Genomic DNA, 48,459 nt, shown 5'->3' with positions numbered 1-48,459 from the left:
GTTCGGCTGGCGGGCGATCTTTCTCGTCAATCTGCCGATCTGCGCGCTAGGGCTTGCCGCGACGTTTATGTGGGTGCCGCTTTCGCCGTCCACAGCAGCTTTTAGCGAAGCGCCGGAGCGCTCAAAAGAGACCCCGGTCGCGCGCGGCATCGATCCCGTCGGCCAGCTGCTAGCGATCGTCGCGCTGACGGCTTTCACAGGCGCCGTGATCGAGTGGCGCCCGCTCGGACTCATGCATCCGCTCGTCGGCGGCGGCTTCGTGCTCGCGCTGATCGCGGCGGCCGCGTTCATCGTCACCGAGCGGCGCGTGCGTACGCCGATGCTGCCGCTCACCTTCTTCGGCAACCGCACGTTCAGCGCGGCCGTGCTGTTCGGCATCTGCGTGAATCTGACTTACTACGGCGTGGTCTTCGTGCTGAGCCTGTATCTGCAGCATGCGCGCGGCGAGACGGCGCTGCAGGCCGGTCTCGCGTTTCTGCCGCTGACAGGCGGGTTCCTCGTGTCGAACGTCGCGAGCGGCTGGGTGGTCGGGCGCTTCGGCGCGCGTGTGCCGATGATCGCGGGCGCGATTACGGCGGCGCTCGGTTACGGGCTGCTGCATTTCGCCGATGCCGCGTCGCCGCTCTGGGCGCTGCTCGTGCCATTTCTGCTGATTCCGTCCGGCATGGGACTCGCCGTTCCCGCGATGACGACAGCCGTGCTCGCATCCGTTGACCGGCAGCGCGCGGGCACCGCATCAGCCGTCCTCAACACGGCGCGACAGGCGGGCGGCGCGGTGGGCGTAGCGGCATTCGGCGCGCTTGCTAGCGCGTCGGATGCGGCGGGCGCAGCGGGCGCGGCGCACGTCGTGGCAGGTCTCCATTCGTCGACGCTGATCTCCTCGTGCATCCTGCTATGCGCGCTCGGACTCGCATGTCTCGTGCATCCGGAGGCGCACGCTCAAGACTCGTCGGATCACCACGCTCGCAACGGCCGCAACGGCACGCGGCCCGCCAGCGCCAGCAAATAACGCACGTGGACCGCCACAAAAGCACGACACCCACGACGCGCCTGGCATCGTGGGTGTCGTTCTGTGCGGCTCGGTGTGAAAAAACTGCGGCATGTATTACAGCGACGTCTCCTGAATGACGCCCGTATCGAGCGCCTTTTCGATAAGCCCGTCGTTCTGCACCTTGCGAATCGCGTCCGCGACGAGCTTCTCCGGCTCTTCGATTTCCGCCTTGATCGAGCTGATCAATCCGGCTGCGTCGAGGATCACCAGCGTTTCAGCCGACTCCGCGCGGCTGATGATCACGCGATGCGGCATCGGCCCTTCGCCGATGCTTGCGCAGAACTGCATGACCGTGCCATTGATCGTTTGGTCAAAAGCTTGAATCATCGCGTGCTCCTTTTAGTCGAATTGGCTTGCCTGGTGCTGCGTGTGGAGTGCTGCACGAATGATGCCCGCTCTGGAGAAAGGGTCGCGATGGACGGGTATCGGGGCAAGTTTCGCGCATTGCGCATCGCACGCCGCTGCACGCGCAACGATCACAGGCTGCTGCCGAGTCCGCTGCGCGGCGAACGCGCGCCGTCGATGCTGATGCGTCCCGCGCCCGTCACGAACAGCAGCAGGAAGCCGCCCGCGATGCCGAGGTTCTTCCAGAAATGGATGATCATGTCGCGCTGAAGGGTGGCGTCGGTGATGTTCCAGAAGTCGTGTCCGAGCACGGCCGTCGCAATCGTGTACGCGGCCATGAACAGGCCGAGCGGGCGGATCTTGAAGCCGACCACGAGGAAGAGGCCGCCCAGCACCTCAACGGCCGTCGCGATCGGCGCGGCAATCTGCACGAACGGCACGCCCTTCGATTGCAAATATCCGACGAAGCCCGCGTAGCCGAGCAGCTTCATCACGCCGCCCCACAGAAAAAGCACGGCAAGCGCGAGGCGGGCAAGAAGAATTACGCCGGAATCGACGGGACGCGTCATGGATGTGGCTCCTGATTTGAATTAAGCAGAAGACCGGGCCGCACGTCATCAGTTCCCGGGCGCTGCAGTCAGAATAAGTGGAATGTCCCGCTTTTCCAAGGCGATCGACATAAGCTGAATCTGACGCGATCCGAGCTTGATCCGCCAAAACACAGACGCTGATGCCCACGGGACACGAAAACCCGCATTGCCCATTGATTGAGCAAATTCATCGACAAGCAGGTGCAGGGCCTTGTTATAATCCTCTCAGGAAATCGAACAAAATCTAACGCGCCATAGTCTTGCTCAACATCGCGTTCAAGAGACCATCCCCATGCTTAAAACTGAACGTCTGCGCGTGCTTGCCGATGCGCTGGCCAAACAGAGCGTGATGCGCCTGCGCGACGCGGCGACGCTCCTGGGCGTATCGGAGATGACGGTGCGCCGTGACATTGCTGCGAGTCCGGGGCACTTCACGTATCTGGGCGGATATATCGTCAGCGCGACGGACGTGCCGAATACGGCCGGCTATTCGCTGGAGGAGGAAAAGGATCATTTCGCGCAGGCCAAGGCGGAGGCATCGGCTATTGCGGCGAAGCTGATCGGCAACAATGAGACGTTGTTCATCGATTGCGGTACGACGCTCACTACGTTCGCCCGGCTGATTCCTAACGATCTGCATGTGACTGTCGTGTGCTATTCGTTGAATGTCGCGGAGATTTTGCGGCGCAAGCCGAATGTGCGGATGATCTTGCTCGGCGGCGTGTATGTGCCTTCTTCGGATTCGTTTTCGGGCGAAGAAAGTATTGAAGTGCTGCGGCGCATGGGGATCAACAAGGCGTTTATTTCCGCCGGTGGCGTTGACGATGCACGTGGCGTCACGTGCTGGAACTTTCACGAAGTCGCTTTGAAGCAGGCCGCTATGGCTAGCGCCGTCGAAAGCCATCTCGTTGTCGATAGCAGCAAGTTTGGTGTGGTTAAGGCTGTGCGGTTTTCTAAAGTCGAAGAGTTCACTTCCATCATCACTGAAGAGGGACAGCGGGTGTCCAGGAAGTAAATCTGGTTTTTTTGTTGTCTGCGACGCAGTCGTCGTTCTGGCCTTCTCGGTGCGGGCTTCGCCGTTTGGGTTTTGGCTCTGCCGCTTTCGCTGGCATCCGCGGTTTGCCTTCGTGATTCATGCGTCGCCCCTGTGCGGGGCGGCACTTACTTCCCTTCTCGGTGCGGGCTTCGCCGTTTGGGTTTTGGCTCTGCCGCTTTCGCTGGCATCCGCGGTTTGCCTTCGTGATTCATGCGTTGCCCCTGTGCGGGGCGGCACTTACTTTCTTTGCCGCCGCAAAGAAAGTAAGCAAAGAAAGCGGGCTAACACCGCCAGCCCTTGTTCTTGCCTGCGGGCCCCCATCGGGTCCCGCACTCCACACGGCAACACATCGTTTTGCGCCCGTTGCCAGCGCCTCGAACAGGCGCATCACCCACTCCAGTCACCCGTAGCGCAGCCAGCGGCAGCGAACGGTTTGCGCCGCCCAGGTGGCAAACTGTGTGTAGGTTGTCGCACCCTATGCGTTCGCGCTCCTACGACACCGATCCCGCTTTTTAGTCCGGAGTGGTGCACTTCCATCGCGACGGCCTACACACAGTTTGCCACCTGGGCGGCGGTGGCCGTCTGGTAACGCAGGCCGTGATGCGGCAATGTGAAGCGGGTGATGCGTGCAGCTAGCACGCTGGCAACGGGCGCAAACAAACGCGTTGCCGCGTGAAGAGTAGGAACAGTCGGGGGCCCGCAGGCAAGCACAAGAGCTAGCGGTGTGAGCGGCTTTCTTTTGCCTACTTTTCTTTGCCGCGGCAAAGAAAAGTAGGTGCCGCCCCGCACAGGGGCAACGCTAGCAAACCAGAGCAAAACGCGGATGCCAGCGAGTAAAAAACCAAAAAACCAGAATGGCGACTAGCGTCGAAGACAAAAAAAGCAACCCCTACCCCTTCCGCTGCAAAGCAAACAAAGTCCCAGCAACAAGAATAAACGCACCGATAATAACTTTCTGCCAGGTACTAGGCACCCCAACGAGAATAAGCACGCTGTTAATCAGCGTAACGAGCACGACGCCAAGTAAGGTCCCTGCCACAGTCCCAGTGCCACCGGTAATCCTCGCACCACCAAGAATCACAGCAGCGATCACATCGAGTTCAGTCCCAACGAGATCGAACGGATTCGCAAGCCGGTTATTCGACACATGCAGGATCCCTGCGATCCCAGCGAGCATCCCCGTATAGCCAAACACAAAAAGATGAATGGCACGCAGGTTATACCCAAGCCGTTCGGCAATCGCGAGACTGCCGCCCATGGCATAAACGCCGCGCCCCATCATCGTGCGATTCAGCAGCCACCATGTCACCAGAGCAGCAAGAACGAGCGCGATCACCGATGCCGGCAACACCGCCCGCAAACCATCCGCCGTGTGATAGAAAAACAGCGGAATGCGCCCGAAGTGATCCATGCTATGCGGAATGTTCATGAAGAACGTCGTGCCGACGAACGTCAACAACACCCCGCGATACAAATACTGCGTGCCGATCGTCACGATCAGCGAAGGCGCCTTCAGCCTGTGCACCAGCAACCCGTTGATCACACCAAGCACAATCCCACCCAGCGCACCGACAATCAATATCAACGCAAACGGCGCATCGGGCCACCACGCGAACACCGCCTTCGTGATCGCATACATCGTCAGCGCGCCGATCGCCGTGAACGACACGTCGATGCCGCCCGACGCCAGCACGACAAGCGTGCCGAGCGCAAACAGCGACATCGTCGTCGCCGAGTGCAACAGATCGAACAGCGTCGCGAGCTGGAAGAAGCGCGGATTGATCGCGCCGACGATCACGGACGTCACGACGATCAGCGCCGCAGTGAACCACTCCGGGTTACGCGAGAGCTTCGCGCGCCATGTGGGCGGCTTCACCTCGGGCGCGATTTCGACGACGTTGGGGGTAGTCATGGTTCGGTTCATGATGGACGACATCTCATGCAGCCTCTGACAACAGAGCGTGATAAAGCTCCGCTTCGTTCAACTGGTCCGCGTGATATTGATTCGCCACGCGACCTTTCTTCATCATCAGAATGCGATCGCAGTTCTGCAGCAACTCGGGCAGGTCATCGCTGATCAGGATGATGCCGATGCCCCGTTGCGACAGCTTCTGCATGATCCGATAGATGATGTCCTTCGAGCCGACATCCACGCCGACCGTCGGCCCATGCAATATCAGCACGCGCGGATCGATCGCCAGCCAGCGCCCGATCAGCACGCGCTGCTGGTTGCCGCCCGACAGCGACTGCACCGGCTTGTCGACGCCCGGCGTCGCGATCTGCAAGTCCTTCACCGTCTGCTCGGCAAGTTGCTGCGCACGCGCCCGGTCGATCTGTCCAAAGCGGTCGCGCAAACTCGAAATCATCGCGGTGATCACGTTGTCGCGAATCGGCTTGTCAAGGAATAGCCCTTCATTCAGGCGATCTTCCGGCACATAGCCGATCCGATGGTTCTTCGCATCCGACGGCGTGCGCGACACGATGGACTTGCCTTCGAGCGTCACCGTGCCGCTCCCGGCAGGCGCCACACCCGCCAGCGCGCGAGCAAGTTCGTTGCGACCCGAATCGAGCAGTCCCGTGACGCCGAGAATCTCGCCGCGATGCAGCGCGAACGACACATCGCGAAACTGCGTGCCGCGCGTATAGCCCTTTACATCGAGCACGACTTCCTTGCCGACTTCCCCTTCGCGATATCGCTCGCTGGACAGATGACGTCCCGTCATCAGTTCGCTGATCTGCGTCTTGGTGTAATCGGCGATCGGGCCTTGCGCCATCTTCTGACCGTCGCGCAGCACGATCACTTCGCCGCCGATCGCATAGCACTCGTCGAGCTTGTGGCTCACGAACAGCACGGTCACACCTTGCGCGCGCAGATTACCGAGTACCGCGATCAGGTTGTCCACTTCTTTCTGCGTGAGCGACGTGGTCGGCTCGTCCATGATGACGAACTTCGCTTCGCTCGCAATCGCACGCGCAATCGCGACGAGTTGACGCGTCGCGAGCGGCAACTGTTCGATCAGCGTCGCCTGAAATTCGGCATCGCCGGGCAGACCGACAGCTTCGAGCGCTTTGGCCGCCGTGCGCGCAAGCGCCTTGCGGTCGAACGTGCGCGTGAGGCGCCCGTTGTGCTCCGCCAGCTCGGACGTCAGCGCGACGTTCTCCGCGACGCTCATGTTCGGCAGCAGCGACAGATCCTGATAAACCGTCTCGATGCCCGCCGCCAGCGATTCAAGCGCCGAGAGCCGCGCATGACTCGCGCCTTCGATGATCAACTCGCCCTCATCGGGCGGCTGCGCACCGGAGATGATCTTGATGAGCGTGCTCTTGCCGCAGCCGTTTTCGCCGAGCAGGTGATAGATCTGCCCGCGCTCGAACGACAGACTCACACCGCGCAACGCATGCACGCCCGTGAACCGCTTGTGTACGCCGACGACTTGCAGGAACGGCGTGGAGGATACGTTTTGATTCATGCTGAAAAGCCGTGCTCCAGATGAAATCGAAGCGTGCGGGCCTTCCTATGCAAAGGCCGCACGCCGTCATGCAACGATCAGAAGTTGTATTGCTTGTAGTTCGACTTGTCGACGTTCACCCAGCCCTGGCCGCGCACGATGATGCCCTTGCCCGGACCTTTCTCGACCGTCACCTTCGTATAGCCCGGAATGCCGAGGTCCGCGCCGTTCTGGACGGTCTTGCCGTCGACCAGCATCTGCGCCACCTTGTTCATCGCGAGACCGGCCAGCTTCGGATCCCAGAACGCGATGCCGTTCACGGCGCCGCTTTCGAGGAACTTGCCGGCTTCCGTCGGCAGGCCCGTGCCGTACACGCAGATCTTGCCCTGCAAGCCCGCTTCCTCGACGGCGCGGCCAATGCCGATCACGTCCAGCGAAGACGAGCCCTGGAAGCCCTTCAGGTCGGGATGCTTGCGCAGCACTTCCTTCGCGACTTCATACGCCTTCTCGCCGTCGTTGTTGGTTTCGAGCTTCGGCTCGACGAGATTCAGCTTCGGATACTTCGCCTTCGCGTTGTTGATGCCGCCATCGGCCCATTGCACCTGCGAGCGGCTGCCGAGCGAGCCGACCAGCACGGCCCACTTGCCGTCCTGATGCATGCACGATGCAAGGCGCTCGTTCAGGCCCGCGCCGTACGCGGAGTTGTCGAACGCCTCGATGTCGACCATCGTGTTCTTCGCGTTGTCCGCTTCATGCGTGACGACCTTGATGCCGCGATCCATCGCTTTCTTCAGCGCGGGTTCGAGCGTCGGCGGATCGTACGGAACGACGGCGATGGCGGTCACTTTCTTCGCGATCAGGTCTTCGATGATCTTCAGCTGCTGCGCGGCGTCGGCACGGCCAGGGCCCGTCTGATACGCCTGCACGCCCGGATTGTCCTTCGCGAACTCCTTGACGCCTTCGTCCATCCGGTTGAACCAGTTGATGCCCGTCACCTTGACGACCGTGACGATCGTTTCGTTGGTGGCGGCCTGCGCAGCGGCGATCACGCCAAGCGCGAGTGCGCCCGTTGCGAGGGCAGCGCTCAGTCGGGTCAGTTTCATGTGTTCGTCTCCTTTGCCTTTGGTCGTTTGGTGTCGCCCCTTCATGGCACGTCGGCGGAAATCCAGGGCCCCGATATCCGCTAAAACCGTTGCTGCCGCGCTAGCGTCTCTGGTTCGGCTGCGCGAAACCGAAGATCGCGCGCACGCGCTCGCCGCCCGCAAACGCGAGCGACAGCAGCAGCAGGAAACCCCATGCGCAATCGCCGAAGAACTGCGATACGCCGAGCAGATTGAAGAAGCTCGACAGGAACTGCAGCACCGTCGCCGCGAAAAACACGCAGACGATGCGGCCATATCCGCCCGCCGGATTCACGCCGCCCATCACGGCGATCAGGATCGCGATCAGCAGATACGAATTGCCGTAGTCCCACTTCGCGCTCGACGTATGCGTGACGCTGATCAGCCCCGCTAGCGACGCGAGGATGCCGCACATCGTGTACGTGAGAATCAGCATCCGCGCGCGCGGAATGCCTGTGTAGAACGCCGCTTTCGGATTCGTGCCCATCAGATAGAGCCGCAAGCCGAACGGGCTGCGCCGCAGCAGCCAGCCGAGCACGACGACCGCCGCGATGAAGATCACGAATGAGACGGGCACCTGGAACCATGTGCCGTTGCCGATATCCGAGAGCGGCTCGACATAGTCGACGTGCACCGACGCGCCGTTGCTCAGCACGACCGCGCAGCCGGTGAACAGCAACTGCGTGCCGAGCGTGCAAAGGATCGGCGTCAGGCGCAGACGCGCGATCACGACGCCGTTGATGAAGCCACCGATCGCACCCATGCAGACGACGATCGCGCAGAACACCCACGTATAAAGCATCGGCGAATCGTCGCCGCTGATGAACTTCGGCACGATCAGCGCCGCGACCATGCCCGACAGGTTCGCGAGCCCGACGCCGGAGAGATCGATGCCGCCGTTGCCCGACACCATCGACAGCATGATGCCGAGCGCGAGCAGCCCGAGTTCGGGCAACTGTCCGCCCATCGACTGGAGGTTGTCGAGCGAAACGAACTGGCCGTGCGAGATCCACGTCGCGACCAGCACGACGAGCACGTTGACGGCCAGCAGAAAGTTCAGTTGCCGATCGCGAAAGAGGCCGGCGGAAAGCGAGGACTTCATGTCGAGACGAACTCCTTCATACTGCGCGCCGCATCGGGCGGCGCACACGCTCAATGCGTTGAAAGCGGATGACCTGCCTGCGCCAGCACTTCGTTGACCTCGGCGAGCATCGGCATCGAAGGCGCCGTGCCGGGCCGCGTCACCGAAATGCCCGCCAGCGCGCAACCGAAGCGCATCGCCTCGACGGGATCCGCGCCGCGCGCGAGCGCCGCGGCGAAACCGCCCGTGAAGCCGTCGCCCGCGCCCGCCGTTTCAACGACGCGTCCGCACTGGAACGCAGGCACGAACACCGATTGCCCAGCCGAATGCAGCAACGCACCCGCTTCACCCAGCGTGACGATCACGTTGCGTACGCCCTTTTTCAGCAGCACATCAGCGGCGCGGCGCGCATCGTCCACATTGCGGACTTCGATGCCGGTAAGGGCAGCCGTCTCCGTTTCGTTCGGCGTGATGTAGTCGCACAGCGGAAAGATGTTGTCGTCGAGCGGTAGTGCGGGCGCGGGATTGAACACCGTCGTCACGCCATGCTTGCGCGCGATTTCGAGACCGCGTCGCGCAGCGGAAACCGGTTGCTCGAGTTGCGTGACGAACACGCGTGCCGACGCGATATCGGCCTCGATCGCGTCGACGTCGCCCGCGTTCATCAAGCCTGCCGCACCCGATGCGACGATGATCGCGTTCTTGCCGGTGGTGTCGTCGACGAAAATGTGGGCCGCGCCTGTGGATGCGCCGTCGATCACCGACGCGCGCGCCGTGATGCCTTCGGCGTCCCACGTCGAACGCGCGATTGCGCCGAATGCGTCATTGCCGATCCGCGTGACGAACACCACATCGGCACCCGCGCGCGCGGCCGCGACGGCCTGATTCGAGCCCTTGCCGCCCGGTCCCATCTTGAACGCATTGCCCGCGACCGTTTCGCCGATCAGCGGCATACGGTCCGCGCGGAACGTGAGGTCGGTTACATAGATGCCGAGAATGACGACGCGGCCTTCTTTCTGTTGCATGACCATCGTGTTCATCCCTTCGCAGCAGGTGCGTCCGGCGCGAGCAGCACGCCCTTCTTGAAGACGAAGCAGCCATAGCCGCGCTGCTCGCCCGTCGCGATCACGCAGTACGCTTTCTTCGCGCGCGCATAGAACGCAAAGCGCTCAATGCCGACGAACGGCACCTCGCGCCCTTCGGCCCTGTTCACTTCGGCTTGCGCTTCGCGCTGCACGGCGGGAATGGTATTCGGTTCGCCGACCACTTCCATGCGCAACGCAGGATCGTCGACGAAGGTATCGAGCGGCAACACCGACAGCACCGCGCGAATCGCGCGCGGCGCATCGACGCCGTCGAGCCGCAGCAGCTTGCCCGTGACGGACTCCCGCGCGACCGAGTCGCCCGGAAAGTTAGCGTCGCAAATCACCAGTTCGTCGCCGTGGCCCATCGCACGCAGCGCGTGCAGCACATCGGCGTTCAACAGCGGGTCCAGATTCTTCAGCACGTTGTCTCCTCCGTTATTCGGTTGGCGCGCTTATGGTTCGTTCGGATCCGGCAGGATCCTGTCAGGCGATCAGAACACGATCAGTCGCCATACGGTATCCAGATGTTCTTGACTTGTGTTGCATGGCGCAGAAACGCCGGGCCTTCGCTCGATGCGTCGAACCAGTCGAACGCGTGGCCATGATCGACGAACGTGCGCTTCAGGTTGCCCACCGACTCGCGTTCGGCCAGAGCCGAATCTTTCGCGGCGCCGAAGCACCACAGCGCATCGACGTCGTCGTGTTCCGCGAGCGCCGACAGCAGCGGGCCGCGCTCTCCCGTCACGATGTTGAGCACGCCCGCAGGCACATCCGACGTCTCGACGACCTGATAGAAGTCGGTCACTGTAAGCGGACTCGTCGAACTCGGCAAGACGACCACGCGATTACCCATTGCGAGCGCAGGGGCGATCAGCGAAACGAACGACAGCAGCGGCGCTTCATCCGGGCACGCGACGCCGATCACGCCGAGCGGCTCGTTCATCGCGAGCGCCACGCCGCGCAACGGCGGCGCATGCACCGCGCCGTCGAACTTGTCGGCCCATGCAGCATACGTGAAGAGCCGCGTCACTGACGCATCCACCTCACGGCGCGCTTCGGCCTCGCTCACGCCCGTACGTTTGACCAGTTGCTGCGCGAATTCATGCGCGCGCACGGCAAGATTTTCCGCGAGGTAGTAGATCACCTGGGCGCGGTTGTGCGCGGTGGCCTGCGACCACTTCTGCGCGCCGCGCGCGGCTGCGACGGCATTGCGGATGTCCTTGCGATTGCCATCGCCGACTTCGCCGACGATCTCGCCATCGGCGCCATACACGGGCAGCGTATAGCCGCTGTCGGGCCGCGCCTGCTTGCCGCCGATGAAGAGCTTCGCGGTGCGGTCGATAGCGAACACCTCGGCACCCTGTTGCGCATCATGCGACGGCGACGACGAGATCACACGATGCACCGGGCGACGCGCTTCGCGCGCAAGCCACGCTTTCGGCTTCACGTATTCGTAGATGCCTTCGCGGCCGCCTTCGCGCCCATAACCCGACTCGCGATAACCGCCGAAGCCGACGGCCGCGTCGAACAGATTCGTTGCGTTGATCCACACGACGCCGCACGCAAGGCGCGGCGCAATGTCGAGCGCGCGACCGATCGTCTCGCTCCAGATGCTCGCGGCGAGGCCATAGCGCGTGTTGTTCGCGAGCGCGACGGCTTCGTCGGGCGTGCGGAACGTCATCGTCACGAGCACGGGGCCGAAGATTTCTTCCTGCGCGAGCGTCGATGCGGGCGCAACACCCGTGACGAGCGTCGGCGGATAGAAGCAGCCGTCGGCAGGCACGGCCGCTTCCGCCGATTGATAGATTTCGCAACCTTCGCGACGCCCCGCTTCGACGAGCGACGCGATCCGCTCCAGTTGCACCTTGTCGACGATCGCGCCGAGATCGATGCTCTTGTCCAGCGACGGACCGACACGCAAGGTCGCCATGCGACGCTTGAGCTTGTCGATGAAGCGCTCCGCGACACCTTCCTGCACGAGCAGACGCGAGCCTGCGCAGCACACCTGTCCCTGGTTGAACCAGATCGCGTCGACGACGCCTTCCACTGCACCGTCGAGATCCGCGTCGTCGAACACGATGAACGGCGACTTGCCGCCCAGTTCGAGCGTGAGCGACTTGCCCGTGCCCGCCGTCGCCGCGCGAATCAGGCGGCCCACTTCCGTCGATCCTGTGAACGCGATCTTGTCGACGCCCGCATGTTCGACCAGCGCGGCGCCCGTGCGTCCATCGCCCGTCACCACGTTCAGCACGCCCTTCGGCAAGCCCGCGCGCTGCGCGAGTTCGGCGAACAGCAGCGCCGTGAGCGGCGTATATTCGGCCGGCTTCAGCACGACGCAGTTGCCCGTCGCGATCGCGGGCGCGATCTTCCAGGCGAGCATCAGCAGCGGGAAATTCCACGGCACGATCTGGCCGATCACGCCGAGCGGCGCGAAATCCTTGAACTCGCTGTCCTGCAACTGGGCCCAGCCTGCGTGATGCAGAAAATGCCTTGCTACAAGGGGGATATCGATGTCGCGCGTTTCGCGGATCGGCTTGCCGTTGTCGAGTGCTTCGAGCACCGCGAACAGGCGGCTGTGCCGCTGCACCATCCGCGACAACGCATACAGATGCCGCGCACGGCCTGCGCCGCCCAGCGCGAACCATGCGGGCTGCGCAGCGCGCGCGGCAGCGACGGCGGCGTCGACATCCGCTGCATCGCCCTGCGCGATGTCCCCGAGCAACTCGCCCGTCGCCGGTTCATGTGATGCGAAGCGCGCGCCCGCTGCGGGCGCGCGCCATCCACCGTCGATGAAATGACCGAACGTCGCGTCATGCTGCGCGAGCCACGCGCGCGCGGGCTGATCGTCCTCCGGTGAGGGACCGTACTCCATCGATGAAAAATACTCGGCTACGCTCATGGGATCGATCTGCTCAGGCAACAGGGTGACGGTTGAAGGCGGAATAACGGCCAGTCGCATGATGCTCGAGCTGGCGTTCGATATCGGCGAGAAGACTGGACGCGCCGAAGCGGAACAGTTCGGGTTCGAGCCACGGACGACCCAGTTCCTCTTTCATCAGGATCTGGTACGACAGCGCCGTCTTCGCGTTCGACACGCCGCCCGCCGGCTTGAAGCCGATCAGGATGCCCGTGCGTGCGTGGTATTCGCGAATCATGCGCGCCATCACGAGCGACACGTCGAGCGTCGCGTTGACGCCCTCCTTGCCCGTCGACGTCTTGATGAAATCGGCGCCTGCCATCATGCAGATCATCGATGCGCGCGCGACGTTCGACAGCGTCTGGATATCGCCCGTCGCGAGAATCGCTTTCAGATGCGCTTCGCCGCATGCGGCGCGGAAGTCACGCACTTCATCGTAGAGCGCCTGCCAGTTGCCCGTGAGCACATACTCGCGCGTGACGACGATGTCGATTTCCTGCGCGCCGTCGGCCACCGATGCCTCGATTTCCTTCAGCTTCAGCGGATGTGGAATCAGACCGGCGGGAAAACCCGTCGACACGGCCGCAACGGGAATGCCGCTGCCGCGCAACGCATCGACGGCGGCCGCGACATAGCGGTGATACACGCATACGGCGCCCGTCGTGATGCTGTGCGACGGCACGTCGAGCGCGGCGAGGATGTCGGCGCGCACCGGCTGCCGCGCTTTCGCACACAGACGGCGCACACGGCCCTCGGTGTCGTCGCCGTTGAGCGTGGTGAGATCGATACAGGTCACGGCCTTCAGCAGCCACGCGGCCTGCGCGTCCTTCTTGACGGTGCGGCGCGTGGCGAGCGTCGACGTGCGGCGTTCGACAGCCGACTGATTGACGCGCAGCCCGTCGAGCCACGCGAGATCGAAAGGCATCCCCGGATTGCGGACGGGATGAATGTGGGCTGCGCGCCGTAGCGCGACCACCGACGACGACGAAGACTGCGTAGGAGCTTCAGGCATGAGACGTCCACAGGTTTGTGCAATGCACAGCAACGGCTGATGGTTTATTCGCATGCATCGTACATCGCTTGAGAGGATTCTAACAAGCGTCGTTATGATTGTTTCCCGCGTCCGGGCGTCTGCCAGAACCGTTGAATACGCGTGAGAGTCTTGCCCCGCATGGCTTTCGTGGGGACGGACAGCGGCCATTGGTGTTTTCACCAGGGCGTGAGACGGGACACGCGAGGTCAACGGCGTCACAACTATTGGAACAGCGCTGTCGAAACGCTTGCCAACTCGGGCCGACGACGAAGGGGACCATTCATCGCGGTCGAACACACCTCGAAGATCTCAGCGACAACCGCGCAAAACGCATGCATTTAAGGTCGCTGCATACGCTTTTCAAGCCCTCGTTTTTTGCAGGAATCGCACTTGAAAAGGTTGCAGAGGCTTCCTATCTATCGACTCATCAGGGCAGCCGCTGCATCGATATGTCGGCGCTGCATCCATCCACTTCGATCGTCGCGGCATGACAGGCAAACCGGCACACTCAGGCCGGCACGCTTTGCCGCTCAGAGGAGAGAGCGACCATGAGTGACTTCTATTTCGGCACCGATCTGTTCAGCGAACTCGACCGTTTGCAGCGCCATGTGTCGGGCGTGTTCGGCGGCGGCTTCCCATCCAGCATTCGTTCGAGCCGTGCCGGTACTTTCCCGGGCCTCAACATCGGCACGACGGACGACGCGATCGAGATCGTCGCGTTCGCGCCCGGCATCGATCCGTCGAAGCTCGAACTATCGATCGACAAGGGCCTGCTCACCATCGCCGGCGAACGCTCGGCACGGCCGGCGGAAGAAGGCGCGCGTGCCTATGCGCAGGAACGCTTCAAGGGCACGTTCCGCCGCGTCGTCGAGTTGCCGCAGCAAGCCGATCCCGACAACGTGCAGGCGCGTTATGTCGACGGCCTGCTGGTCATCAAGGTCGGCAAGCGCGAAGCATCGAAGCCGCGCGCGATCACGGTTCAATAATTCCGAGGTGAAATCATGAGCGACAACACTCAAGTGACCCAGCGCGACGAGAGCGCACATGCAGCGAGCCGCAACGGCGCGCGCGAACAGGAACGACGCGTCACGCTGACGCCGCCGGTGGATATCGTCGAAGACAGCAAGGCCGTGACGCTATGGGCCGATCTGCCCGGCGTGTCGAAGGACAAGCTCGACATTCGCGTGCATGACGGCAGCCTGACGATCGAAGGCGAATCCGCTGTGCCTGCGCCGTCGAACGTGCGTTTTTCGCATGCGGAAGTGCGCGCGCCCTTCTTCGCGCGGCGCTTCACAATCAGCGACGACTTCGACACGTCGAAGATCGAAGCGAACCTGAAGGACGGCGTGCTGAAGCTCGTCATTCCGCGCCGCGAACAGGCGCAGCCGCGGCGAATCGAAGTGAACGTCGCCTGAGCGTCGTGTCGATGTGAAAACGGAGCACCTGCGTGCTCCGTTTTTTTCTCCGCGCAGAACGTGCGGCGTATCGCGCTACATGCCCGCATCCAGCGCCGATCGCAACTGGGCGATGGCCTCGCTCCAGTCGTTGCGCTTCGTCTGGCGGAACAGCCGCATGTGCGGATACCACGGAGTGTCTTCGCGCTTCAGTTGCCAGCGCCAGTCGGGCGTAAACGGCAACGCGATCCACACGCGCTTGCCGAGCGCGCCCGCAAGATGCGCGACGGCCGTGTCGACGGTAATCACGAGATCGAGTTGGGCGACGAGCGCCGCTGTCTCCGCGAAGGTCGTCAACCGGTCGGACACGTCGCGCAACACGCCACGTGCAACGAGCTCATCGACGCGCGCACGATCGCCTTCGCGCACATCCTTCACGAGCGACACGAACTGCGCATGCGCGTCGAAGAGCGGCATGCATTGCGCGAGCGGAATCGAGCGGTTGTGATCGTTAAGATGGGTGCGGCTGCCCGACCATACGATGCCGACGCGCGGCCGCGCATCGTCTGGCGCGAACACATCGGCGAATCGATCTGCCAGTTGCGGATCGGCATGCACATACGCGCTTTCGATGCGCAGATCGGCTTCGCGGATTTTCAGCGCGAACGCGAGACTGAGCATCGGAATGTGATAGTCGAAGGCGGGGAGCGGCGCCGTTTCGCCGATCACGTCAGTCGTGCCGGTGTAATCGTGCAACAGCGGCAGCAGCGCATCCTGAACGCGCAAGATCACATGCGCGCCCATCACGCTCAGACGGCCGACGAAGCGGATGAACTGCAACGTGTCGCCGAAACCCTGCTCGGCATGCACGAGCAAGGTCTTGCCGGCGAGCGGCTGCTTACCCGTCCACAGCGTCGCGTCTGGCAAGCCGTGGCTCATCGTGCCGTCGAGCCAGCGCCATTCGTATTCGCGCCAGCCATGCTCGAACTCGCCCAGCAGCAGATTGGTCTGCGCGCGATTGGTGCGCGCGCCGGCGTCGTTCGTGTCGATCGACACGGCCTTCTTGAACTGCTGTAACGCTTCGTCGAAGCGATGCAGATCGCGCAACGCGACGCCGAGATTCACATACGCGCGCACGAAGTTCGGCTTGAGCGCGATCGCCTGGCGATAGGCCGCGAGTTCTTCGTCATAACGCTCCATCTGACCGAGCAGCGTACCGCGGTTGTAATGCACTTCGGCCGATTGCGGATAACGCTGCGTGAGGCGCGCGAGGCGTTGCAGCGCGCGCGCGTGCTCGCCCGTTGCAACGAGCGACATCGCCGCGCCATGCAGCGATTCGGCGTGATCCGGAAAGGCCGTGAGAACGCGCTCGAACAGTGCGAGCGCGTCGGCGTGACGCCCCGCGAGCTGACAGATGTGCGCGGCGAAATGAAGCTGCTGCGGATTCGTCGATGCAGGCTGCGCGGCGCGCAACGCGTAGTCGGCCGCGCGCGTGTAATCGCCCTGCTTCGCCGCGACGTAGCCGAGCGCTTCGAGTGCTTCGTTGTGGTTGGGGTCGATCGACAGAATGCCGTTCAGCAGCGCGACCGCTTCGTCGTATTGACCGGCGGCGAACTTCTGCTGTGCGTCGGCGAGACTTTGGGCGATATCGTGATTCATGATGCAGCGGTTCGGCGCAACGCCGCGTCGCGCCCGAGGACGGAGGGGTCGATTGTACGCGAGCCCCTCGCGTGACCGCCGCTTCGCGCCTGCGTTATTCGCAGGCCGCCCGGCGCGCCGTCATCAAACCGACACGCGGATCTTGTTGTTCTTCTGCATTTCTTCGAGCTGCTTTTGCGCTTCGATTTCCTGCTTCAACATCTCGCGCACTTTCTGCATGACCTTTTCGCGCTCTTCGGGCGACATCCTGTTCAGGTCGTCTTGCGTGACGCCGAGCTTCGCGAGAATCATCTTCTGCAGACGCTCGCCCGCCGAGCCTTTCGTGTAATCGGTCAGTTGGTCGAGCAGTTCCTTGAAGGACGGCTTGCTGCCCGACTGAGTGCCCGACGTGGCCGTCGCGCCGCTCGTGCTGCCCGTGCCCATCGTGCCGATGTTGTTCGTCGTTTGCATGGTCATGCGTTCCCCGGAGTCGTGTTGAAATTATCGAATCGACCTGCGCGTACCGCTTCGCGCAGCACTTTAGTCACGACGAACGCGCACGTCAACGGTTGCCAAATGACACATTCCGACACAAACGCCATCTGATCCAGCCGGCCAAGGCGAGCAGCATGAGCCCCGCTCCGCCGAGCACCGGTTCGCGCCACGCGACGAGCGCGATGAACGTGAATGCGCGTGCGCTCGCGAGCAGCGCGAATCCGGCGACGGCACCCGATGCCGTATCGATTGCGCCCTGCGCGCGTCCGCAAGCTGCGGCATCGCAGGTGACGGCGGGCTCATGCATGATTTTCTCTCCGGTCTTGGTATGTGGGATTGCTATCGGTCAAGCAGCGCCGGGCGCTTCGTCGAGAAAGCCCGTCACGGACTGCAAGCGGCCGCGCGTATCGACGACGCCGAAATCGGAGCCCTTCACGATCGATGCCCCCGACGGCGTCAGCAATTCCCACGAAAAACGCAGCCGGTTGGCGAAGCCGTCGACCTCCGTCGTGCGGCGAAACGTGTGCTGCGGAAAGCGCTCATGGACAGCGCGGATCATCGCGTCGATGCCGTCGTGTCCGTTGCCGGACAAGAGCGGGTCGACATAGGCGGCGTCGTTCGCCCAGGTCGCCGAGATCAGTTCGCGGCGACGGCCCGCGTCGGTTTCGTTCCAGGCGTCGAAGTAACCGTCGATCAATGCGGTGTGCGTGTTCATCAGTGACTCCTTCAGTCGGTGAATGGTCGAGACGTCCGCCGTGTGCTTCACGATGGCGGCGGCCTCGGACTGAAGATTCGTCGATGAACGTGCGCGGGTCGATTACGCGGGAGGTAATGAAAGAACGGCACCTGTGACTTCAGCCGCCACAGGTGCCGGAGAGAACGACATGCGGAACAACTGCGAAGCAGCGCGTGTCAGGCCTTTGCAGTGCTGACCTGATCGGCGAGCCGACGGCCTTCGTCATAGCCCGCTTCGCGCGCTTCCTCTTCGCTGCGGAACGTCGCGACGAGTTCCTGGAAGCGCCGGCTCTGTCCTTCGAGATGCGCGTCGGCGCCATGCCGGCACACATAGCCGACGTAGTGCCACAAGGTTTCCGGCACGGGCGGCCCGTAGGCCGTGACGGGAAGCACCCAGACTTCCTGGCCGTTGTGCTCGATCTTGTCCCACATGTTCGCCTCCGGAACGGTCGCAAGGTCTTCAGTATGAGCGCGTTTGGCCGCCCCCGCGATGGTGCGGCGCGCTGTCCGTGCGCAAGACAGCCTCGCGCGCGACCGAGCTTTACCTGTCAGGTAATGGAATCGCCGCGCGGTTTGGCTATCATCGTCGACATGAACACGCTCACTGCCACCTCGTCCGCGCTCACAGGCGCGTCCTCGATGAGCCGCACCGTCGGCGACATGCTGCGCGAATGGCGACAGCGGCGCCGGATGAGCCAGCTGCTGCTCGCCTCCGAAGCCGAGATTTCGACGCGCCACCTGAGCTTCGTCGAATCGGGCCGCGCGCTGCCGAGCCGCGAAATGGTCATGCACCTCGCCGAACGGCTCGAAGTGCCGCTGCGCGCGCGCAATGCGCTGCTCGTCGCGGCGGGCTATGCGCCGCTCTATCGCGAGCGCCAGTTGAGCGATCCGCAACTGGGCGCGGCGCGCGAGGCCATCGACCTGGTGCTCAAAGGTCATGAGCCGTATCCCGCCGTCGCCGTCGACCGGCACTGGACGATCGTCGCCGCGAACAATGCGCTCGCGCCGCTTCTGACGTCGGCGAAGCCCGCGCTGCTGGAGGCGCCCGTGAATGCGCTGCGCCTGTCGATGCATCCGGACGGCATCGCGTCGCAGATCGCCAACTGGCATGCATGGCGCGCGCATCTGCTGTCGCGCCTGCAGCGGCAGGTCGACGTGAGCGCCGATGCGACGCTCGCTGCGCTCTACGACGAACTCGCCGATTACCCGACGCCGCCCGGCGCCGAACCCGCCGACGACAGCCACGCGTCCCCGCTCGAACAGATCGCGGTGCCGTTGCGCCTGCGCACCGAACTCGGCATGCTGTCGTTCTACAGCACGACGACAGTATTCGGCACGCCTGTCGACGTCACGCTGTCGGAGCTGGCGATCGAAGCATTCTTCCCAGCCGATCCGCAGACGGCCGACGCGCTGCGCAAGTTCGCGGACACGCGCTCGGCTTCCACTGCGGCAAGCGCCTGAGGGTCGCGCATGACAGAGACGCTCTCGATCCGCCAACTCGGCCCCGCCGACCGCGACGCGTTCTTCGCACTGCGTCTGCGCGGCCTGAAAACGCATCCCGCCGCGTTCGGGCAAAGCTATGACGAAGCCATCGAGCGCGGGCCGTCGCAATTCGATTCGATGCTCAGCGGCATGCGCGCTGCCGAGGGAAGCTTCCTGCTCGGAGCATTTTCCCCGCCGGCTGGCGCGATGGTCGGCACGGTCGGGCTCATGCGCGAAACGCGTCACAAGGAACGGCACAAGGGCTATGTGATCGGCATGTACGTCGCGGACGAGGCGGCGGGCCGCGGAGTCGGCCGCGCGCTGCTGACCGCCCTGATCGCGCGCGCCGCACAGGTCGACGGCTTGCGGCAGATCATGCTGCTCGTGACGAGCGCGAACGCGTCGGCCCGTGGGCTGTATGAATCGCTCGGTTTTCGCGTGTATGGAACGGAGCCGGACGCGCTGTGCATCGACGGCGTTTTTCACGACGCCGATCTGATGGTGCGCTTCATGTGACGTGTGGCGATTCGGCTCGCTGCCGAATGAGAGAGCAAGACGCGGAGTGTATGGACGCGGGCGGCTGCGTAGACTGGGCGGCATAGAACACGCAACCACTGCGACGGAGCCGCTCATGCAGGATTTCGCCTTCGACACCCAAGCCTTGCTGTTCGGCGCAGACGAAGCACCGCGCAACAACCGGCGCGAGCCGACACCCGCCATCGCGACCCAACAGTCCATCGAAAACCGCATCGAGGCGATCGACTGGACACACGCCGCCAGCGAACTCGATGCGCATGGCTGCGCAATGCTGGAAGGCCTGTTGAGCGCCCGCGAGTGCGATGCGCTGAGCGCGCTCTATCGGCGGGACGATCTGTATCGCAGCCGCGTCGTGATGGCACGGCACGGCTTCGGACGCGGCGAATACAAGTACTTCGACTATCCGCTGCCCGACGCGATCGGCGCGTTGCGCGCGGCCGTCTATCCGCATCTCGTACCGATTGCCAACGCGTGGCACGAAGCGATGCGCATCGACGTGCGCTTTCCGCCGGACCACGCCGCCTTTTTGCGCCGCTGCCATCAGGCGGGCCAGTTGCGCCCGACGCCGCTGCTACTCCAGTACGCGACGGGCGACTACAACTGCCTGCATCAGGATCTGTACGGCGAGCACGTGTTCCCGATCCAGCTCGCGATCCTGCTGTCCGAGCCCGGCCAGGACTTCACGGGCGGCGAGTTCGTGCTGACGGAACAGCGCCCGCGCATGCAGTCGCGCACGGAAGTCGTGCCGCTGCGCAAGGGCGACGCCGTGCTGTTCGCCGTGCATCACCGGCCCGTGCAGGGCACGCGCGGCGCGTATCGGGTGAACATGCGGCATGGCGTGAGCCGGCTGCGCTCAGGGCATCGGCACACGCTAGGCGTGATCTTTCATGACGCGCGATAGGTCTTACAACCGTGCGGCGTCATCGTCGGCTCGGTCGTCGCGACGGCGCATATGCCGTTCTGGACCGCGCTGCCGTCACTCAAGCCGACTTCGCTGGTGACAACTCTCGGCGCGGGCCCGGCGATCGCGATCAAGCTCGCCGTGTTCGCCGCAATCGCCGCGCTGACGGTCGCAATCGAGCGACGCCGTCATGGACGCCTCGTCAACGGTGCACCGCGCGCCGCCAACGCGTCGCCCTGGCTGCACGGGCCGTGGCCGCTGTTCGCCGGCGCGCTCGCACTCGCGCTGCTCAACTTCACGACGCTCGCGCTGTCGGGCCGTCCGTGGGGCGTGACGTCGGCATTCGCGCTGTGGGGCGCGAAGCTGTTCTCGCTCGCGGGCATCGACGTGGCCAGTTGGCCTTACTGGAGTTCTCACACAAATGCAGCAGCCCTCACCGCGTCCGTTACACGCGATGTAACGAGCGTAATGGATGCGGGCATCGTGCTCGGCGCGATGGCGGCGGCCGCGCTGGCGGGCCGCTATGCGCCTGTGTCGCGCGTGCCCATGTGCTCCCTCATCGCGGCCGTCGTGGGCGGCATGATGCTCGGCTACGCGGCCCGGCTGGCCTACGGTTGTATTATCAGAGCGTATTTCAGCGGCATCGTGTCAGGCAGCCTGCATGGCTGGCTGTGGCTCGTCGCCGCGTTCGCCGGCAACGTGATCGGCACGCGGCTACGTCCGCTTTTCGGACTCGAAGTGGAGCGAATCCGCCAGACCGGCTGCTGAAACGTTACAAACCCGGCCGGAGTCTGTAACAACCCCGGCCCGAACTAGTTACAAATTCCTACCGGTTTGTAACTAGTTTCCGTTACATCTCGGGTTATCCCTGACCGCTAACCGGCAGCGTATTTTTTACCTGCCGGTTTTTTGTTTTCTTTCCCTTCGCTTTCTGAACTCATATCGTTTTTGCATAAGCGGAGGCACGTCAATAAATCGGAAACTATTGCTTCGATCCTTATACAACAAGGGTTTGCACGTACCCCCTTGCAAACGTTTTCCGTCTGGCTATGCATTATGACGGCCACGTGAAAGAGTTACCGAAAACTCTGTTGTTTTGTCGTATCTTTTTTTTGAGAAAGGTATTGATTTCTGGAAATCCTGTTCATACAATTCCGCCCAAGCTGTTACGAAATGTAACGGCTTGTATCAAAGGTTGGCTGGATGTATCTCTGCACCAACTTGACGCCGGAAATCTTCAGTGTCCGGCGGGGCATAAGACCAAAACGGCAGAAAATGCCGACATAAGTAATTCGGGGCTTCGGAAACAGAGAAAATGGACCGTAGCAGCGAGACGCTGGATTCTATCCGCGAGATCAATTTGTCTTACATCATGCTCGCACAACGTATGTTGCGCGAGGACAAGGCAGTCGGCATGTTCCGTCTGGGCTTGTCGTCGGAGCTGGCTGATCTTCTTGCCGGGCTGTCGCTCGCGCAGATCGTCAAGCTGGCCAGCTCCGATCAGCTTTTGTGTTTTTTCCGCTTCAACGACCACGCGATGTTGTCGGCGTTGACGCACACGTCCCGTCACGCAGAAGTGGCATCGACGCATGCCGCGATCCTGCTGGCCGGACAGCCCGCAGAGCAGTTCGCTTAAACCTCAGAGGACTGCCATGCTGAAAAAGAGCCTTACCGAAGACGCGCAGGAAGTTTTCCGCGCCATCGCGCTGATTGAACTGGGCGCACGCATGCAGGTGCTCGAGAGCGAACTGACGCTGTCGCGCGACCGTATGATCCGCCTGTACCGCGAGGTCAAGGGCGTATCGCCGCCGAAGGGCATGCTGCCGTTCTCGGCAGACTGGTACATGACGTGGCTGGCGAACATCCATGCATCGCTCTTCTACAACACGTATCTGTTCCTGAAGAACGAAGCGCGCTGCTCGCATCTGGACGCGCTGACCAAGGGTTATCGTCTGTATCTGGAACATTGCCGTCATAGCGAGACCGAGCCGGTTCTCGACCTGACGCGCGCATGGACGCTCGTGCGTTTCTTCGATGCCGACATCCTGCAACTGACGCCGTGCTGCCGTTGCAGCGGCAAGTTCGTCGCGCACAAGCACGACCTGCAGCACAACGTCGTGTGCGGCGCCTGCCAGCCGCCGTCGCGCGCCGGCAAGACAAAGAAGGCCGCCGCCGCGAAGCGCGAAGCGCAGAAGGAAGTCGTGTCCTTGCCGCAAGTCGCGGAAGAAGTGGAACTGCTCGAAGAACTCATCGAGGAAACTGCGCTGGCGGCCTAGCGCCGCACCACGCACCGTCCATCCGAAGCAACGAATTACTTTTGAAGCCGGTCTCGCGAGACCGGCTTTTTTTCGTCCGCTTTATTTTTCGCCTGCTTTCTGTTTCAGCCGGCGAAGCCGAACGTCTGCACGACGAGCCAGATATTCGCCGCGCTGATCAAGCCGAACAGCGCCCACGCGATGATGCGCATCGGCAGCCGGTTCGCGAATTCGCCCATCAGCGCGCGGTCGTTCGTCATGCGGATCAGCGGATAGAGCGCGAACGGCAGTTGCAGGCTCAGCACCACCTGGCTCGCGACGAGCAGCTGGCCGACGGCGCCGTTGCCGAGCATCTGCACGCCGACAAGCGCGGGAATCAGTGCGAGCGCGCGCGTGATGAAGCGCCGCTGGTAGCACGGAATCTTCAGCTGCAGAAAACCTTCCATGATGACCTGCCCGGCGACCGTGCCCGTGAACGTCGAGCTTTGCCCCGACGCGAGCAGCGTGATCGCGAACAGCACGGCCGCGAAGCCCGTACCGACGACGGGCGCAAGCAACCGGTAGGCATCTTCGATTTCGGTGACGGCCGTGTGCCCCGTCGAATGGAAAGCGGCTGCCGCGAGGATCAGGATCGCCGCGTTGATCAGCAGCGCGAGAAAAAGCGCGACTACGGTATCGATGCGCGACAACGAGATCGCGCCCGCGATGCCTTGATGATCGCGCTTCACGGCGCGCGTCTGCACGACGGACGAATGCAGATAGAGGTTATGCGGCATCACCGTGGCGCCGAGAATGCCGATCGCGAGATACAGCGGCTCGCGTTCGCTGATGGCCTGCCATGACGGCACGAGGCCTGCCGCGACGGACGGCCAGTGCGGATGCACGAGGGCCAGCTGGATCACATAGCCGACGCCGATGGTCGCGATCAGGCCGAGCATGATCGCTTCGAGATCGCGGAAGTTCTTGCCCTTCAGGCCAAGCACGATCAGCGTATCGAACGCGGTCAGGATCACGCCCACCGTCAGCGAGCACTTGAATAGCAGATGAAAAGCGAGCGCGCCGCCCAGCACTTCGGCCAGATCGCAGGCGACGATCGACAGTTCTGCCAGCAGCCATTGAACCCGCGCGACACCCGGCGAATAACGCGTGCGCGACAGCTCCGCGAGATTGCGGCCCGTGACGATGCCAAGACGCATGCTCAGACATTGCAGCACCATCGCCGCAAGACTGGACAGCACGACGACGAACAGCAGGTTATAGCCGTAGCGCGAGCCGGCTTCGATATCGGTGGCCCAGTTGCCCGGGTCCATATAACCGATCGACACCAGCAGACCAGGACCTGCGAACTGAAGGATCTTTTTCCAGAATGGCGCGGACTGCGAGACGGTAACGGAGCCCTGCACCTCGGATGGGCAGAACGGCGCGGTTGCTGTAGTAGGAAGTTTGAACTGCAAAGCCGGTGACCTCGAGGTGAATGAACTCGCAGCACGCGTCGAAGGCCGTGCCGCGAAACGCCCTCAAGTGTACAAAGAAACCTCCGGCAACGTCCCGGTAAGGGCGTAGCGACCCACGTCGCGCACGCGGTAATCGAGCGGGTCGTGCAGCGTGTGTACGCGCGCGTTGCGCCAGAAACGGTCGAGCGCGAGCGGCGCGCCCGTCGCGCGTGCGCCGCATGTATCGAAGAGCGCTTCGCTCACGTCGAGCGCCGCGCGATGCGCGTAAATCTTCGCCTCCGATACAGCCAGCCCGACCTGCGCGCGCTCTTCGGCCGTCAACGCGTCGCCCTTGCTCCACGCGTCGTCGAGCGCGAGCGCGGCGCGCGTGGCAAGCGCCTGCGCGCCCACTGCCTTGAGGCGCATCTCGCCGAAGCGCTGCACGAGATACGGATCGTCGAGCGCATTCTCGACGCCCGAGTTGATCCACGGCCGCGCATGCTGCGTCACGTATCGGCGGGCCTCTTCCAGCGCGCCTTCGGCGATGCCGACGAACAGATTGGTCAGCACGAGCTGCGAGACGAGCGTGCGCAGCGTCGCGCGCGGAATGGGCGGCGTTTCGGAGCGATGCAGCACTTCTGCGGCTTCGACCTTGACGCGCGTGAACGACACGCTGCCGCTATCCGTCTGACGCTGGCCGATGGGGTCCCAGTCCTCGTTCACCGCGATGCCTTCGCGCCCGGTCGGCACGACGGCGAATAGGGGCTTGCCCGTTGCGGGATCGTGCGCCGAGACCGTCATCATCTGCGAGCCGCGCGTGCCCGAACAAAAGCCTTTGACGCCGTCGAGCAGATAGCCGCCGTCATCCGTTGCACGTGCAACCAGACGCGGATCGAGCGGATTCACCGCGTTGCCCCACCACCAGCGCGAGTCGACCGTGCCGCGCAGATAACGCTCGCGTTGTGCCTGATTGCCCCACACGTCGACGCTCACGATCTGCAGATACTGAAACCCCAGCAGATGCGCGAGCGCACTGTCGACCCGCGCGACCGTGCGGATCGTTTCGTACACGTCGAGCCAGCGCGCGCCTGCACCACCGAACTCGCGCGGCACGGCGAGCGTAAGCAGGCCCGCGTCGGCGATCCACTGCTTCTCCTGCGCCGCGTGTCCGCCTGCGCGGTCGCGCGCGGCGGCAGTTTCCCGTAGAGCGTCGATGAGCGTGCGCAAATCTGTTGCGGGAATGCGTGGATCGTTCATGCCGTCTCCGTGGGTGCGGGCGTCGTCGTCGATCGCATAGTATGCCGCGACATTCGCACCGGATACCAGCAGCGCCCGCGCGACTTCAAGATGAGGCCGACGATCATAGATGCGTGCATGACAGCGGTCTACGAATCGATTGTCGAATGGAAAGCTGGAAACGCGATATGTGAAGCAGCAGTGCGCCGATGCAGCAGGCGAAAAAAAAGCGGACCCGCAAGGGTCCGCTTCATCTGACATCCGCATCCGGTCAAACAGTGCTCAACGCTTCGCCAACTGCTGCTGCGCCTGCGCATCCGCGTTGCCGACATCCGTCTTCGCATCGCCCCACCCGCCGCCGAGCGCGCGAATCAGATTGACGGTCGCCACTGCCTGCGTGCCCGCGAGATGGCTCAGTTGCAGCTGCGATTGCAGCACCTGACGCTGCGCATCGATCACGTCGAGATAGCTGACCTGACCTTCCTGATACTGCGTCTGCGACAGATGCTCGGCGCGCTGCGATGCGTTGACGGCATTGTTCTGCTCACGCGTCTGGTCTCCGAGCAAACGCAGGTCCGACAGGTTGTCTTCGACTTCACGGAACGCCACCAGCACCTGCTGACGATACTGCGCGACATCCTCGTCATACTTCGCGCGCGCGTTCGCGAGATTCGCCTTGCGCCGGCCGCCGTCGAAGAGCGGCACCGTCAGCGCCGTGCCCGCGAACGGACCGAGCAGGAATGCGCGGCTCGACCACATGAACAGATCGCCAAGCGTCGCCGATTCGAAACCGAATGCCCCCGTGATATCGAGCTTCGGGAAGAACGCCGATTTGGCCAGACCGACGCGTGCATTCGCCGCCGCCATGCCGCGCTCCGCCGCCGAGATATCCGGACGACGCTCCAGCAGCGCGGACGGCAATCCGGCAGGCACCTGCACCGTCACCGGCGCGAGCGGCGTTTCGGGGAACGTGAAGTCCGCCGGCGGTTTGCCGAGCAGGATCGCGAGGCCATGCTCGGACGCCGCACGCTGACGCGCGACGCCGACAGCATCGGCGCGCGCCGTCGCCAGTTCATTGCGGGCACGCGACACATCCAGTTCGTTGATCTCGCCTTCATTGAAGCGGCGCTCGACGAGCTTCAACGCGTCTTCACGCAACGTCACCGTCTGACGATACAGGCTCAACTGCGTATCGAACTCGCGCAACTGGAAGTAGTTCTGCGCGACGTCCGCCTGCAACGCGAGCTGCACCGAGCGGAACAACGCCTCGCTCTGCGCCTCGTCGGCACGCGCTGCGTGCACGTTCGAACTCACGCGTCCAAACAGATCGACTTCATACGCGACCGTCGTCTGCGCGCGCCACAGCGTTTGCGTCGGCACGTTCGAATCGTTCGGCAGATTCTGTGAAGCCGGCGACTGACGTTCGCGCGTCGGGCCGAAGCCCGCGTCGACCGACGGGTACCACGCGGCGCGCGCCTGGTTCGTCAGCGCGCGCGACTGCTGCACGCGCGCGGCCGCTGCCTTCAGGTCCTGGTTCGCATCGGCGGCCTGCTTTTCGAGCGCGTCGAGCGTCGAGTCGCCGAACACGGTCCACCATTCGCCGCGATGCGCGTCCTCGGCGGGCTCGGCCGTCTTCCACGTACCCGCTTCGCTCGCGGGCAGCGGCGCGGCCGCTGCGTCGCCTGTCGTCGCCGTCACGGGCGCTTCCTTGAACGCCGAGGGCGTCGGCGCATCGGGACGGTTATACGTCGGCTCGACCGAGCACGCCGCGAGCAGCAACATCAGCAGCGTGCTTGCCGCCGCACGTCCGAAGCCACTCAGGCCGCTCGTTTGTTCAAACCTTTTCATTGTCATTTTCTCCATCATGCATCCGTCGTGTGCGCGACGAGATGCGGCGAGTCCTTCTGCGCGACGTGAATCTTGCCGCCAGCCAGCGTGCGCAACACCACATAGAACACCGGGGTGAGCATCAGACCGAACAGCGTCACACCCAACATGCCGAAGAACACCGCGACACCCATCGCGTGACGCATTTCGGAACCCGCACCGCTCGATACCACCAGCGGCACCACGCCCATGATGAACGCGATCGACGTCATCAGAATCGGCCGCAGACGCATGCGGCTCGCCTCGATAGCGGCCTGCAGCGGCGTGCGTCCGTCGTGCTCCAGTTCACGCGCAAACTCGACGATCAGAATCGCGTTCTTCGACGCCAGCCCCACCAGCACCATCAGACCGATCTGCGTGAAGATGTTGTTGTCGCCCTGCGTGAGCCACACGCCCGTCAGCGCCGACAACACGCTCATCGGTACGATCAGGATCACCGCGAGCGGCAGCGTCAGGCTCTCGTACAACGCGGCGAGCACGAGGAACACGAGCAGCACGCTGATCGGGAACACCCACAGGCCCGCATTGCCCGCGAGGATCTGCTGATACGTGAGGTCGGTCCATTCGAACTTCACGCCCTTCGGCAACACTTCGGCTGCGATGCGCTCCGCGGCGTTCTGCGCTTCACCCGACGAGAATCCGGGCGCCGGGCCGCCGTTGATGTCGGCTGCCGTGAAGCCGTTGTAGCGCACCACCATTTCCGGACCGTAGGTCGGCGTCACCGTCACCAGCGACGACAACGGCACCATGTCGCCATTCACGTTGCGCGTCTTCAGTTGCAGGATGTCGTCGGCCTGCTGACGGAACGGCGCATCCGCCTGCACACGCACCTGGTACACGCGGCCGAAACGGTTGAAGTCGTTCACGTACAGCGAACCGAGATACACCTGCATCGTGTTGAACACATCCGTCACGGGCACGCCCAGTTGCTTCGCCTTCACGCGATCGAGATCGACGTTCAGCTGCGGCACGTTGATCTGATAGCTCGAAAACGTCGGGCCGAGTTCAGGCGTCGTCGCGGCCTTCTTGATGAACGCCTCCGTCGCCTTGTTCAGCTCCGCGTAACCGAGCGAGCCGTGATCCTCCAGCTGCATCTTGAAGCCGCCCAGCGTACCGAGACCGAGAACAGGCGGCGGCGGGAACACGGCAACGAACGAATCCTTGATCGCGCCGTACTTCTGGTTCAATGCGCCCGCAATCGCACCCGCCGACAATGCCTTGCCCTTGCGTTGATCGAACGGCTTAAGCGCGACGAACACGATGCCCGCGCTCGAACTGTTCGTGAAGCCGTTCACCGACAGCCCAGGGAACGCCACCGCGTTCTCCACGCCCGGTTGCTTCAGCGCAATCGCGCTCATGTCGCGAATCACCTTCTCGGTGCGATCGAGCGATGCACCGTTCGGCAACTGCGCGAACGCGATCAGATACTCCTTGTCCTGCGCCGGCACGAAGCCGCCCGGCACGATGCGCGTAACGAGCACCGTAAGACCCAGCAGCACCGCATACACGACCAGCATCGCGCCCTTGCGCTTCAGCACGCCGTTCACGCCACGGCCGTAGCTATCCGAGCCGCGATGGAACACCTTGTTGAATGCCGCAAAGAAGCGGCCGAGCAAGCGATTCATCAGGCGCGTCAGCCAGTCTTCCTTCGCGCCGTGACCGCGCAGCAGCATCGCCGACAGTGCGGGCGACAGCGTGAGCGAGTTGAACGCCGAGATCACCGTCGAAATGGCGATCGTCATCGCGAACTGCTTGTAGAACTGGCCCGTCAGACCCGACATGAACGCCAGCGGCACGAATACGGCGACCAGCGTGAGCGCGATCGCGATGATCGGCCCGCTCACTTCCTGCATCGCCTTGTAGGTCGCATCTCTCGCACTCAGCCCGCTTTCGATGTTCCGCTCGACGTTCTCCACCACCACGATCGCATCGTCGACCACGATACCGATCGCGAGCACCATCCCGAACAGCGACAGCGCATTGATCGAGAAGCCGAATGCAAGCAGCAGCGAGAACGTGCCGACGATCGACACGGGCACGGCGATCAGCGGAATGATCGACGCGCGCCACGTTTGCAGGAACACGATCACCACGATCACGACGAGCGCGATCGCTTCGAGCAGCGTGTGTACGACGGCCTCGATACTCGAGCGCACGAACTGCGTCGGGTCATACACGATGCGGTATTCGACGCCGGCCGGGAAATCCGCGCTGAGTTCCTTCATCGTCGCGCGCACTTCGTCGGAAATCTGCAGCGAGTTCGCGCCCGGCGACTGGTTGATCGCCATCGCGACAGCGGGCTTGTTGTCGAGCAGCGAGCGCAGGCCATATTCCGAAGCTGCGAGTTCGATACGCGCAATGTCCTTCAGATACGTCACCGCGCCATCGGGTGCCGTCTTCACGACGATGTCGCCGAATTCGCTTTCCGTCTTCAAACGGCCGCGTGCATTCACCGACAGTTGCAACGCGGTGCCAGGCACGGAAGGCGACGCGCCGATCACACCCGCCGCGACCTGAATGTTCTGCTCGCGAATCGCGCTGACCACTTCCATCGCGGTCAGATTGCGTTGCGCGACCTTCTGCGGATCGAGCCACACGCGCATCGAGTAGTCGCCCGCGCCCCACAGCTGCACCTGCCCGACGCCCTTGATCCGCTCCAGGCGGTCCTTCACGTTGAGCAGCGCGTAGTTGCGCAGATACGTCATGTCGTAACGGTCGTTCGGCGAGATCAGGTGCACGACCATCGTCAGCGTCGGCGAGCTCTTGATCGTCGTCACGCCGAGACGCTGCACGTCTTCCGGCAGACGCGGCAACGCCTGGTTCACGCGGTTCTGCACGAGCTGCGTCGCGAGGTCGGGGTTCGTGCCGAGCTTGAACGTGACCGTCAGCGTGAGATTGCCGTCGCTATTGGCCTGCGACTGCATGTACAGCATGTTCTCGACGCCGTTGATCTGCTCTTCGAGCGGCGACGCAACAGCTTCTGCGATCACCTTCGGGTTCGCGCCCGGATACTGCGCGTGCACCACGACGGAGGGCGGCACCACTTCCGGATACTCGGAGATCGGCAACTGGAACACGGCGATCATACCGGCCAGCAGAATCAGGACCGATAGCACGCCGGCGAAGATCGGCCGGTCGATGAAGAATTTGGATATGTTCATGTGAAGCTCTTGATGTTGGAGCGCTTACGTCTCGTGCGCATGCATCGAAGGATCGTGTGTGTCGGTCGACCGATCACGAATCCTTGCGCGTCTTCGCGTGCGGCTGCGCCTGTGCCTGCGTTTGCTGATTCGACTGGGCTTGCGGTTCGTTGTGCTTCTTCGATCCGTCGAGTTGCGCCTGCTTGTCCGCCTGTGCGTCGTCGGCGACGGGCGCGCTGTTCGCATCACCAGCACCCATCGGCACCACGTGCGCGCGAATCTGCGCGCCCGGCCGCACGCGCTGCGTGCCGTTCACGACGATGCGGTCGCCCGCATGCAGCCCGCCCTTCACGACGCGCAGCGCGCCTTGCAGATCGCCCAGCTGAATCTCGCGATACTGGACGTGATCGTCCTTATCCACGACGAACACGAACTTCTTGTCCTGGTCCGTGCCGATTGCGGCATCGTCGATCAGCAGCGCCGAATGCGGCTCGCTGCCGCCCACTTTCACGCGTGCATAGAGGCCGGGGACGAGCGAGCCGTCGGCGTTATCGAAACGCGCGCGCACGCGAATCGTGCCCGACGACGTATCGAGCCGGTTGTCGACCGACTGGATCGTGCCCTTGCGCGAGTAGCCCGTTTCGTTCGCAAGGCCCAGTTCGACGGGCACCTTGCTGTCGCTCTTCACCTGACTGATGTACTGCAGATAAGTCTGCTCGTCGGCGTCGAACTCCGCGTAGATCGGCGACACGGACACGAGCGTCGTCAGCGGCGCCGCGCTCGCGCCCGCGTTCACGACGTTACCGAGCGTGATCTCGGCACGCGACACGCGGCCCGATACAGGTGCGACGATCTTCGTATAGCCGAGATTGATCTGTGCAGCTTCGAGCGCCGCTTGCGCGGCCTTCACGTTCGCATTCGCTTCGCGCGCCGAGTTCTGCTTCTCGTCGTAATCGCGCTTCGCGATTGCGTTATCGCCGATCAGCCGTTGCGCGCGTTCCCAGTCGCTTTGCGCATAGCCCGAACGCGACTGCGCAGCGGCAAGCTGCGCGGCGGCGCGATCGACTTCCGCCTGATACGGACGCGGGTCGATCACGAACAGCACGTCGCCTTTCTTCACGAGCGCGCCGTCCTGGAAGTTCACGGACACGATGGTGCCCGACACGAGCGGCCGTACATCGACCTTTTCTACTGCCTGAAGACGGCCCGAATAGCTTTGCCAGTCGGTGATGGTCTTCTGAATGACGGTGGCGACGTCGACTTCCGGCACGATGGTCGGCGCGGATTGTGCAGGCGAGCGCGCGTCGACGCGAATCGCGCCGAACGTGCCGAGTCCGGCTATGACGATCACGGCTAGCGCCGCAACCGCCAGCTTCGAACGAGAGAGAGGAAAAACAGACATGTCAGACTCCGGAAATTTAGTTAATAGAAGTTTGTTTATCGGAGTGCGCGCTCGTCGAAGCGCCACTGGAAAAATCGGACCGCCTCCAGCAACGCGGCCGGATGATTGGCCAGCGCTGCGTGCGACACGCTCGGATATCGGACCACCTGCGTCTGCACGCCCGCGTCGATCAGATTGCTCGCGTACTTCTCCGCTTCGACGTGCAGCACGTCGTTTTGCGCGGTGGCAATCAGCGTCGCGGGCAAGCCCTTGAGCCGCACCGATTCCAGCGGCGCCGCATACGGATGCATCCGTTGCGAAGCCTGCGGCAGATACGCGCGATAACACGCCGCGCATTCGCTCGCCGTGATGTCCGAGCTCAAGCGCTTCTCGTCGCCGAGACGCGTGAGGCTCGGGTCGAGCATCGGTCCGAACAATGCTTGCGCTTCGATCCGCACATCCCCGCGATCGCGGCCGATGAACGCAAGACAATTCGCGAGCGAGCCACCTGCGTCGTGGCCCGCTACGCCGATCTTTTTCGTGTTGCCGCCGAACGCTCGTGCGCGGGTCTGCACCCACAGCGCCGCGCGATGCGCGTCTTCAGGCGCGGCTGGAAACGGAAACTGCGGCGCGAGCGAATAACCGACGGACACGACCAGCGCAGGCGTGTGCTGCGCGAAATAGCGCGCGGCGTAATCGGCTTCTCCGATCGAGCCGCGCACGAAACCTCCGCCATGAAAATAGAGCAGGATCGGCAAGCCGTTCTTTGCGGCGGCTCGCCGGTAAAGGCGCAACGTGATGTCCTGCGCGTAGCCTTCGATCTGCACGTCGGTGACGTCCAGCAAGGCAGCGTTGTCGCCAAGGCTCGTGCCGGGCGGGACAAAGGTGTGGCGCGGGTTGAATGCATCCATGTCGAACAGCGCAATGCGCGAAGCTATCGAATGGTGCGAATTGTGGCGTCAGCAGACTTCCAAATAAATGCCTATAATCCGGCAACACAATTCGGTGCACCTGAACAATCGAATGCCTTTATTCGACGCCTTTAGCCGGGCTTAGCGGGCTAAAGCGGATGCTTCAAAGTGCTCCGGCTCATTCGGAGGTTTGCAATGGACCGGCTCCAGGCCATGCAAGTGTTCACCCGGGTCGTCGACACGAACAGCTTCACCCGGGCTGCGGAAACGCTCGATCTTCCCCGCGCATCCGTCACGACGATCATCCAGAATCTCGAAGCGTTTCTCGGCACGCGCCTCTTGCACCGCACGACGCGCCGTCTGTCGTTGACGCCCGACGGCGCTGCGTATTACGAGCGCTGCGTGCGCATTCTCGCGGACGTCGAAGAGACGGAAGCGAGTTTCCAGAGCGGCAACAAGAAGCCGAGTGGCAAGCTGCGCATCGATATGCCGGGATCGATCGGACGTTTGCTCGTGATTCCCGCTTTGTGCGAATTCCACACGAAGTATCCGGATATCGATCTGCAACTCGGCCTGTCCGACCGCCCTGTCGACCTGCTGCAGGAAGGCGTCGATTGCGTGGTGCGGGTGGGCGCACTGCAGGATTCGTCATTGGTCGCACGCCGCATAGGGTTATTCGAGGGCGTAACGTGCGCGGCGCCTGCATATATTGAACGCGCCGGTATTCCTCATACGCTCGAAGACCTCGAACAGCATAAGGCGGTCAATTATTTTTCGAGCCGCACGGGCCGCGTGATGGACTGGTCGTTTCTCGTCGACGGGAAGGAAGTCGAGGTGAAGATGAAGAGCGTGGTGTCCGTCAACGATGCGGATGCGTACGTGACGTGCGGCCTCGAAGGCTTCGGCCTGATCCAGCCGCCGCTCTTCATGGTGCTGCCGCATCTGCGTTCGGGCCAACTCGTCGAAGTGTTGCCGGATCTGAAGCCTCTGCCGATGCCGATTTCCGCGGTGTATCCGCACAGCCGGCATCTGTCGTCGAAAGTGCGCGTATTCGTCGACTGGATTGCGGAGATTTTCGACCGCTGCCCGCTATTGAGCGGCCGCGCAAGCCTCGACAAAACCTGCACGCAACGCACGTTCGAGCAGAAAGAGTCCGCGCCGGAACTCAACACCCCCGTGATGACGGAGTGGGTTGCTTAATGCCACATCGCTCGCAAGGGCTTTAGGCAAATGAACAATCGCGGAGGCACCGCGCCGCGATTGTTCTGAAATTGCGACAATTCATTTCACGAAAGTCGGGTTTATCGCCCGCACGTCAAAGCCTACATTTCACCCTGTCGCAGCGCCGCACCACGACGGCACTGCAAACGAATCTGAATCGACAGGAGTGAATCATGAAGCGCAATCTGCTGGCAGGTCTCGTTCTCTCGTTGCTCGTCAGCGCACCGGCGTTTGCCGGCGGCGGCGGTGGCATCGGCCGCGCCGGATCGTACAACGATCAATGGTGGCAACACTCGACTAGCGCATCCGCGCCGAAGACGCGCGCAGAAGTGCGTGCCGAAGTCGCCGATGCCTATCGCGACGGCACGCTGCCTTCGCTGAACAAGACTTCATACCCGGAACAAGGCCTGATTGGCCGCACGCAAGCCGAACGCCTCGACAAGCAAAGCGGCGACGGCAACGTGCGCGTCGCACGCAGTCAATAAACGTGTTTTCGTTCTTATCGAAGGAGTCGAACATGAGCCCATCGGAACTCGACGACTGGGGTTCGGACGTTCCCGTCTGGACGCCATATCGTTCGCATTAAGCTCGCATCAAGCTCGCATCAAGCTGAAGCGTTCATTGAAAGACAAAGCGCTCAACCGCATAAAGCGATTGAGCGCTTTGCGTTACTAACGATACGACGTCAACGCTGCGGCACGCCGTTGCGCCATTCGCCCCAATGCGTAACGATGTCCTGAACCAGCGGATTGCCCGCACGGTACAGATTCTCCAGCGCGATCGTGAAGCCGCCTTGAGCGGCATAATTGAGCAGGTTGTCCGCGCTCGTCTGTCCATCATAAGGACGATCGAAATCTGAACCCGCGCGCAACACGGCCACACGATTCAAATCGACACGATGCACACTCGCCGCGCGCTTCAATGCTTCATAGGTCGAATTGTCTTCCTGTTGCGTCGTGCAATAGACGCCCTTGCCGTCCGTCAGAATCTTCGTCCAGTCGCGCGCGCGTTCGCCGAGCTTGGTGCCGGACCACCACGTATCGCCCGCCAGCGTGTCGCATTGAATGACAGTCGGCGGACGATTGGCAGGCGCATAGCTGTATTTGGCGCGCGCCGCTTGCGCATCCGCGTTGTCCGCCAGCACCACGTTGCGCGACAACGCGAAAGCCGTATTCGCGAGACGCGTATTCAGCTGGAAGACTTCGGTGCGGTAATCGAGCGGCGGCTTTTCCGTGGGGCTTTTCGTATTGATGCCCAGATAGCCCGTAGTCCAGCCAGCGGGAATTTCGCGTCCATCGATTTCCCACTGAATGCCGAAGTCAACGAGGTATTTGGCCCATGCTGCCGAGCCCACCGTGCCTTGAATCGGATCGATGCCCGCGATGCCCGCCACCATGAAATAGGTGTGGCGCAAATCGAAACGTGACGAGAACGCGAGCGCCATCGTCGATGCGGCGGCATTGCTGTGTCCCATGCCCGTCGTCATCACGCAGACGTCCTGCTTGTTGCAATGAATGTTCGGATAATCGGGCGACAGCCCTGCGACGGGAATGTCCTGCCACGGCCCGAGTTTATTGAGCCACACCTGCCCTTCCGGTCCGAACATCGAAATGATCATCACCTTGACAGAACGGCCATGCGATTCGCCACTGTCTTGCGCGAAACCATCGTCCTGCGCATTGGCCAGCGGCGAAACGGCCGTGCATGCGGCCAATGCCAGAGCCGTCAATGCGCCTACCGTGCGAGTTACCATGACAAGTCCTTTCTTTAAGCGCGTTAAAAGATTGGAACTGGAATGCATGCCCTCGCGTAACAGGGCGGAGCTTAGTATAGGTGGCATCGAATTGTTTTCCATTGGCTAATTCCACTTGCCGATACGATTAGCTGATTCGCATAAATCGAGTGCAAAACAGCAAGGCGAAAAGGTAGATGCAAAAACGAAAAGACCCGCGAACGATGCATCATTTGCACCATTCGCGGGTCCAGTTCCGCGCACGGAAGATCAATCCAGCGAAGCCTCGGTTCTCACTCTCGGCACGTCCGGCTCGAAAAACACCCAGCGCACTTGCGGAAACTTCTCCTGCAAATCCGCCTCGACGATATTGATCGCATCGACCATCGCGCGGCCGCTTTCATAGTCGATCATTTCCGCCTGCACCGCGACGACCACATGGCGTCCCCATTGCAGCGTGATCAGATTGATGATGCTGCGGATTTCCTTGCGCGTGCGCAGATGCGCTTCGATCGCACGCCGCACTTCCGGGCTTGCCGATTCGCCGATGATCATCGACTTCACTTCGCGCGCCACCAAAAACGCAATCACCATCAGCAACACACCGACGCCGATGGAACCGCACGCGTCGTACATCGGATTGCCCGTGATCATCGTCATCAGCACGGCGACGAAGGCCATCGCAAGGCCGAGCAGCGCGGCCACGTCTTCGCCTGTCACGACGAGCAATTCGGATTCACGCGTCTCGCGAAACCATCGCCACATCGATTTGTCGGGATTAGTCTTGCGTATTTCGCGGATCGCCCCCATCAGCGAGAACGTTTCGAGCACGACCGATACACCCAGCACGCCCAGCGCGATATACGCGTGCGACAAGGGCTCGTGCGCCATCAGACGATGAATGCCCTCATACACCGAAAACACGCCGCCCACGAAAAACAGCAGCAGCGCGACGATCAGCGAATAGAAATAGATCACGCGCCCCGCGCCGAGCGGATGCAGCAGGCTCGCGGGCCGGCGTGCCTGTTTCAGTCCGAACAGCAGCAAGACCTGATTGCCGCAATCGGCTGTCGAGTGAATCGCCTCGGCGAACATCGAGCCGGAACCCGTGAACGCCGCTGCCGCGAACTTGCAGACGGCGATGCCCGCGTTCGCCGCCAGCGCGTAAAAAATGGCCTTCGGTGATTCTTCTTTCATTGGCTCTTGTGGTTGGTCGTATTGCGATGCGTTGTGATGCGAATGGATGGATGAACGATCACACCACTTCGACACGCGGCGCGCCGTCGTGCAGTTCGCCGATCACCACTGCGTGGTCGAAGCCGTCGGCGCGGAAGATTGCGAGCACGTCGTCGGCGGCTGACGGCGCGCACGACACGAGCAGCCCGCCCGAAGTCTGCGGATCGGTCAGCAACGTGCGTGCGGTATCGGGCAGGGCATCGGCGAGAAGCACGTCTTCGCCATACGACGCCCAGTTGCGCCCAGACGCACCCGTGAATGTGCCCGCTGCCGCGAATGCCTCGGCGCCTGCAATCCACGGAAGATCCGCGTATCGCACGCGTGCGGTCAATTGCGCGCCGCGTGCGAGTTCCAGCGTGTGGCCGAGCAGGCCGAAGCCCGTCACGTCCGTCATCGCGTGCACGCCGTCGAGCGCGGCCAGTTCCGTGCCCGGACGGTTGAGCTTGGTCGTCGCGGCGATCATCGCGGCGTAACCCGCTTCATCGAGCTGGTTTTTCTTGAGCGCCGCCGACAGCACGCCGACGCCGAGCGGCTTGCCGAGCACGAGCACATCGCCCGCCTGCGCCGACGCATTGCGCTTCACACGCTTCGGATGCACGACACCGAGCGCGGCGAGGCCGTAGATCGGCTCCACCGAATCGATCGAATGGCCGCCTGCGACGGGAATGCCCGCCTGTGTGCAGACATCCTCGCCGCCGCGCAGCACGGCCGCGATCACATCGTGCGGCAGCACGTTGATCGGCATGCCCACCAGCGCAAGCGCGAGAATCGGCTTGCCGCCCATCGCGTAAACATCGGAGAGCGCGTTGGTCGCGGCGATACGGCCGAAGTCGTAGGGATCGTCGACGATCGGCATGAAGAAGTCGGTCGTTGCGATGATCGCCTGCTCGTCATTGAGGCGATATACGGCGGCATCGTCCGACGTTTCCGTGCCGACCAGCAGATCGGGAAACGACGGCATCGGCAGGTTGCGCTTCAGCAGATCGGACAACACGCCCGGCGCGATCTTGCAGCCGCAGCCGCCGCCGTGCGACAGACTCGTGAGGCGAGGAACGTTGGAACTGACAGCAGGTTCGTTCATGATGATGAAATGACGGTGGGTCGATCCGGCTATTATCCGGCAATCCGCTGCCACACCGTCGAATCGGTCCGTGCAAAGAAAAATGCGCCGTCATCTTCGCGACGACGGCGCGTGGTATCGAAGATCGCACGCAGGCTAGCTCGCCGACACCGGACGGCGTTCGAGCGTCGACATTTCCCGCACGATCACGAGCAGCATCGACAGACTCGCGCCGCCCGCCGCGCGCAGATCCGTCAGCAGTTGCGCATAACGCGTGAGCGCGTCCTCTCGTTTCGCCCGCCATGCTTCGACGACGCCCTCCGCCGTCATCGCCTCGGGCGCTTCCGCGAGGGCGCTCGTCGTCAGCACGCGCTTGAGTCGCGCAAGCTCGGCGAGCGCGGCGGCACGCGCCATCACGTCCCAATGCGTCGACGTCGGGAGCGACGCCGCGCGTTCGCCGATCCACCCATAGTTCAGTTGCGTGCTCAACGCGAAGTACACGCCCGCGACGAGTTCGAGACTGCGGTCCGTCGTCGCCGACACATCCGCGATATCGAGCAGCGCGGCCGGGATGTCGCCGCTCGCCACGCGCACCGCAAGCTCGCTGTCGACACCCGCATCGACGAGCACGCGCTGCCGCTCCGACAGCGCTTCGAGTTCCGCGGCGGGCAACAGCATCGGCAATTGCGGCGCAAGCCGTTGCGCGGCATCGCGGCACCGCGCGATCAAGGCCGTCACGCCGCCGTTCGTCACTTCGCCCGACTGCAGATGACGCAGGAACCACAACGCGGCGCGCTCCAGCAGCTTCGTGATTTCGACGAACATGCGCGCCTGCACGTCGTCGGCGACGCGATTGTCGAGCGCGTCGATATTGCGCCACACGTCGTTCAGATCGAACACGTCGCGCGCGATGATGCATGCGCGCACGATGTCGCCCGGCTTCGCGTCCGTCTCTTCCATCATGCTGTGCACGAACGCGCAGCCGACACGATTCACGAGCGCGTTCGTCAGGTGTGTGGCCAGAATTTCGCGGCGCAGCGGATGACGATGCATGGGCTCGTTGAAGCGCTGGCGCAGCGGCTTCGGGAAGTATTCGGTCAGCATGCCCGCAACCAGCGTGTCTTCCGGCACGTCGGATTCGAGCAGCGCGTCGTAAAGCCACATCTTGCTGTACGCGAGCAATACCGCACGCTCGGGTGACGTCAAACCCTGCTTCGCGGCGAGCCGTTCATTGATTTCGTCTTCGGGAGGCAGGAACTCGATCACGCGATTCAAACGGCCCGCGCGTTCGAGATAGCGCATCATGCGCATCTCGGCGTCGAACAGTTCGGCTGCATAGCGGCCTGCAATCGACAGCGCCTGGGTCTGATAGTAGTTGTCCTGCAGCACGAGCAGACCCACTTCCTCCGTCATTTCGGCGAGCAACGCGTTGCGCTGCTTCTCCGTCATCTCGCCGTCCGCGACCACGAGGCCGAGCAGAATCTTGATGTTGACTTCGTGATCCGAGCAATCGACGCCCGCCGAATTGTCGATCGCATCCGTATTCATGCGGCCGCCGTGCTGCGCGAACTCGATACGCCCGTGTTGCGTGAAGCCGAGATTGCCGCCTTCCGCGACCACCTTGCAGCGCAGATCGCAGCCGTTCACGCGCACGGCGTCGTTCGTCTTGTCGCCGACCTGCGCATGCGTCTCGCGGCTCGCCTTCACATAAGTGCCGATACCGCCGTTGTAGAGCAAGTCCACGGGCGCCTGCAAGATCGCGCGCACCAGTTCGGCGGGCGACAACGCGACAGCGTTGATGCCGAGCATCGACTGCACCGCCTGCGAAAGCGGAATCGTCTTCGCCGTGCGCGCGAACACGCCGCCGCCCGCCGAGATCAGCGCGGGATCGTAGTCGGCCCAGCTCGAACGGTCCAGATTGAAGAGCCGCTGACGCTCGGCGAAACTCGTCGATGGATCGGGGTTCGGGTCGAGAAACACGTGACGGTGATCGAACGCGGCGATGAGGCGAATGTGTTGCGACAGCAGCATGCCGTTGCCGAACACGTCACCCGACATGTCGCCGACGCCGACCACGGTGAAGTCCGTCGTCTGCGTATCGACGCCCATTTCGCGGAAATGGCGCTTCACCGATTCCCACGCGCCGCGCGCCGTGATGCCCATCTTCTTGTGGTCGTAGCCGACCGAACCGCCCGATGCAAAGGCGTCGTCGAGCCAGAAGCCGTATTCCTGCGAAATCGCGTTCGCGTAGTCGGAGAAGGTGGCCGTGCCCTTGTCGGCAGCGACGACGAGATAGGGATCGTCGGGATCGTGTCGCACCACGTCGGGCGGCGGCACGATCTGTCCGCCCACGCGGTTGTCGGTGAGGTCGAGCAGCCCGCGCAGGAACGTCTGATAGCACGCGACGCCTTCACGCATCCACACTTCGCGGTCGGTCGGCGGCGGCGGATTCTTCACGACAAAGCCGCCCTTCGATCCCACGGGAACGATCACCACGTTCTTCACCATCTGCGCCTTCATCAGGCCGAGGACTTCCGTGCGGAAATCCTCGCGACGGTCGGACCAGCGCAAGCCGCCGCGCGCGACGCGCCCGCCGCGCAGATGCACGCCTTCCACACGCGGCGAGTACACCCAGATTTCGAACATCGGTTTCGGCTCGGGCAAGCCCGGCACTTTCGCGGGATCGAACTTGAACGACAGATAAGGCCGCGGTTTGCCGTTCGCTTCGCGGCGGTAGTAGTTGGTGCGCTGCGTCGCGTTGATCACGCCGAGGAACTGGCGCAGGATGCGGTCCTCGTCGAGATTGGGCACTTCGTCGAGCGCGCTTTCGATCGTCTTCAATAGCCGCTCGACGCGTGTGTCGCGCGAGGTGGCAGGCGCCGGATCGGAGCGCGCGACGAACAGTTCGACGAGCATGCGCGCGATGGCGGGATTGCCCGTCAGCGCGCGTTCGATGTACGCATCGCTGAACGTCGAGCCGACCTGGCGCAGATACTTCGCATATGCACGCAGTATCGTCACTTCACGTGCGCTCAGTTGCGCGCGCAGTACGAGACGATTGAAGTTGTCGTCTTCGATATCGCCCGTCCACACGCGGTCAAACGCGTCTTCGAACAGATCCTTCACGCGCTCGATGTCGAACTCGGTATCGTCGGCGAGTTCGAGGCCGAAATCGTGGATCCATGCGGCGGCGGCGCCCGGCGTTTCGATCAGATAAGGCCGCTCTTCGTCGACGCGCACGCCGAGATGCTCGAGCATCGGCAGGCTGCGCGACAGCGCAATCGGCTCCCCCACGCGATACACCTTGAAGCGGAACGCGCGCGGACCGGCTTCGATCGGACGGTACAGATTCATTGCGATGTGCCCGGTGCCCTGCACGCGCTCGATCAGTTCGATGTCGCGCACAGCCGTGCGTGCCGGATAGTCGTCGCGATAGCCTGCCGGAAACGAATCCGCATAGTGCTGCAACAGACGGTTGCCCTGCTCTTCGCCGAATGCGTCGAGCAACGCGTCGGCGAGATCGTCCTGCCAGCGGCGCGACACCTGGATCAGCCGCGCTTCGAGTTCGCGCGTGTCGACATCCGGCATCGCACCGGGCTCCGCATGCACGACGAAGTGAATGCGCGCGAGCGTCGACTCGGACAGCAGCGGGGTGAATTCCACGTTCGTGCCGTTGAACGCGCTCATCAGCAGCTTCGCGATGCGCCGGCGCAAGTCCGTGTTGTACTTCTCGCGCGGCACGAACACGAGGCACGACACGAAGCGGTCGAAGCGGTCGCGCCGCAGGAACATGCGCGTGCGCTGATGCTCCTGGAGACGCAGCACGCCCATGGCCGTGTCGTAGAGTTCGTTCTCGTCGGCCTGGAACAGTTCGTCGCGTGGATACGTTTCCAGTACCGTCACCAGCGATTTGCCGAGATGTCCTTTAGGCAGAAAGCCCGCGCGCCGCACGATGTTCGCGCACTTGCGGCGCACGATCGGAATCTCCGACGCCGACGCCGTATAGGCCGTCGATGTATACAGCCCGATAAAACGCCGCTCGCCGCTGATCTTGCCGTCCGGCCCGACCAGCTTCACGCCGACATAGTCGAGATAGCCGGGGCGATGCACGGTTGCGCGCGAATTGGCCTTGGTCAGAAAGATGGGGGCGGCACCCGCGATGATATCGGCAGCGGCGGGCGGCAGCGGCGTCACCTCCGACGCGCCCTGCGGCCGCAACGTCTCGCGCAGGATGCCCAGACCCGAGCCGGCGAGGCCGCGAAAACCATACTGGCCGTCATGCGTGACGAGTTCGTAATCGCGCTGGCCGAGGAACGTGAAGTGGTCCGCGACCATCCATTCGAGGAACGCACGCGCTTCGACGCCTTCCGGACTGGTCTCGCGCGCGGCCATGTCGCGGATCGTCGTACGCGCGATGTCGACGATCTTCGGCCAGTCCTCGACGGCCGCGCGCACGTCGCCGAGCACCTTCGCGATCTCGTTGCGCAATGCATCGAGCTTCGCCGCGTCGCCGCAACGGTCCACTTCGAAATGGATGAACGACGCGAGCTGCGACTGGCCGTCATCGCTCGATGCGCCGCCGGGTGCGATGCGTTCGATGCCGCCGTCCTTGCCGCGCCAGATGCGAAACACGGGATGCAGCACGGAATGCAGCGCGAGCCCCTGACGGTTCACGGCCATCGCAACCGAGTCCACCAGAAACGGCATGTCGTCGTTGACGATCTCGATGACGGTGTGATCGGAATGCCAGCCGTGCTGTTCGAGAATGGGGTTGTAGACGCGCAACCGCTCGCTGCCCGGCACGAAGCGCTGCGCCGTTTGCCAGTGCGCCATCGCGGCGCCGTAAAGGTCGGCGATGCCGCGGCTTTGCAGGTCGTCCGCGTCGGCGAAATCGTAGTAGTGGCGCAGGAGAGGTTCGACGGCTGCGAATGCGGGCTCGGGCAATCGTCCTCGCGCGAATTCGACGACATCGTTGAGCAGATGAGCAATGGCTTCTTCGTTTTTCGCTTGCATGACGTCCTCCGCGTGGGGCGACAATCGGCTGCATCGACTGAAGCGCATTATGCACCCGTTGAGCCGAAACGGATTGTGCACGCGCACATCGGACATGCTTGCTCGCGGCCATGACAGAAGCGTGTCGGCGCAAACGGCGGATGGCGCAGCAACGGACTTGGAGGATCCATAAAAACGCTTCGTTCTGTTGGCTAACGATCACAGGCCAGGGTTCTTCTTATTAGCGGATGCACCCCTGATGCGTTAGGCTTTTATGGTCCGGAATTAAGGCAAAAGACGATCATCTTTAAAGGCTTTATTGCGGATGCATGGAGACAAGTTCGAATTGCACACCAATAGCGACTCACGGTTTCAATACCGATGACATTCGCAAGCATGGAGATACGCCCAAGTCGCGTTAATGGAGCCTAACGAGGGAATACTTCATGCCCAGCACAACGACTGGACATGTCGATGCCGCTGGCCTGTTGTCTAGGTGTACCGGGGTAGAACCTGCAAGCCTGACATGGAGAACAGACCCATGAAGCGCGAGCCATTTCGACATGTGCGGACGATCAGTTACGCGACGATGCTTCTCTTTTACGTTGAAGCGCATGCGCAGTCGCTGAACGATCAAACCGCACAGGAAAATATCGCAACCCTTCGCCAGGAACTGAACAACCGTATAAAGGAACTCGAAGCACTCAAACAGAAACTCGCCGAAGAAGAAGCGCAATTCCAGCAATTAAGCAAAGCACTTGATTCACGCATGCTGGACGCAAGCCGCGGAGCAGGCCAGCCCGGCGCGGGCGCGGGTGCGGCGGCCGCCACGGGCATCGCGCAAAACGCCGGTGCCGGCGACAACACGGGCGCGGCGCCCAGCACAGGCGCAGGCACAACAGCGGGAGCAGCAACAGGTGCAGCGCCTGCGCCCGCGATCAACATGGCGCAGAACGGCGGCGACCAGCAGACCCAACCGGCACAGCCTGTCGGCCAGGCGCCCATCCCCGATACGGCGCCGCCCGCCGTCGCGCCGATCTTCGATCAACCCGGCGTGCTCACGCCGCGCAACAAGTTCGTGCTGGAGCCGTCGTTCCAGTTCGGCTATTCGTCGTCCGACCGCGTGGCACTGGTCGGCTACACGATCATTCCCGCATTGCTGATCGGTTTGATCGATGTGCGCGAGATCAAGTCGAATGTGCTCACAGGCGGTCTTGCCGCGCGCTACGGCATCACCAACCGGATGGAGTTCGAGGTGCGCGTGCCGTACGTCTATTCGACCAACGACACGGTGAGCCGCGAGATCTTCACGGGCTCCGCGCAGGACAACGTCTTCAACAGCAGCGGCCACGGCATCGGCGACGTCGAAATGACGTTGCGCTACCAGTTGAACGAAGGCGGCCCGGACAAGTTCTATTACATCGGCTGGCTGCGCTTCAAGACGGCGACGGGCAAGAGCCCGTTCGACGTGGTCACCGACTGCGTGACGCGCTGTATCGGCAATACGACGGGCACGGGCCTGCCGCTCGAACAGCCGACGGGCACGGGCTTCTATGCGATCCAGCCTGGCCTCACATGGCTGTTCCCGAGCGACCCCGTCGTGTTCTTCGGCAACTTCAGCTATCTGCACAGCTTCGGCCGCAGCGATCTGAGCCTGCACATCCTCAACGGAGAGACGGATCCCGTCGGCCACATCCAGCCCGGCGACATCTACGGCTTCAACATCGGCATGGGTCTCGCGCTGAACGAAAAGGCTTCGTTCAGCATCGGCTACGACCAGAGCATCGTGCTGCCGACCAAGCAGAACGGTCAGAGCGTGCCAGGCTCGGTACGCGTGATACTGGGCACGCTGCTGGTCGGCTACTCATACCGCATCACACCGAAGACGACGCTGAACTTCTCGCTAGGCGCCGGCCTCACGCGCGACACGCCGGATCTCACGCTGACCTTCCGCATGCCGATCCAGTTCTGAGCGGCCTGCTGCTTAGACCGCTATCGAAACAAAGGCTCGCGACGCATAACGCGTCGCGAGCCTTTTTATTCGGCCTTCTATCGCGGCCTGACTGAATTCATCAAGGCGTTGTTCAAGGTCGCGCCGACATTCATGTTCTTGAACAGACCCAATGAATTGACGGCTGCATTGATCGTCGTGAGCGTCTGAATGTTCTGGTTGCTCAGCGTGTTCTGGATCACCGCGCCCGACAATCCAGGCACGGACCCTTGCTGCGCGATGTTGCCTCCGCCGTTTTGCAGCAGCGAGCCCATGTTCGCCGCCGCGAGCGCTTGCGCCTGCTGGGTCGTCATGTTGCTCAGGTCCGGAATGTTGAAGCTGGTCTGCGTGACGAGATTGCCGTTCACGACTGCCATCCTCGAAATGCCGAACGAGACTTTGAGACCGTTTGCCACGTCGAAACCACCGCGCATCGTGTCGAGCTTTTCTTCGCTGAGCGCAACCGTCGTTTTCGACGACCAGTTCGGATCTTCGGCACTCGCTTGCGCTTTCAACTCGCGGTTGGCGCCGGGGGGCGTGTCATTGCGCGCAGATTGAGGCACTTGAGGCACGGCGATGGGTGCCGCATACGAGACGGGCGCTTTGCTTTGCGTCCGGGCAACGGATGCGGGCGCTTCTTTGAGCGATGTTCGTGATGAGGCTTGTGGCGAGGTTTGCGGCGGCGTTCTCTCTGGCGCGCTCGCCACTTCCTTTGCTTCGCGTTTGACAGGTACGGCTATCGGCCTTGCGTACGAAACGGGCGGCTTGACGATCTCCGCCTCGTTCGCGACGGGCTCTGCATGCGCGGGCGACACGGGGGGCGGTGTCGGCGTGGCATCGAGAGTCAGCGCTTCAGACTGCATCGGTTTCGACTGCGCGCGCTGTTCTTCGTGCTGCTCGCGCGGCGCGGGGGATTGTTCGGCCTTGTCGACCTTGTCGGCCTTGTTGGTGTTTTCAGCTTGATCGGCTTTGCGCGCCGCAGCCGCGATCGGCGCCGCATACGACACCGGAAGCGGTTTGACGGCATGCTCGGCCTTCTGCGCGATGACAGACTCTACTGTCGTTGCGTCCCGTTGTTCGACGGCATCGCGCTGCGCGAGTACATCGCTTCCCTGCGGCGATGCAACCGAAGGCGATGGCGCTGGATCGACGGCATACGACGCTTCGTTGATGACCGTATCGCTCGCGATGTCGGCCGGCACCACAGGCGCTGCGCCGACCGCTTCGTCGGCGGCCTCCTTGCGCGGCGTCACGACGGCAATCGGCGCCGCATACGACACGGGAACGGGATGCATGCCGTCGGCGTCGTCCGCAAACGCACGCGGCTTCTGCGACGACAACGTATCGACGACGGCCTGCGTGATGGCATCGGGCGCATTCGTCACTTCGATCGAAGCCGCCGTGTCGCGCATCACCAGCGGCTCGATCGTCCCGCCCGCGACATCGGGCGCATTGGCCGCTTCCGCAGCGGGCGCGCTTTGCTCGAACGCGTGCGCGCCGAACGTCACCATCGAGCCACATAACATCGTGGCGATACCGGCGATTTTTCGGGTCTCCGTTTTCATGATGGCCCTCAGAAATCACTCGCGCCGTGCTTGGGCATCACGGTGAAGAACAGACCATCGCGATTGACGCCCGTATAGAGCGGCGCAGCGGGCGCTACCCGCCAGTCGACGGGATCGTTGAAGACCCCGACGCCGGGTTTGTTATGGATGACGAACAGGACCTGGTCTTCCCATTTCGCCTCGAAGCTCTTCAACGGCATGGGCCGCGTGCCCGTCGCAGGATCGCCGACCAGCACGCGGTCATTCTTCAGGCCCTTCACCACGACGAAGTGGTGATAGCCGCTTTCGCTGATCAGCACGATGGCGGGCGTATTCGTTTCGACGAGTTTTTGCAGCGGCAACTCATAGCCGTCCGCGATGAAGCCGCGACGCTCCAGAAAACGCTTGATATCGAGCAGCGAAAAACCCTCGGTGCGGATCTTCGCCTGATCGCCGTTCTCGTACATCTCCTGGAATGCCGTCTGTTCGTTCACGGGATAGTTGTACTGATACGTGAGCAGCGTCGCCACGGCCGCGGACCCGCAGCTGAAGTCGAACTGCTGCTTGATGGTCCGCTTGAAGCGAGCCTCTTTCAGGCTCGTCACGTGCATCGCGTAACCCGCGCCCGACGGCTCGTAGATCGTGATGGGGTCGGCGCGCGCCGCGCCTGCCGCCGTCAGCGCGCACGCCAGAAGCCACACGGCTCTGTGGAGTTTCATCGCTCATTCCCCGAAGCGAACATTGACGATCGTCGCGTTCTGGATCAGCACATTCGCGCCCGTGTTCTGTATCACGGTGGGCAAGCCGCTCGAACTCGAGAACGAGCCGCCCGTGATCATGTTCGAGCCGGTGTCGACGCCACGCGCGGTATTGTTCGCGACCGTGCCGCGCAGGTTCATGTCGTTGAAGACCTGCTCGCCGCCGCGATGCGCATCGAGCTGCTCGGCCGTCATCGCGACGCCGAAAGTCGCGTCGGCTGCACTCGCCGGTGCAGTCGATGCGGCGGCCGTCCCCGTCTTGTCCGCGCTCGCTTGCGCAGCGGGTGCAACAACAGCGATCGACGTATCCGCCTGCACGGGAGAACGCAGTTCGCCGGCAACGACATGGGCTGCGAGGCCCGGCAATCCAATGGCGACAGGCAGTACCCACATCGCAATGCGTTTGAACGCCTGCATGGTTGTCTCCTGGTGCTTCGCCCGTCCGTGCTGCAACGGCCTTGCGGCACGCGCAGCGGTGCGCGGCGAAGTAAGACTTGTGCGACCGTCGCCCGGCGCGGCTACCCCGTGCGCCTGACGATGGAACAGAAGCCGTGGAGCGCGAACGCCCCACGGCACATCACACAACGACTTGTCGACGCTTACCGTCCTTCAGACCGGTTAGCGGCCGACAGCCAGGTTCGCCTGCACTGTGACAGCCTGCTGCACCATCGACGCCATGCCGCTGTTCTGGTTCAGAACCATAATGCCGGCCGCCGACTGTGCTGCGCTCGCCATGTTGTTGGACATGTCGAATGCGCCCGTCGTCACCGCGACTGCACCGCCGGCACCGCCA

Annotated in this window: 40 protein-coding genes and 1 pseudogene; 13 read left to right on the top strand and 28 right to left on the bottom strand. The window is 62.9% G+C overall.

Going from position 1 to position 48,459, the window contains the following annotated elements; all coding sequences use genetic code 11:
- On the top strand, positions 1-1,009 hold a 1,009-nt coding region (locus G3N95_RS37915; protein WP_205975207.1), incomplete at its 5' end, for an MFS transporter.
- Positions 1,010-1,105: 96 nt separating this feature from the next.
- Here G3N95_RS37915 and G3N95_RS37910 read toward each other — a convergent pair.
- Together G3N95_RS37910 and G3N95_RS37905 are read right to left on the bottom strand one after the other, a co-directional pair.
- Positions 1,106-1,378, bottom strand: coding sequence for a hypothetical protein (locus G3N95_RS37910; RefSeq protein WP_205975206.1), 273 nt, complete (start codon positions 1,376-1,378; stop codon positions 1,106-1,108).
- Between the two features lie 149 nt (positions 1,379-1,527).
- Positions 1,528-1,965: a DoxX family protein gene (locus G3N95_RS37905; protein WP_205975205.1), complete on the bottom strand. Its 438-nt coding sequence runs from the start codon at positions 1,963-1,965 to the stop codon at positions 1,528-1,530.
- A gap of 313 nt (positions 1,966-2,278) precedes the next feature.
- Between G3N95_RS37905 and G3N95_RS37900 the strand changes: the two genes are divergently transcribed.
- Positions 2,279-3,001, top strand: a complete 723-nt coding sequence (locus tag G3N95_RS37900) for a DeoR/GlpR family DNA-binding transcription regulator (RefSeq protein ID WP_205975204.1) — start codon at positions 2,279-2,281, stop codon at positions 2,999-3,001.
- A gap of 910 nt (positions 3,002-3,911) precedes the next feature.
- Here G3N95_RS37900 and G3N95_RS37895 read toward each other — a convergent pair.
- The 8 genes from G3N95_RS37895 to deoC form a co-directional block, all read right to left on the bottom strand.
- Positions 3,912-4,958 carry an ABC transporter permease gene (locus G3N95_RS37895; RefSeq protein WP_205975203.1) on the bottom strand — a complete coding sequence of 349 codons (1,047 nt, stop codon included), beginning with the start codon at positions 4,956-4,958 and terminating at the stop codon, positions 3,912-3,914.
- A 1-nt stretch (position 4,959) separates the two neighbouring features.
- Positions 4,960-6,492, bottom strand: a complete 1,533-nt coding sequence (locus G3N95_RS37890; protein ID WP_205975202.1) for a sugar ABC transporter ATP-binding protein — start codon at positions 6,490-6,492, stop codon at positions 4,960-4,962.
- 77 nt (positions 6,493-6,569) lie between these two features.
- Entirely contained in the window at positions 6,570-7,574 is a 1,005-nt protein-coding gene (locus G3N95_RS37885) for an autoinducer 2 ABC transporter substrate-binding protein (RefSeq protein ID WP_205975201.1), read from the bottom strand.
- Positions 7,575-7,674: 100 nt separating this feature from the next.
- Positions 7,675-8,694, bottom strand: coding sequence for an ABC transporter permease (locus tag G3N95_RS37880; protein WP_205975200.1), 1,020 nt, complete (start codon positions 8,692-8,694; stop codon positions 7,675-7,677).
- Between the two features lie 50 nt (positions 8,695-8,744).
- Complete coding sequence (gene rbsK, locus G3N95_RS37875) at positions 8,745-9,704, bottom strand: ribokinase (protein WP_205975199.1); 960 nt, start codon at positions 9,702-9,704, stop codon at positions 8,745-8,747.
- A 5-nt stretch (positions 9,705-9,709) separates the two neighbouring features.
- Positions 9,710-10,180, bottom strand: a complete 471-nt coding sequence (locus tag G3N95_RS37870; RefSeq protein WP_205975198.1) for an RbsD/FucU family protein — start codon at positions 10,178-10,180, stop codon at positions 9,710-9,712.
- Between the two features lie 80 nt (positions 10,181-10,260).
- Complete coding sequence (locus G3N95_RS37865; protein WP_205975208.1) at positions 10,261-12,657, bottom strand: aldehyde dehydrogenase family protein; 2,397 nt, start codon at positions 12,655-12,657, stop codon at positions 10,261-10,263.
- 13 nt (positions 12,658-12,670) lie between these two features.
- Positions 12,671-13,687: a deoxyribose-phosphate aldolase gene (gene deoC, locus G3N95_RS37860; RefSeq protein ID WP_205975197.1), complete on the bottom strand. Its 1,017-nt coding sequence runs from the start codon at positions 13,685-13,687 to the stop codon at positions 12,671-12,673.
- Positions 13,688-14,256: 569 nt separating this feature from the next.
- Between deoC and G3N95_RS37855 the strand changes: the two genes are divergently transcribed.
- Positions 14,257-14,694, top strand: a complete 438-nt coding sequence (locus tag G3N95_RS37855) for an Hsp20/alpha crystallin family protein (RefSeq protein WP_205975196.1) — start codon at positions 14,257-14,259, stop codon at positions 14,692-14,694.
- A 15-nt stretch (positions 14,695-14,709) separates the two neighbouring features.
- On the top strand, positions 14,710-15,123 hold the full coding sequence (locus G3N95_RS37850; RefSeq protein ID WP_205975195.1) for an Hsp20/alpha crystallin family protein: 414 nt from the start codon (positions 14,710-14,712) through the stop codon (positions 15,121-15,123).
- Between the two features lie 75 nt (positions 15,124-15,198).
- On the opposite strand, the gene G3N95_RS37845 is transcribed toward G3N95_RS37850, so the two are convergent.
- From G3N95_RS37845 to G3N95_RS37825, 5 genes are all read right to left on the bottom strand, one after another.
- Complete coding sequence (locus G3N95_RS37845; protein WP_205975194.1) at positions 15,199-16,761, bottom strand: tetratricopeptide repeat-containing glycosyltransferase family protein; 1,563 nt, start codon at positions 16,759-16,761, stop codon at positions 15,199-15,201.
- A 123-nt stretch (positions 16,762-16,884) separates the two neighbouring features.
- Positions 16,885-17,211 (bottom strand): hypothetical protein, encoded by a 327-nt coding sequence (locus G3N95_RS37840; protein WP_241019175.1) that lies wholly within the window; start codon positions 17,209-17,211, stop codon positions 16,885-16,887.
- 91 nt (positions 17,212-17,302) lie between these two features.
- Positions 17,303-17,542: a hypothetical protein gene (locus G3N95_RS37835; RefSeq protein ID WP_205975192.1), complete on the bottom strand. Its 240-nt coding sequence runs from the start codon at positions 17,540-17,542 to the stop codon at positions 17,303-17,305.
- Positions 17,543-17,581: 39 nt separating this feature from the next.
- The gene (locus G3N95_RS37830; protein WP_205975191.1) at positions 17,582-17,950 is read right to left on the bottom strand and encodes a nuclear transport factor 2 family protein; all 369 of its coding nucleotides are present in this window, start codon (positions 17,948-17,950) and stop codon (positions 17,582-17,584) included.
- 197 nt (positions 17,951-18,147) lie between these two features.
- Entirely contained in the window at positions 18,148-18,402 is a 255-nt protein-coding gene (locus G3N95_RS37825) for a hypothetical protein (RefSeq protein WP_205975190.1), read from the bottom strand.
- 123 nt (positions 18,403-18,525) lie between these two features.
- Here G3N95_RS37825 and G3N95_RS37820 point away from each other — a divergent pair, with 123 nt between their 5' ends.
- The 6 genes and pseudogenes from G3N95_RS37820 (at position 18,526) to flhC (ending at position 23,166) form a co-directional block, all read left to right on the top strand.
- The gene (locus G3N95_RS37820; protein ID WP_205975189.1) at positions 18,526-19,431 is read left to right on the top strand and encodes a helix-turn-helix transcriptional regulator; all 906 of its coding nucleotides are present in this window, start codon (positions 18,526-18,528) and stop codon (positions 19,429-19,431) included.
- Between the two features lie 9 nt (positions 19,432-19,440).
- A complete protein-coding gene (locus tag G3N95_RS37815; RefSeq protein ID WP_205975188.1) occupies positions 19,441-19,968 on the top strand; it encodes a GNAT family protein in 528 nt (175 codons plus the stop codon).
- A 115-nt stretch (positions 19,969-20,083) separates the two neighbouring features.
- On the top strand, positions 20,084-20,890 hold the full coding sequence (locus tag G3N95_RS37810; protein ID WP_205975187.1) for a 2OG-Fe(II) oxygenase: 807 nt from the start codon (positions 20,084-20,086) through the stop codon (positions 20,888-20,890).
- A 21-nt stretch (positions 20,891-20,911) separates the two neighbouring features.
- Positions 20,912-21,658, top strand: a pseudogene (locus G3N95_RS37805) (YeeE/YedE thiosulfate transporter family protein); the annotation flags it as partial.
- 547 nt (positions 21,659-22,205) lie between these two features.
- On the top strand, positions 22,206-22,526 hold the full coding sequence (gene flhD, locus G3N95_RS37800) for a flagellar transcriptional regulator FlhD (RefSeq protein WP_205975186.1): 321 nt from the start codon (positions 22,206-22,208) through the stop codon (positions 22,524-22,526).
- Between the two features lie 16 nt (positions 22,527-22,542).
- The gene (flhC, locus tag G3N95_RS37795; protein ID WP_205975185.1) at positions 22,543-23,166 is read left to right on the top strand and encodes a flagellar transcriptional regulator FlhC; all 624 of its coding nucleotides are present in this window, start codon (positions 22,543-22,545) and stop codon (positions 23,164-23,166) included.
- A gap of 104 nt (positions 23,167-23,270) precedes the next feature.
- Here the strand turns inward: flhC and G3N95_RS37790 are convergent, their stop codons facing one another.
- From G3N95_RS37790 to G3N95_RS37765, 6 genes are all read right to left on the bottom strand, one after another.
- Complete coding sequence (locus G3N95_RS37790) at positions 23,271-24,599, bottom strand: Nramp family divalent metal transporter (protein ID WP_205975184.1); 1,329 nt, start codon at positions 24,597-24,599, stop codon at positions 23,271-23,273.
- A gap of 63 nt (positions 24,600-24,662) precedes the next feature.
- Complete coding sequence (locus G3N95_RS37785) at positions 24,663-25,835, bottom strand: acyl-CoA dehydrogenase family protein (RefSeq protein WP_205975183.1); 1,173 nt, start codon at positions 25,833-25,835, stop codon at positions 24,663-24,665.
- A gap of 261 nt (positions 25,836-26,096) precedes the next feature.
- Entirely contained in the window at positions 26,097-27,662 is a 1,566-nt protein-coding gene (locus G3N95_RS37780; RefSeq protein ID WP_205975182.1) for an efflux transporter outer membrane subunit, read from the bottom strand.
- Between the two features lie 14 nt (positions 27,663-27,676).
- Positions 27,677-30,862: an efflux RND transporter permease subunit gene (locus G3N95_RS37775; protein ID WP_205975181.1), complete on the bottom strand. Its 3,186-nt coding sequence runs from the start codon at positions 30,860-30,862 to the stop codon at positions 27,677-27,679.
- Between the two features lie 73 nt (positions 30,863-30,935).
- A complete protein-coding gene (locus G3N95_RS37770) occupies positions 30,936-32,243 on the bottom strand; it encodes an efflux RND transporter periplasmic adaptor subunit (protein WP_205975180.1) in 1,308 nt (435 codons plus the stop codon).
- Between the two features lie 35 nt (positions 32,244-32,278).
- Complete coding sequence (locus tag G3N95_RS37765; protein ID WP_205975179.1) at positions 32,279-33,133, bottom strand: alpha/beta hydrolase; 855 nt, start codon at positions 33,131-33,133, stop codon at positions 32,279-32,281.
- Between the two features lie 195 nt (positions 33,134-33,328).
- Between G3N95_RS37765 and G3N95_RS37760 the strand changes: the two genes are divergently transcribed.
- Together G3N95_RS37760 and G3N95_RS37755 are read left to right on the top strand one after the other, a co-directional pair.
- Entirely contained in the window at positions 33,329-34,333 is a 1,005-nt protein-coding gene (locus G3N95_RS37760; RefSeq protein ID WP_205975178.1) for a LysR family transcriptional regulator, read from the top strand.
- A 194-nt stretch (positions 34,334-34,527) separates the two neighbouring features.
- Positions 34,528-34,839, top strand: a complete 312-nt coding sequence (locus G3N95_RS37755; protein ID WP_205975177.1) for a DUF4148 domain-containing protein — start codon at positions 34,528-34,530, stop codon at positions 34,837-34,839.
- Positions 34,840-35,039: 200 nt separating this feature from the next.
- Here the strand turns inward: G3N95_RS37755 and G3N95_RS37750 are convergent, their stop codons facing one another.
- From G3N95_RS37750 to G3N95_RS37735, 4 genes are all read right to left on the bottom strand, one after another.
- Positions 35,040-36,107 carry a purine nucleoside permease gene (locus tag G3N95_RS37750; protein WP_205975176.1) on the bottom strand — a complete coding sequence of 356 codons (1,068 nt, stop codon included), beginning with the start codon at positions 36,105-36,107 and terminating at the stop codon, positions 35,040-35,042.
- A 249-nt stretch (positions 36,108-36,356) separates the two neighbouring features.
- Entirely contained in the window at positions 36,357-37,283 is a 927-nt protein-coding gene (locus G3N95_RS37745) for a cation diffusion facilitator family transporter (protein ID WP_205975175.1), read from the bottom strand.
- A gap of 58 nt (positions 37,284-37,341) precedes the next feature.
- On the bottom strand, positions 37,342-38,403 hold the full coding sequence (gene selD, locus G3N95_RS37740; RefSeq protein WP_205975174.1) for a selenide, water dikinase SelD: 1,062 nt from the start codon (positions 38,401-38,403) through the stop codon (positions 37,342-37,344).
- 135 nt (positions 38,404-38,538) lie between these two features.
- Positions 38,539-43,395 carry an NAD-glutamate dehydrogenase gene (locus tag G3N95_RS37735; RefSeq protein WP_205975173.1) on the bottom strand — a complete coding sequence of 1,619 codons (4,857 nt, stop codon included), beginning with the start codon at positions 43,393-43,395 and terminating at the stop codon, positions 38,539-38,541.
- Between the two features lie 520 nt (positions 43,396-43,915).
- Between G3N95_RS37735 and G3N95_RS37730 the strand changes: the two genes are divergently transcribed.
- Complete coding sequence (locus G3N95_RS37730) at positions 43,916-45,346, top strand: acetate kinase (RefSeq protein ID WP_205975172.1); 1,431 nt, start codon at positions 43,916-43,918, stop codon at positions 45,344-45,346.
- A 77-nt stretch (positions 45,347-45,423) separates the two neighbouring features.
- Here the strand turns inward: G3N95_RS37730 and G3N95_RS37725 are convergent, their stop codons facing one another.
- From G3N95_RS37725 to G3N95_RS37715, 3 genes are read right to left on the bottom strand one after another with little or no spacing between them, the layout of a single operon-like run.
- Positions 45,424-46,929 carry a hypothetical protein gene (locus G3N95_RS37725; RefSeq protein WP_205975171.1) on the bottom strand — a complete coding sequence of 502 codons (1,506 nt, stop codon included), beginning with the start codon at positions 46,927-46,929 and terminating at the stop codon, positions 45,424-45,426.
- 8 nt (positions 46,930-46,937) lie between these two features.
- Entirely contained in the window at positions 46,938-47,627 is a 690-nt protein-coding gene (locus G3N95_RS37720; RefSeq protein ID WP_205975170.1) for a C39 family peptidase, read from the bottom strand.
- A 3-nt stretch (positions 47,628-47,630) separates the two neighbouring features.
- Positions 47,631-48,083, bottom strand: coding sequence for a hypothetical protein (locus G3N95_RS37715; RefSeq protein WP_205975169.1), 453 nt, complete (start codon positions 48,081-48,083; stop codon positions 47,631-47,633).
- Between the last annotated feature and the right edge of the window lie 376 nt (positions 48,084-48,459).

Source organism: Paraburkholderia sp. Tr-20389, assembly GCF_017104565.1.
In the GTDB taxonomy this organism is placed as follows: domain Bacteria; phylum Pseudomonadota; class Gammaproteobacteria; order Burkholderiales; family Burkholderiaceae; genus Paraburkholderia.
The sequence above is the reverse complement of the archived record's forward strand: the minus strand, read 5'-3'. Positions and strand labels throughout refer to the sequence as shown.

What these genes read in the sequence shown, in the direction of transcription:
- G3N95_RS37830 (WP_205975191.1), bottom strand. Translation starts at nt 17,950, where the DNA reads ATGAACACGCACACCGCATTGATCGACGGTTACTTCGACGCCTGGAAC.
- G3N95_RS37770 (WP_205975180.1), bottom strand. Translation starts at nt 32,243, where the DNA reads ATGTCTGTTTTTCCTCTCTCTCGTTCGAAGCTGGCGGTTGCGGCGCTA.
- deoC (WP_205975197.1), bottom strand. Translation starts at nt 13,687, where the DNA reads ATGCCTGAAGCTCCTACGCAGTCTTCGTCGTCGTCGGTGGTCGCGCTA.
- G3N95_RS37750 (WP_205975176.1), bottom strand. Translation starts at nt 36,107, where the DNA reads ATGGTAACTCGCACGGTAGGCGCATTGACGGCTCTGGCATTGGCCGCA.
- G3N95_RS37905 (WP_205975205.1), bottom strand. Translation starts at nt 1,965, where the DNA reads ATGACGCGTCCCGTCGATTCCGGCGTAATTCTTCTTGCCCGCCTCGCG.
- G3N95_RS37840 (WP_241019175.1), bottom strand. Translation starts at nt 17,211, where the DNA reads ATGCAAACGACGAACAACATCGGCACGATGGGCACGGGCAGCACGAGC.
- rbsK (WP_205975199.1), bottom strand. Translation starts at nt 9,704, where the DNA reads ATGGTCATGCAACAGAAAGAAGGCCGCGTCGTCATTCTCGGCATCTAT.
- G3N95_RS37910 (WP_205975206.1), bottom strand. Translation starts at nt 1,378, where the DNA reads ATGATTCAAGCTTTTGACCAAACGATCAATGGCACGGTCATGCAGTTC.
- G3N95_RS37785 (WP_205975183.1), bottom strand. Translation starts at nt 25,835, where the DNA reads ATGAACGATCCACGCATTCCCGCAACAGATTTGCGCACGCTCATCGAC.
- G3N95_RS37745 (WP_205975175.1), bottom strand. Translation starts at nt 37,283, where the DNA reads ATGAAAGAAGAATCACCGAAGGCCATTTTTTACGCGCTGGCGGCGAAC.
- G3N95_RS37735 (WP_205975173.1), bottom strand. Translation starts at nt 43,395, where the DNA reads ATGCAAGCGAAAAACGAAGAAGCCATTGCTCATCTGCTCAACGATGTC.
- G3N95_RS37760 (WP_205975178.1), top strand. Translation starts at nt 33,329, where the DNA reads ATGGACCGGCTCCAGGCCATGCAAGTGTTCACCCGGGTCGTCGACACG.
- G3N95_RS37835 (WP_205975192.1), bottom strand. Translation starts at nt 17,542, where the DNA reads ATGCATGAGCCCGCCGTCACCTGCGATGCCGCAGCTTGCGGACGCGCG.
- flhD (WP_205975186.1), top strand. Translation starts at nt 22,206, where the DNA reads ATGGACCGTAGCAGCGAGACGCTGGATTCTATCCGCGAGATCAATTTG.
- G3N95_RS37720 (WP_205975170.1), bottom strand. Translation starts at nt 47,627, where the DNA reads ATGAAACTCCACAGAGCCGTGTGGCTTCTGGCGTGCGCGCTGACGGCG.
- G3N95_RS37880 (WP_205975200.1), bottom strand. Translation starts at nt 8,694, where the DNA reads ATGAAGTCCTCGCTTTCCGCCGGCCTCTTTCGCGATCGGCAACTGAAC.
- flhC (WP_205975185.1), top strand. Translation starts at nt 22,543, where the DNA reads ATGCTGAAAAAGAGCCTTACCGAAGACGCGCAGGAAGTTTTCCGCGCC.
- G3N95_RS37885 (WP_205975201.1), bottom strand. Translation starts at nt 7,574, where the DNA reads ATGAAACTGACCCGACTGAGCGCTGCCCTCGCAACGGGCGCACTCGCG.
- G3N95_RS37865 (WP_205975208.1), bottom strand. Translation starts at nt 12,657, where the DNA reads ATGAGCGTAGCCGAGTATTTTTCATCGATGGAGTACGGTCCCTCACCG.
- G3N95_RS37780 (WP_205975182.1), bottom strand. Translation starts at nt 27,662, where the DNA reads ATGAAAAGGTTTGAACAAACGAGCGGCCTGAGTGGCTTCGGACGTGCG.
- selD (WP_205975174.1), bottom strand. Translation starts at nt 38,403, where the DNA reads ATGAACGAACCTGCTGTCAGTTCCAACGTTCCTCGCCTCACGAGTCTG.
- G3N95_RS37715 (WP_205975169.1), bottom strand. Translation starts at nt 48,083, where the DNA reads ATGCAGGCGTTCAAACGCATTGCGATGTGGGTACTGCCTGTCGCCATT.
- G3N95_RS37900 (WP_205975204.1), top strand. Translation starts at nt 2,279, where the DNA reads ATGCTTAAAACTGAACGTCTGCGCGTGCTTGCCGATGCGCTGGCCAAA.
- G3N95_RS37895 (WP_205975203.1), bottom strand. Translation starts at nt 4,958, where the DNA reads ATGTCGTCCATCATGAACCGAACCATGACTACCCCCAACGTCGTCGAA.
- G3N95_RS37765 (WP_205975179.1), bottom strand. Translation starts at nt 33,133, where the DNA reads ATGGATGCATTCAACCCGCGCCACACCTTTGTCCCGCCCGGCACGAGC.
- G3N95_RS37890 (WP_205975202.1), bottom strand. Translation starts at nt 6,492, where the DNA reads ATGAATCAAAACGTATCCTCCACGCCGTTCCTGCAAGTCGTCGGCGTA.
- G3N95_RS37825 (WP_205975190.1), bottom strand. Translation starts at nt 18,402, where the DNA reads ATGTGGGACAAGATCGAGCACAACGGCCAGGAAGTCTGGGTGCTTCCC.
- G3N95_RS37775 (WP_205975181.1), bottom strand. Translation starts at nt 30,862, where the DNA reads ATGAACATATCCAAATTCTTCATCGACCGGCCGATCTTCGCCGGCGTG.
- G3N95_RS37810 (WP_205975187.1), top strand. Translation starts at nt 20,084, where the DNA reads ATGCAGGATTTCGCCTTCGACACCCAAGCCTTGCTGTTCGGCGCAGAC.
- G3N95_RS37815 (WP_205975188.1), top strand. Translation starts at nt 19,441, where the DNA reads ATGACAGAGACGCTCTCGATCCGCCAACTCGGCCCCGCCGACCGCGAC.
- G3N95_RS37820 (WP_205975189.1), top strand. Translation starts at nt 18,526, where the DNA reads ATGGAATCGCCGCGCGGTTTGGCTATCATCGTCGACATGAACACGCTC.
- G3N95_RS37845 (WP_205975194.1), bottom strand. Translation starts at nt 16,761, where the DNA reads ATGAATCACGATATCGCCCAAAGTCTCGCCGACGCACAGCAGAAGTTC.
- G3N95_RS37730 (WP_205975172.1), top strand. Translation starts at nt 43,916, where the DNA reads ATGAAGCGCGAGCCATTTCGACATGTGCGGACGATCAGTTACGCGACG.
- G3N95_RS37855 (WP_205975196.1), top strand. Translation starts at nt 14,257, where the DNA reads ATGAGTGACTTCTATTTCGGCACCGATCTGTTCAGCGAACTCGACCGT.
- G3N95_RS37850 (WP_205975195.1), top strand. Translation starts at nt 14,710, where the DNA reads ATGAGCGACAACACTCAAGTGACCCAGCGCGACGAGAGCGCACATGCA.
- G3N95_RS37725 (WP_205975171.1), bottom strand. Translation starts at nt 46,929, where the DNA reads ATGAAAACGGAGACCCGAAAAATCGCCGGTATCGCCACGATGTTATGT.
- G3N95_RS37755 (WP_205975177.1), top strand. Translation starts at nt 34,528, where the DNA reads ATGAAGCGCAATCTGCTGGCAGGTCTCGTTCTCTCGTTGCTCGTCAGC.